This window comes from Mucilaginibacter gilvus (genome assembly GCF_004054195.1).
GTDB classification, from domain to species: Bacteria; Bacteroidota; Bacteroidia; order Sphingobacteriales; family Sphingobacteriaceae; genus Mucilaginibacter; species Mucilaginibacter gilvus.
This window is the reverse complement of record NZ_SBIW01000008.1, coordinates 115,344-173,014: the sequence shown is the minus strand read 5'-3', so window position 1 is coordinate 173,014 and position 57,671 is coordinate 115,344. Positions and strand designations below refer to the sequence as shown.

Annotated in this window: 53 protein-coding genes and 1 tRNA gene (2 of these 54 cut by a window edge); 21 read left to right on the top strand and 33 right to left on the bottom strand. The window is 45.1% G+C overall.

The annotated features are described in order from the left end of the window. A protein-coding gene (locus EPL05_RS17560; RefSeq protein WP_128535291.1) for a gliding motility protein RemB crosses the window boundary here: on the top strand, positions 1-413 show its end. It extends 1,195 nt beyond the left edge of the window; only the last 413 of its 1,608 coding nucleotides appear in the window; its start codon lies beyond the left edge, outside the window; it ends in the stop codon at positions 411-413. Between the two features lie 194 nt (positions 414-607). Here the strand turns inward: EPL05_RS17560 and EPL05_RS17555 are convergent, their stop codons facing one another. Together EPL05_RS17555 and tilS are read right to left on the bottom strand one after the other, a co-directional pair. Further along, positions 608-1,096: a hypothetical protein gene (locus tag EPL05_RS17555; protein ID WP_128535290.1), complete on the bottom strand. Its 489-nt coding sequence runs from the start codon at positions 1,094-1,096 to the stop codon at positions 608-610. Next, a complete protein-coding gene (tilS, locus tag EPL05_RS17550) occupies positions 1,093-2,427 on the bottom strand; it encodes a tRNA lysidine(34) synthetase TilS (protein WP_128535289.1) in 1,335 nt (444 codons plus the stop codon). Before tilS ends, EPL05_RS17555 begins: the two co-directional genes overlap by 4 nt. 51 nt (positions 2,428-2,478) lie before the next feature. Between tilS and EPL05_RS17545 the strand changes: the two genes are divergently transcribed. Continuing rightward, positions 2,479-5,004 carry an OstA-like protein gene (locus EPL05_RS17545; RefSeq protein WP_166727737.1) on the top strand — a complete coding sequence of 842 codons (2,526 nt, stop codon included), beginning with the start codon at positions 2,479-2,481 and terminating at the stop codon, positions 5,002-5,004. Here the strand turns inward: EPL05_RS17545 and rdgB are convergent, their stop codons facing one another. Together rdgB and EPL05_RS17535 are read right to left on the bottom strand one after the other, a co-directional pair. Then, positions 5,005-5,589: an RdgB/HAM1 family non-canonical purine NTP pyrophosphatase gene (rdgB, locus tag EPL05_RS17540; RefSeq protein WP_128535287.1), complete on the bottom strand. Its 585-nt coding sequence runs from the start codon at positions 5,587-5,589 to the stop codon at positions 5,005-5,007. A 1-nt stretch (position 5,590) separates the two neighbouring features. Then, positions 5,591-6,178 carry a hypothetical protein gene (locus EPL05_RS17535; protein ID WP_128535286.1) on the bottom strand — a complete coding sequence of 196 codons (588 nt, stop codon included), beginning with the start codon at positions 6,176-6,178 and terminating at the stop codon, positions 5,591-5,593. Positions 6,179-6,333: 155 nt separating this feature from the next. Between EPL05_RS17535 and EPL05_RS17530 the strand changes: the two genes are divergently transcribed. Together EPL05_RS17530 and EPL05_RS17525 are read left to right on the top strand one after the other, a co-directional pair. Next, positions 6,334-7,770, top strand: a complete 1,437-nt coding sequence (locus EPL05_RS17530; protein ID WP_128535285.1) for a peptidylprolyl isomerase — start codon at positions 6,334-6,336, stop codon at positions 7,768-7,770. A gap of 7 nt (positions 7,771-7,777) precedes the next feature. Next, positions 7,778-8,740, top strand: a complete 963-nt coding sequence (locus tag EPL05_RS17525) for an AAA family ATPase (RefSeq protein WP_128535284.1) — start codon at positions 7,778-7,780, stop codon at positions 8,738-8,740. A 189-nt stretch (positions 8,741-8,929) separates the two neighbouring features. On the opposite strand, the gene EPL05_RS17520 is transcribed toward EPL05_RS17525, so the two are convergent. The 8 genes from EPL05_RS17520 to mutL all read right to left on the bottom strand — a co-directional run bounded on the left by EPL05_RS17520 (position 8,930) and on the right by mutL (position 16,933). Continuing rightward, positions 8,930-9,796, bottom strand: coding sequence for a Cif family virulence factor (locus tag EPL05_RS17520; protein ID WP_128535283.1), 867 nt, complete (start codon positions 9,794-9,796; stop codon positions 8,930-8,932). A 95-nt stretch (positions 9,797-9,891) separates the two neighbouring features. Next, positions 9,892-11,382 carry a cysteine--tRNA ligase gene (cysS, locus tag EPL05_RS17515; RefSeq protein ID WP_128535282.1) on the bottom strand — a complete coding sequence of 497 codons (1,491 nt, stop codon included), beginning with the start codon at positions 11,380-11,382 and terminating at the stop codon, positions 9,892-9,894. A 71-nt stretch (positions 11,383-11,453) separates the two neighbouring features. After that, positions 11,454-11,828: an NAD-dependent epimerase/dehydratase family protein gene (locus tag EPL05_RS17510; protein WP_128535281.1), complete on the bottom strand. Its 375-nt coding sequence runs from the start codon at positions 11,826-11,828 to the stop codon at positions 11,454-11,456. Further along, positions 11,804-12,295 carry an NAD-dependent epimerase/dehydratase family protein gene (locus tag EPL05_RS17505; RefSeq protein WP_128535280.1) on the bottom strand — a complete coding sequence of 164 codons (492 nt, stop codon included), beginning with the start codon at positions 12,293-12,295 and terminating at the stop codon, positions 11,804-11,806. The genes EPL05_RS17510 and EPL05_RS17505 overlap by 25 nt, the downstream gene beginning before the upstream one ends. A 27-nt stretch (positions 12,296-12,322) precedes the next feature. Then, a complete protein-coding gene (locus EPL05_RS17500; protein ID WP_128535279.1) occupies positions 12,323-13,432 on the bottom strand; it encodes an endonuclease/exonuclease/phosphatase family protein in 1,110 nt (369 codons plus the stop codon). Next, positions 13,422-14,303 carry a rhomboid family intramembrane serine protease gene (locus EPL05_RS17495; RefSeq protein ID WP_128535278.1) on the bottom strand — a complete coding sequence of 294 codons (882 nt, stop codon included), beginning with the start codon at positions 14,301-14,303 and terminating at the stop codon, positions 13,422-13,424. The genes EPL05_RS17500 and EPL05_RS17495 overlap by 11 nt, the downstream gene beginning before the upstream one ends. A 36-nt stretch (positions 14,304-14,339) precedes the next feature. Then, complete coding sequence (locus EPL05_RS17490; protein WP_128535277.1) at positions 14,340-15,047, bottom strand: rhomboid family intramembrane serine protease; 708 nt, start codon at positions 15,045-15,047, stop codon at positions 14,340-14,342. Between the two features lie 32 nt (positions 15,048-15,079). Continuing rightward, positions 15,080-16,933: a DNA mismatch repair endonuclease MutL gene (gene mutL, locus EPL05_RS17485; protein ID WP_128535276.1), complete on the bottom strand. Its 1,854-nt coding sequence runs from the start codon at positions 16,931-16,933 to the stop codon at positions 15,080-15,082. A gap of 135 nt (positions 16,934-17,068) precedes the next feature. Between mutL and EPL05_RS17480 the strand changes: the two genes are divergently transcribed. Further along, positions 17,069-18,700 (top strand): amidohydrolase, encoded by a 1,632-nt coding sequence (locus tag EPL05_RS17480; RefSeq protein WP_128535275.1) that lies wholly within the window; start codon positions 17,069-17,071, stop codon positions 18,698-18,700. After that, positions 18,687-20,504 carry a serine hydrolase domain-containing protein gene (locus EPL05_RS17475; protein ID WP_128535274.1) on the top strand — a complete coding sequence of 606 codons (1,818 nt, stop codon included), beginning with the start codon at positions 18,687-18,689 and terminating at the stop codon, positions 20,502-20,504. Before EPL05_RS17480 ends, EPL05_RS17475 begins: the two co-directional genes overlap by 14 nt. Before the next feature lie 120 nt (positions 20,505-20,624). On the opposite strand, the gene serS is transcribed toward EPL05_RS17475, so the two are convergent. Further along, a complete protein-coding gene (gene serS, locus EPL05_RS17470) occupies positions 20,625-21,896 on the bottom strand; it encodes a serine--tRNA ligase (protein WP_128535273.1) in 1,272 nt (423 codons plus the stop codon). A 158-nt stretch (positions 21,897-22,054) separates the two neighbouring features. Between serS and rsmI the strand changes: the two genes are divergently transcribed. From rsmI to EPL05_RS17450, 4 genes are all read left to right on the top strand, one after another. Further along, on the top strand, positions 22,055-22,792 hold the full coding sequence (gene rsmI, locus EPL05_RS17465; protein ID WP_128535272.1) for a 16S rRNA (cytidine(1402)-2'-O)-methyltransferase: 738 nt from the start codon (positions 22,055-22,057) through the stop codon (positions 22,790-22,792). Positions 22,793-22,861: 69 nt separating this feature from the next. Then, entirely contained in the window at positions 22,862-23,029 is a 168-nt protein-coding gene (locus EPL05_RS24365) for a GIY-YIG nuclease family protein (protein ID WP_243837318.1), read from the top strand. Between the two features lie 209 nt (positions 23,030-23,238). Beyond that, entirely contained in the window at positions 23,239-24,870 is a 1,632-nt protein-coding gene (lnt, locus tag EPL05_RS17455) for an apolipoprotein N-acyltransferase (RefSeq protein WP_128535271.1), read from the top strand. A gap of 523 nt (positions 24,871-25,393) precedes the next feature. Next, entirely contained in the window at positions 25,394-25,840 is a 447-nt protein-coding gene (locus EPL05_RS17450; RefSeq protein ID WP_128535270.1) for a hypothetical protein, read from the top strand. Here the strand turns inward: EPL05_RS17450 and EPL05_RS17445 are convergent, their stop codons facing one another. Genes EPL05_RS17445 through EPL05_RS17425 form a run of 5 tightly spaced genes read right to left on the bottom strand, consistent with a single transcriptional unit; the run spans position 25,841 to position 32,671 of the window. Then, a complete protein-coding gene (locus tag EPL05_RS17445) occupies positions 25,841-26,692 on the bottom strand; it encodes an N-acetylglucosamine kinase (RefSeq protein ID WP_128535269.1) in 852 nt (283 codons plus the stop codon). After that, on the bottom strand, positions 26,689-27,072 hold the full coding sequence (locus tag EPL05_RS17440) for a response regulator (protein ID WP_128535268.1): 384 nt from the start codon (positions 27,070-27,072) through the stop codon (positions 26,689-26,691). The genes EPL05_RS17445 and EPL05_RS17440 overlap by 4 nt, the downstream gene beginning before the upstream one ends. Before the next feature lie 36 nt (positions 27,073-27,108). Further along, entirely contained in the window at positions 27,109-28,425 is a 1,317-nt protein-coding gene (locus EPL05_RS17435; RefSeq protein ID WP_128535267.1) for a TolC family protein, read from the bottom strand. Positions 28,426-28,431: 6 nt separating this feature from the next. Further along, complete coding sequence (locus EPL05_RS17430) at positions 28,432-31,560, bottom strand: efflux RND transporter permease subunit (RefSeq protein WP_128535266.1); 3,129 nt, start codon at positions 31,558-31,560, stop codon at positions 28,432-28,434. Between the two features lie 4 nt (positions 31,561-31,564). Then, entirely contained in the window at positions 31,565-32,671 is a 1,107-nt protein-coding gene (locus tag EPL05_RS17425; protein WP_128535265.1) for an efflux RND transporter periplasmic adaptor subunit, read from the bottom strand. 224 nt (positions 32,672-32,895) lie between these two features. Between EPL05_RS17425 and EPL05_RS17420 the strand changes: the two genes are divergently transcribed. The 3 genes from EPL05_RS17420 (at position 32,896) to EPL05_RS17410 (ending at position 35,873) form a co-directional block, all read left to right on the top strand. Beyond that, a complete protein-coding gene (locus EPL05_RS17420) occupies positions 32,896-34,701 on the top strand; it encodes a M61 family metallopeptidase (RefSeq protein ID WP_128535264.1) in 1,806 nt (601 codons plus the stop codon). A gap of 267 nt (positions 34,702-34,968) precedes the next feature. Continuing rightward, on the top strand, positions 34,969-35,124 hold the full coding sequence (locus EPL05_RS17415) for a lmo0937 family membrane protein (protein ID WP_128535263.1): 156 nt from the start codon (positions 34,969-34,971) through the stop codon (positions 35,122-35,124). Between the two features lie 62 nt (positions 35,125-35,186). Further along, a complete protein-coding gene (locus EPL05_RS17410; RefSeq protein ID WP_128535262.1) occupies positions 35,187-35,873 on the top strand; it encodes a PAS domain-containing protein in 687 nt (228 codons plus the stop codon). A 2-nt stretch (positions 35,874-35,875) separates the two neighbouring features. Here EPL05_RS17410 and EPL05_RS17405 read toward each other — a convergent pair whose 3' ends face one another. The 3 genes from EPL05_RS17405 to EPL05_RS17395 form a co-directional block, all read right to left on the bottom strand. Beyond that, entirely contained in the window at positions 35,876-36,259 is a 384-nt protein-coding gene (locus EPL05_RS17405; protein ID WP_128535261.1) for a hypothetical protein, read from the bottom strand. A gap of 111 nt (positions 36,260-36,370) precedes the next feature. Further along, on the bottom strand, positions 36,371-38,344 hold the full coding sequence (locus EPL05_RS17400; protein ID WP_128535260.1) for a M56 family metallopeptidase: 1,974 nt from the start codon (positions 38,342-38,344) through the stop codon (positions 36,371-36,373). A gap of 2 nt (positions 38,345-38,346) precedes the next feature. Next, positions 38,347-38,718 carry a BlaI/MecI/CopY family transcriptional regulator gene (locus tag EPL05_RS17395; RefSeq protein ID WP_128535586.1) on the bottom strand — a complete coding sequence of 124 codons (372 nt, stop codon included), beginning with the start codon at positions 38,716-38,718 and terminating at the stop codon, positions 38,347-38,349. Positions 38,719-38,850: 132 nt separating this feature from the next. On the opposite strand from EPL05_RS17395, the gene EPL05_RS17390 reads away from it, so the two are divergent. After that, positions 38,851-40,254, top strand: coding sequence for an MBL fold metallo-hydrolase RNA specificity domain-containing protein (locus EPL05_RS17390; protein ID WP_128535259.1), 1,404 nt, complete (start codon positions 38,851-38,853; stop codon positions 40,252-40,254). Between the two features lie 338 nt (positions 40,255-40,592). Here EPL05_RS17390 and EPL05_RS17385 read toward each other — a convergent pair whose 3' ends face one another. Next, complete coding sequence (locus EPL05_RS17385; RefSeq protein WP_128535258.1) at positions 40,593-41,555, bottom strand: isopenicillin N synthase family dioxygenase; 963 nt, start codon at positions 41,553-41,555, stop codon at positions 40,593-40,595. A 181-nt stretch (positions 41,556-41,736) separates the two neighbouring features. On the opposite strand from EPL05_RS17385, the gene EPL05_RS24050 reads away from it, so the two are divergent. Next, positions 41,737-43,611, top strand: a complete 1,875-nt coding sequence (locus tag EPL05_RS24050; protein ID WP_166727736.1) for a DUF6600 domain-containing protein — start codon at positions 41,737-41,739, stop codon at positions 43,609-43,611. 96 nt (positions 43,612-43,707) lie between these two features. On the opposite strand, the gene EPL05_RS17375 is transcribed toward EPL05_RS24050, so the two are convergent. Then, positions 43,708-44,556, bottom strand: a complete 849-nt coding sequence (locus EPL05_RS17375; RefSeq protein ID WP_128535257.1) for a ferritin-like domain-containing protein — start codon at positions 44,554-44,556, stop codon at positions 43,708-43,710. Between the two features lie 7 nt (positions 44,557-44,563). Continuing rightward, entirely contained in the window at positions 44,564-45,262 is a 699-nt protein-coding gene (locus EPL05_RS17370) for a ferritin-like domain-containing protein (RefSeq protein ID WP_128535256.1), read from the bottom strand. 436 nt (positions 45,263-45,698) lie between these two features. Between EPL05_RS17370 and EPL05_RS17365 the strand changes: the two genes are divergently transcribed. Next, positions 45,699-46,010 (top strand): hypothetical protein, encoded by a 312-nt coding sequence (locus EPL05_RS17365; RefSeq protein WP_128535255.1) that lies wholly within the window; start codon positions 45,699-45,701, stop codon positions 46,008-46,010. Positions 46,011-46,131: 121 nt separating this feature from the next. Next, positions 46,132-46,206: transfer RNA gene (locus tag EPL05_RS17360), tRNA-Val, on the top strand. Between the two features lie 165 nt (positions 46,207-46,371). Here the strand turns inward: EPL05_RS17360 and EPL05_RS17355 are convergent. The 5 genes from EPL05_RS17355 to EPL05_RS17335 form a co-directional block, all read right to left on the bottom strand. Next, positions 46,372-47,988: a GH35 family beta-galactosidase gene (locus EPL05_RS17355; protein ID WP_128535254.1), complete on the bottom strand. Its 1,617-nt coding sequence runs from the start codon at positions 47,986-47,988 to the stop codon at positions 46,372-46,374. A 327-nt stretch (positions 47,989-48,315) separates the two neighbouring features. Beyond that, positions 48,316-48,822, bottom strand: a complete 507-nt coding sequence (locus EPL05_RS17350; protein WP_208394779.1) for a GNAT family N-acetyltransferase — start codon at positions 48,820-48,822, stop codon at positions 48,316-48,318. A gap of 21 nt (positions 48,823-48,843) precedes the next feature. Further along, on the bottom strand, positions 48,844-49,125 hold the full coding sequence (locus EPL05_RS17345; protein WP_128535253.1) for an ATP-dependent Clp protease adaptor ClpS: 282 nt from the start codon (positions 49,123-49,125) through the stop codon (positions 48,844-48,846). Positions 49,126-49,501: 376 nt separating this feature from the next. Next, positions 49,502-50,038, bottom strand: coding sequence for a dCTP deaminase (gene dcd, locus EPL05_RS17340; protein ID WP_128535252.1), 537 nt, complete (start codon positions 50,036-50,038; stop codon positions 49,502-49,504). A 169-nt stretch (positions 50,039-50,207) separates the two neighbouring features. Further along, entirely contained in the window at positions 50,208-50,399 is a 192-nt protein-coding gene (locus EPL05_RS17335; RefSeq protein ID WP_128535251.1) for a hypothetical protein, read from the bottom strand. Between the two features lie 433 nt (positions 50,400-50,832). On the opposite strand from EPL05_RS17335, the gene EPL05_RS17330 reads away from it, so the two are divergent. Genes EPL05_RS17330 through EPL05_RS17320 form a run of 3 tightly spaced genes read left to right on the top strand, consistent with a single transcriptional unit; the run spans position 50,833 to position 52,920 of the window. Continuing rightward, positions 50,833-51,471 carry a 4'-phosphopantetheinyl transferase family protein gene (locus tag EPL05_RS17330; protein WP_128535250.1) on the top strand — a complete coding sequence of 213 codons (639 nt, stop codon included), beginning with the start codon at positions 50,833-50,835 and terminating at the stop codon, positions 51,469-51,471. A 1-nt stretch (position 51,472) separates the two neighbouring features. Beyond that, a complete protein-coding gene (gene lipB, locus EPL05_RS17325) occupies positions 51,473-52,204 on the top strand; it encodes a lipoyl(octanoyl) transferase LipB (protein WP_166727735.1) in 732 nt (243 codons plus the stop codon). Continuing rightward, positions 52,201-52,920 (top strand): SGNH/GDSL hydrolase family protein, encoded by a 720-nt coding sequence (locus EPL05_RS17320; protein ID WP_128535249.1) that lies wholly within the window; start codon positions 52,201-52,203, stop codon positions 52,918-52,920. The genes lipB and EPL05_RS17320 overlap by 4 nt, the downstream gene beginning before the upstream one ends. Before the next feature lie 264 nt (positions 52,921-53,184). Here EPL05_RS17320 and EPL05_RS17315 read toward each other — a convergent pair whose 3' ends face one another. Next, positions 53,185-54,486 (bottom strand): aminotransferase class V-fold PLP-dependent enzyme, encoded by a 1,302-nt coding sequence (locus tag EPL05_RS17315; RefSeq protein ID WP_128535248.1) that lies wholly within the window; start codon positions 54,484-54,486, stop codon positions 53,185-53,187. Between the two features lie 217 nt (positions 54,487-54,703). Between EPL05_RS17315 and EPL05_RS17310 the strand changes: the two genes are divergently transcribed. After that, positions 54,704-55,771: a type I restriction endonuclease gene (locus EPL05_RS17310; RefSeq protein ID WP_128535247.1), complete on the top strand. Its 1,068-nt coding sequence runs from the start codon at positions 54,704-54,706 to the stop codon at positions 55,769-55,771. A 150-nt stretch (positions 55,772-55,921) separates the two neighbouring features. Here the strand turns inward: EPL05_RS17310 and EPL05_RS17305 are convergent, their stop codons facing one another. The 3 genes from EPL05_RS17305 to EPL05_RS17295 all read right to left on the bottom strand — a co-directional run. Then, entirely contained in the window at positions 55,922-56,389 is a 468-nt protein-coding gene (locus tag EPL05_RS17305) for a pyrophosphohydrolase domain-containing protein (protein WP_128535246.1), read from the bottom strand. A gap of 115 nt (positions 56,390-56,504) precedes the next feature. Further along, positions 56,505-57,065: a sugar O-acetyltransferase gene (locus EPL05_RS17300; protein ID WP_128535245.1), complete on the bottom strand. Its 561-nt coding sequence runs from the start codon at positions 57,063-57,065 to the stop codon at positions 56,505-56,507. A gap of 93 nt (positions 57,066-57,158) precedes the next feature. Beyond that, positions 57,159-57,671 carry the 3' end of a hypothetical protein gene (locus EPL05_RS17295; RefSeq protein ID WP_128535244.1) on the bottom strand. Its footprint extends 1,290 nt past the window's final position, so the window shows 513 of its 1,803 coding nt (coding positions 1,291-1,803); its start codon lies off the right edge, out of view; its stop codon occupies positions 57,159-57,161.

Here is a 57,671-nt window from a genome sequence, read left to right as displayed (position 1 = left end):
CCGCCAACAGCGAACCGCTTGCACATCCATTTGGTGCCAACTTCCGCGAGTATGTAGCTATGCTTAACTATTCGTACAAACGTTTTGATTTCTCCGGCGAAGCCGATCTGGGGCACTACGGCCTGGATATTAACAACCTTAATTACGGTAAAAACCCTTTCTTAAACTACCAGAACCCGGCCCATGTTGACGGCAACTATATTGGCCAGGGCTTAACCACCAATATGGTTTACCTGCAAGGCAAAGTAGCGTTTTTGCTTAATCCAAAATACAATCTTAGGTTAGAGCTTGGCGGCATTTACCGCACCGAAAAGAACACCGCCTTTAACGATAAAACCAGTATGTTAACCTTCGGCATCCGCAGCTCGTTCCGCGATCTGCATACCGATCTGGCAAGCTTTAAATCGCATTAAGAAATTTGGGGTGTTCAGCTTAACCATGCTTGTTCGCGTTCGGCATGGTGCGCGAACAGCCCGAACAAGCCCGAACAAGCATTATTTTAAACGAATCAATAGTTAAAACACAAAGAGCACTAAGGGTTAAATCTTAGTGCTCTTTGTGTTTTATGTAATCCTATAAAAGCTTGGTGATATTTGCGGTAAAACGCCTACCCCTTCGTCTTCATCTCTTCTTTTATCGCCCTGAGAAATTCGTTGGCATGTTGCGAACCGATGATGTATAGCAGCCCATCCCGATCGGTAAGGTGGATGGCATCATTGCCGGCGGTGTAGAAACGGATAGTGCCTTTAGTGTGGAGGTTGTAAACCGGGTTATTGAACAGGTAGCGGCTGTAAGTGCCCTTCTCGGCCTTTACAATGCTGTTGAGGTCTATTTTTACGCGGCGGGTAGTCCACAGCCCATCCAGCGTAACACTTTTATTGGCTACAATAGTTTTAAAGTGCAATACAAAACCCAGAATGATAGATATGGTGATAATAGAGAAGCCAACTACGGCCAGCAGATCGCCGTTGCGTTCGCGTTCGTCGGTAAAAAAGTACGCGGCAAAACAAAACATAGCTAAAATAAGGCGGATGGTAATTGGTATCCACTCCCGGCCCAGGTACTGTTTTTCGGTAAAATCGGCTTTATCGCTCATAATTTAATCAATTCGAATATAGTAACTTTTTTAGTGTTTTTATCCACTTTATACCTTTCGTCGGGGCGGTAGCCGCCAAGCCATATAATATCGCCATTGGCATTTACCAACACAGGCACTTCACTTTTTTTATGCAGCGGTACTTTCTGGTGGATGAAAAAGTCGCTCAGCTTTTGCCGGGTTTTCATCCCGAGTGGGTAAAAATAATCTCCTTGTTGCCAGGCACGCAATGTTAATGGATAAGTCAGTTTCTCGGCATCAACAGATACCGCCAGTGGATTATCTTTTACAATAAGCGGGCTATCATCATGCAAAACCGTGAGCTTATAATGTTGATAGTTTACAAAATGAGTCCCTTCGTTTATTAAAACCGCGTCGGGTGTATTGGTTTTTTTGGCAGCGATGATCAGTGTGCCTCTGTCAACTACCAGCGTGTGGCTGCCGCTTTCAAAGATCCGCCCGGCATGTTTATCCAGTACGGTCAGCAGGTCATCAACTACGTTATCTATGAACCCGAAAGGCTGCAATAGTTTAAAAAGCAACAGGCGCCGCGGCGATATTTTTTTGATAGCGTTGATAGAAATATGTATTTCGCCCTGGTGCTGCACCAAAATTTCATTTCGTAAGCTTTCAACCCTCTCCTCCAGCAATTGCTCCAGTTCGCGAAAATTGCGCAGATTGTTTTCAAACGTACTTTCCAGCGAAGGGTTCAGTTCTTTAAGTAAAGGGATAACCTGGTGGCGAAGTTTATTGCGGGCATATTTCACCGATGCGTTGGAACTATCCTCCACAAAAGCCAGCCCCTCGGTTCTCACAATTTCCCCTATTTCATCACGCGTTAAAAAAAGCAGTGGCCTCACCAGGTTACCATTTTTTGGCAAAATACCATGCAGCCCGGCTATGCCTGTACCCCGCGTAAGGTTTAACAATATTGTCTCAATCGTATCGTTCTGATGGTGTGCAAGCGCAATGGCTTCGTAACCTGCTGTTTGGCAAAGCTGATTAAACCACCGGTACCTAAGATCCCTCGCCGCCATTTGGATGGATATTTTGTTGTCGGCCGCATAGGTTTTGGTATCGAAATTGGTGGTATGAAAGCTTACACCAAGCTGTGCGGCCAATTGCCGGGTAAATTTCTGGTCGGCATTGGCTTCATCGCCCCGCAGCATAAAGTTGCAATGCGCTATGCCAAAATAATAACCTGCAGACTTGAATAAATGAGCCATTAATACCGAATCTATGCCCCCGCTAACCGCCACCAGTACTTTTGTACCGGGCTGGAATAATGTATTTTGCGCAACAAAATCTATAAAGCGTTTAACAGGAAGCATAAGCCAAAATTATTAATTTAATAACCCCAGCAAAAAACTAATTTTGCCATTGTGATAAAATACGCCTTCAGCCTTTTTTTAATACTAACATCTGTTACGGTACTGGCACAGAAAAAATCTGTAGTGAACCTAATCCGCTCTAAAAGCAGCGAAGGGGTTAAAATAAACGGCAAGGATGTAATAAAGGTTTACCAGGGCACCTTTCAGCAGGATTTTTCAATCATGCGGTCAGACAGTGCTTATTTTTACGCGCAGGATAACGCTTTCGACGCTTTCGGCAATGTGAATATTACCCAGGGCGATACGCTGAATATTTTTGCGGATAAACTGAATTATAATGGTAACACCAAGGTTGCTATCCTTACCGATAATGTAAAAATGGTGGATAAGGATGCCACGCTCACCACCAATTATCTTACCTATAACACGGCAACCCGCATTGGCACCTATACCGGCGGTGGCAAAGTGGTGAATAAAGACAATACGCTCACCAGCAAGAACGGTTACTATTTTGCCTTATCAAGAGATTCATACTTCCGGTATGATGTGGTTTTGGTAACACCCGATGCGCTGATAAAAACCGATACCCTGCGCTACAATACTGGCACACGCATCGCCTTTTTTTATGGGCCTACCAATATTTATGACACCAAGGATAAAAAAGACACCTTGTACACCGAGAATGGGCTGTACAATACCGTGGTGGAGCAGGCATTTTTCGGTAAAAAGAATCTTTATAAATCGGGCACCAAACGGTTGAAGGGCGATAGTTTGTTCTACGATAAAAAAAATGGTTTTGGACGCGCGGTGAAGCACGTGGTATTTACCGATAGCGAACAAAAAACAACCCTGATGGGCGACCTGGCAAATTATTACAAAAGCGAGGAACGCACCGTAGTAACCGAAGACCCCTATGTAATAATTGTTACCGAAGAAAAAGACACCACCAAAAGCGATACCATTGCCGTACCTATAGTAAACGGCAAACCCGAAATCGTGAAAAAAGGCTCGCCTATAATAGCGCCATCATTGGGTACGGTTAAAACCAACTTACGCAATTCGCCGGTGAAGGCACCGCCCTTAACTGCACCAATTAAAACGCCTTTGGGTACGCCGATAGATGCAAAGAACAAACTGAGAGCCGCTACAGATTCCTTAGCGAAACTGGCCAAAGTCGCAAAAGCAGATACATCAATAAAAACAGATAGCCTGGTAAAAGTGAAGAAGCCAGAGAAGATAAAGCGCGATTCTATTTACATTTCTGCAGATACACTGATAACGCAGATGCTTACGTATAAAGATTTGAAGGCTTTGTTTAAAAAACAGCGCCTGGCCGGTATAAGGGACACCTCGTTAAAAGTTAAAGGTGCCGGCCTGGCCACCTCTTCTACAAAAACGCTTTCCAAATTTCTGAGCGCGGTGTCAAAGGGAGTACCCAGAGATAGTTTGATATGGCACCCTTTGCAGTTTGGGCTACCTAAGCCCGAGCCTGTGGCCGTTATCCCGCCAAAGCTGGATAAAAAGGGCAGACCCATTAAAGAGAAGAAAACGCCGACTCTTCCTGTTGTAATTGTTCCGGATAAGTTGGATAAAGATGGCATCCGCATCCCCAAAAAGCCTCAACAAAAAGAGCCCGTTGCCGACCCGGAAGATAACGACCCGGCCTTTATTGTAAAAACCCGGCCTGTAAGCGATACCGCAAGGATCAGGATCATCAGAGCATACCACCACGCCAAGCTGTTTAAATCAGATCTGCAGGCAAAAGCCGATTCGATGTTTTACAGCTACAGCGACTCCACCCTGCGCTGCTTTGTAAACCCGTTGATATGGACCCAAGGCTCGCAGCTATCAGGGGATACCATCACCATGCAAATGCGCAACAAAAAGATGGATAACCTGATGCTGTTCCCATCAGCATTTATTGTGAATATTGAGAAAGACGATTCCCTCACGTTTAACCAGATAGCGGGCAAAAGGATGCGCGGCTTCTTTAAAAACGACAAACTGGATAAGATGTTCATATCGGGCAATGCTGAAAGCATCTATTTCGCTCGCGACAGCACCAAAAAGGTAACCGAGATGCAACGCTCATTAAGCACCCGGATGCGGGTAGTGTTTAAAGACAACGCCGCCTCGGATGTTTTCTTCATTACCAAACCCGACCATCGTTACGGCCCGTTGGTAAAATTCCAGGAAGATGAAAAAATATTGAAAGGCTTTATCTGGAAACCTAAAGAGCGGCCTATCTCCAAGGAATCTATTATTCCCTCTTACACCAAAAAACAACTGGCAAAACAATCTGCGGCTGCTCCCGGCAAAAAAGGTGCTAAAACGCCTTCGATAAAATTGATAAACGGCAAACCTGCCCCTATCGATAGTGCGGCTACCAAATTACCGGCGGGAGGCCTTATTAAAGCAGGAAAGGATTCGCTGAATGTAAAACCGGTGATAAAGGACAAGGCAGATAGCACCATGCTTAAACCAGCATCAGCGCCGGCACCAAGTCCAAAGCGCTATACACCGGTAACCAAGCCAGTGGTAAAACCTAAGGCTGGTTCGGCTGTTAAGAACCCGTAATTAAATCGCCTGTGCGTTTAACAACGCGATAAGCTTTTCTACCGCGATTGCGCGGTGGCTGATGGTGTTCTTTTGCTCCAGGTCCATTTCCGCGAAAGTTATATGATACCCATCGGGCTGAAAGATCGGGTCGTAACCAAATCCATCGGTGCCGCTTATTTCGTGGCGGATAGTACCGTTTATCACACCTTCAAAAAAATATTCCTCTCCATTCCACATCAACGAAATAATGGTACGGAACTGTGCCTCGCGATTACTTAGTCCGGTTAATTTAGAAAGTACTTTATCATTATTGGCTTTGTGATTACCGTGTTCGCCGGCGTAGCGCGCCGAGTAGATTCCCGGTTCGCCGTTGAGGGCATCTATCTCCAGTCCGCTATCATCACCAAAACAGTTAAGCTGGTATTTATCCCATATATAATGGCTTTTGATGGACGCGTTATCTTTAAAGGTTTGGCCGGTTTCGTCTATTTCATCGGTACAGCCAATGTCATCAAGGGTAAGCAAGGTAAGCTGCCCTTTTATTTTGGCAGATACTTCCATGAGCTTATGGCGGTTATTGGTTGCAAAAACTAATTGCTGCATATTAAATTGTTTTCATTTGTTCCCAAAAGGCTTTCTTATTATCATTACTGCTCATCATCTCATCAAAGCTAAAGCTGTACAATACATTGGTTTTTTTACCCTGTACCGGGTTGTTAAGCGGCAAATTGCCTATGCCCTGCGGCAACGCATCCTTCCCCATTATTACCAATCGCGATGGCTTTAATTCACCAGCAAGCCTGGCCATGGCGAGAGGCTGATATTGATGTACGTTTAATATGGCCACATCATCGAGGGTAAGCTCCTTACGCTTTAGGATGTTCTCCAACGCGGCTAAATGTGCAGCGGGCATATGTTCGTCGGTAGCGTAGCTTACCAATATCACAAAGCTTTTATTGTTGCTACCCAGATAATTAAATACCGTATCGGGCGTTTTTATGGGCTGGAGAGTCTCTGTAACAGCAACAAATTGTGGTGTAATAACGGGTTCAATAGTTGTTGCAACGGGCTCTGTAGAAGCAACTACTGGCTCTGCGGCGACGGAGTTTGGTTTGGCAACCTTATCCTCCGGCAGCAGGTAAAGTTCGTCCGGCATAATAAAACGGAAAGCGTTGGGGTTATCAACCTTCATATTATTTAACATATTTTAACCAAAAGTACCTAAAGCAGTTGAAGCATTATAGGCATATTCGCACAACGGCTTAATTATATATTATTATTAATAAATTTTACCGAAATTTGCATTTTTAGCGGTATAAGCACCCGCCATATTAGTTTAACGAATTCATGAGAAAAATAGGGATATTCATTGTAAATATTTTTTTAGTTGCTACCGTTGCCCAGGCACAAATAGATACTACAAAACATGTTAAGGCCGATACCACCACCAAAGCCTTTGCCGGCCCGGTACGTACCATAGATAAAATTGCAGGTATTGTTGGTTCAAGCATCATTTTACAATCAGATATAGAATTACAATACGCGCAATACTTAGTGAGCGGTCAACAGCCGAACCCCGATTTTAAGGCAGTATTACTGCAAAACCAGTTAACGCAAAAATTACTTGCCCAGCAGGCCGTTATAGATAGCGTGCAGGTGAAGGAAGAAGATGTTGATGCCGACGTTGATCGCCGGATGCGCAGCTTTATACAACGCGCAGGCGGTGAAGAGAAGCTTCAGCAGTTTTTGGGTAAATCGACTATTCAGTATAAGGATGAAATCCGCCCTGATATCAAAGAATCGATGATAGCGCAGCGCATGAGGCAAAAAATTACCGAAAAAGTAAATACCAGCCCACAGGATGTTAAACGTTTTTTTGAATTGATGCCAAAGGATAGCTTGCCAACCTTTAACAAAGAGGTTGAAGTGGGCGAAATTGTATTTGATCCTAAAATGAGCAAGGAAGAGAAGCAATTTTATAAAGATAAGGCCGAAGAATTACGCCAAAGGGTAAAAAAAGGGGAAGATTTTGGTGCCCTGGCGAGATTATACTCGCAGGATCCGGGTTCTGCACCTGACGGTGGCGACCTGGGATTTAATGACCGTAACGGTTATGTAAAAGAATATTCGGCAGTTGCCTTTAAACTGAAGGCCGGCGAAATATCATCGGTATTCGAAAGCGATTTTGGTTTTCACTTTTTACAGGTGATTGAGCGCCGCGGTGAGCAGGTTCATACCCGCCACCTGCTGATTGTTCCGGCTACTACTCCTGCCAGTATTGAAAGGGCCAAAGTAAGTGCCGATAGTTTATACACCGTAATGAAGGCTAACAAACTGATCGATTTTTCGAGCGCAGCTTCTTTGTTCTCGGATAACAAAGACACCAAATACAATGGTGGTATGATGCTGAATGCTGATAACGTGCAAAACCGTTCTACCTACATCCCTACTGATAAGCTGGACCCACAAGTGGCCCTGGTTATTGATACCATGAAAGTAGGCAGCATATCTAAGCCAACTTTATTTACTGATGCCCAAACCGGTAAAAAAAGTTACAAGATTTTATACCTTAAATCGGTTACCGACGCACATAAGGCAAACCTTGACCAGGATTTTGCTAAGTTGAAAGAAATGGCCATGGACGATAAACTTAACCGCACCGTAAGCCAGTGGTTTGAAAAACGCCGTAAAGAAACTTTCATCAAGATAGATCCTGAATACCAAAGGTACCCCATCTTACAAAAATGGATAGCCCCGGTTACCACTGCACAGGTAAAACTTTAACATAAATATGCAACACCGCTCTGATGTAGAGGCCGCTGATGCATTGAAGCTTGCTTATGAGCAAATTCGTGCAGAAATTGGAAAAGTTATTATAGGGCAGGACGAGGTTATTAAATTCGTCCTGATCTCTATTTTTAGCAATGGCCATTGCTTGCTGGTTGGTGTACCGGGCCTGGCTAAAACCCTGCTGGTGCAAACCGTAGCGCAGGTGCTCGACCTCGATTTTAAGCGCATCCAGTTCACTCCCGACCTGATGCCATCAGACATCATCGGATCGGAAATATTGGGTGAGGATCGCAACTTTAAATTCATCCCCGGCCCGGTGTTCTCTAACATTATTTTAGCTGATGAAATAAATCGTACCCCGCCAAAAACCCAGGCAGCCCTTTTAGAGGCCATGCAGGAAAAGGCAGTGACCGCCGCAGGTGTTACGCATAAATTAGCCAAACCTTTCTTTGTATTGGCTACCCAAAACCCTATTGAGCAGGAAGGTACTTACCCACTGCCAGAGGCACAGCTGGATAGGTTTATGTTTAATGTGGCGCTAAACTACCCGTCTTTTAAAGAAGAATTACAGGTAGTAAAGAATACCACCAGCACGCACCAGGTAACAGTAAACAAGCAATTGAATGCCGAGCAGATCACTTATTTTCAGCAACTGGTACGTAACATCCCGGTTACCGATAACGTGTTGGAATATGCCGTAAAGCTGGTATCAAAAACCCGCCCCGGTAGCGAATTTGCCACCCCACAGGTAAAACGCCTGTTAAACTGGGGCGCAGGCCCACGGGCATCGCAATTTTTAATCTTAGGCGCCAAATGCCACGCTGTACTCAACGGAAAATACTCACCGGACATTGAGGATATAAAAGCGGTTGCCAAACCTATACTAAGCCATCGCATCGTTCGCAGCTACCATGCCGAAGCAGAAGGTTTATCCGCCAGCGATATTATCGAACAATTATTCTAAAAGGCTGTGTTTAACGCTCCGGTAGGAGGCACCCTGTTTATAGCAATAGTTTATTAGAAAATTAAAGCCCCGTAGGTGCTTCCTGTTGCCTTAATACTGGCGAGGGGGCACCTACAGAGCTTTAACTCTTTCCTTGTTTGTCTATAAACTGGATACTCCGCTGGGTAACACAGCTAATTTTATTGATTACTACTCAACTGTAGAAAATATCTCCAGCAGCACGTTCCATTTGTGGGTAGCGTCGATCTCCCAAATACGCACATAATTGTAGTTATTTACAATGTTGCCTTTACGGATGCGCGCGGTACCATAGCTATAGGCCAGATCGTTACTGGTAGAGCGACCTGCATTTACAGTTTGGGCCGATATGCTGATACCTTCGTTAGCTATAAATTTAGATACCTTATCCCTGCCTGCAATTGGCTCGAATCCCGGAAAATAATACATCCCGTCGGGGCTTAAAAATTCTTTATACGAAGCGAGGGCAGATAGGTCTAAGGAATGATTTAACAGCTTATCAGAGTTAATAATAACGGTTTTACCGCTAAACGGGTCTTTACTTGGAGCCACCTGTTTAGACGTATCTGGTTCCCTGAAATCAGCACCGGCTTCAGCCTCAGGCTCGGGGTGTTGTATACCCAGATCAATTAGCAGTTTAAGCTTATTATCGGCTGCATCACGTTTCCAAACCGATACGTACTGACCGTAAACTTTATCGTCATCACTTTTTCCATTTTGGTAAACGTATGGGCCTGCTGTAAAGGCAAGGTCTCCATTAGCAGATATCCGGGCAACTTTTGGCTGCCAGGTTAATTTACCCGGCATTTTATCAATAGTGCCATAAAACTCAGAGATTTTAACCGCGTTTGGTTTAAAAACTATCCCCTCAGGGTCGGCAACAGCTAAAAAGCCTGCCTTTATCCCTTTGCGTTCAACCAGTTTATTAAAGTCATTTTCGGCATCTACTACTTTACTAACCTCAACAGGCGTTTTTTGAGCAAATACGTTGGCACTAACACCGGCCAATACAAAAGCAGCTAACAATAATTTCTTCATAGGATCTATTTTGCGGACAATTTTTAATTAATTTAAGGTGTATAAATGTACGCATGCCCGGCGTGCATTCACACAAAACAGGTAGTTAACATTGGTTAAAGTTTTACCCAATCGGTTGTACCTTGTTTATTGTCATTCAGTTGGAAGCCTATTTGTTTAAGGCCCTCTCTAATTTTATCAGATGTGGCGTAATCTTTATTACCCTTGGCCTGGTTGCGCAGGTCTACAATTAAACCCAGCAGCCCATCGGTGTCACCGCTCTCGTTGTCATCCTGCTTTAAACCTAAAACATCATAAAAGAAATCGTTATACGTTTTCTTCATCCGTTCAAAAATCTCCGCGGATACTGCGCCTGAGTTACGGGTGCCATCCGCAAACGAATTTATCGATTTGGATAAATTATTCAGTGCTTCTAACGTTTTTGGCGAATTAAAATTGTCATTCATCCCGTTATAGCAATCTTCGCAGGCCGCTATAATGGCGCTTTCCGCCTCGTCATCAACAGCAACTAATGTATTTTGTTGCAGTGCGCTTAACTTTTTAGCAGCCTCGGAAAGCCTTTTATAAAATTTCTCGGCCGCTTCAAGCGCATCATTAGAAAAATCGACCGTACTGCGGTAGCTTGCCTGCATAAAAAAGAACCTTACCGCCATTGGGCCGTAACCCCTTGTAAGCAGCTCGTGCTCCCCTTTAAATAATTGCTCGGGTAAAAAACTATTGCCAAGCGATTTTGACATTTTTTGCCCGTTAACCGTAAGCATATTGGTATGCAACCAGTAGGTTGACGGATTATTTCCGCAGCTGGCCACATTTTGCGCTATCTCGTTGGTATGATGCGTAGCCATCAGGTCCATCCCGCCACCGTGGATATCAAATTTGTGCCCCAGGTATTTATTACTCATGGCCGAGCACTCCAAATGCCAGCCCGGGAAGCCAACGCCCCACGGCGATGGCCATTTCATCAAATGCTCGGGCTTGGCCTTTATCCAAAGGGCAAAATCCAGCTTGCCGTGCTTTTCGTTCTGGCCACCCAAAGTGCGGGTATTGTTCAGCATATCTTCCAGTTTGCGGCCGTTTAATATGCCGTAGTCCTGTGTTAGGTTGTACTTTTCTACATCAAAATATACCGAGCCATCTACTTCGTAGGCATATCCTGTATCTAAAATGGTTTTCACCAGCTCTATTTGCTCAATAATATGCCCGGTGGCTGTTGGTTCGATGCTTGGCGGTAGGGCGTTAAAGGTTTTCATCACCTCATGAAAATCAACGGTGTACTTCTGTACAATTTCCATCGGCTCCAATTGCGATAACCTTGCCTTTTTTGATACTTTATCCTCGCCCTCATCGGCATCACCTTCTAAGTGGCCGGCATCGGTAATGTTACGCACATAGCGCACCTTATAACCTAAATGCAGTAGGTAACGAAAAATAAGATCGAAGCTTATAAAAGTGCGGCAGTTGCCCAAATGAACATCGCTATATACAGTAGGGCCGCAAACGTACATCCCCACATGGGGTGCATCAAGCGGTATAAATTCTTCTTTTTTACGTGTTAAAGTGTTGTAAACAAATAATTTTTGTTCCATGAGCGCAAACTTACAATTTTTAGGATTGAAGTATAATAAATCCGTACCTATCTAATTCAATATTAATAAACTTAACTGTTCAATAACAATCCGAAGGTGTATTTTGGCTGGTAGTTAAAATAGCGCCGGGCCTTATCGCATACATAAACCCTGTCTATACTTTGTGGAAAGGCCCAGCCCCTGGCCTTATAAATGCCCTCTGCTTCCGGGTAATACTTTAATATGGCATCTAAGGTTGAATGCTTCAATGCCACCAAATCGTCTTGTTTAAATGGTGAACCACTGCTGATGTTGAAGATCTCAAAATCGGCAAATTCGGTACCCAAAGCCAATCGCAGGGCTTCGGCGCCGTCGCGTTCATCCAGGCCGCGATAAAGGCGATGGTTTGTTTTGAGGTTATCGCCCTCGGGCAAAAACCTACCTACCCGGTATACCGATGTTTGCAAACCTTCTTTATAAAAAAATCGCGACAAAGCTGCTCGGTAGTTTGCTTGGTAATGTCGTAGATATCACGGGGGCGCTCTGCTAAGGTTTCATCCACCCAAACGGCCTTATCTTTATCCACCAAAGCTTCGCCGTAGATGGAGGTTGTACTGGTGTAAAGGAATCTTTTTACGCCGTTGACTACGCAGGCGTTTAGCAGATTCAGCGTACCCAGGATGTTGGTTTGGATGAAAGCCCCGCGCGGGTAATTCAACTCGAAATGTTTGCCATGCAGGGCGGCGGTATGGATAATGGCATCGAAGCCTTTGGTTATAGCCTCAACGGCCTCCTTATCTTTTATATCGATGAGCTGATGTGTGGTAGCTGCAGGCATCACATCTATGCCGGTAACTTCATGCCCATAAGCATTAAGTTGGGTTACCGTGGCTGAGCCTAACTGACCGGACGAGCCGGTTACCAAAACTTTCATGATGGGTTTATCGCTCCTATTGTTCAATTATTTTAACGCCACAACAGCCGTTACGGGGTAATGGTCGGAAAGTTTCTTTTTGATAATATCATAGCCCAATACTTTAAACTGCGGGCTCACCATAATATAATCTATCTGATAATTGGGGAAATCGCCATTGTAAGTACGCCCCATACCCGAGCCTTTTTCGCGGAAAGTATTCTTCATCCCCACCTCCATCTGGTTGACGGCGAAGGATGCCGGCGTATCGTTAAAATCGCCTGAGTAAATGTATGGGTACGGGCATTCTTTAGCATGGGCCTTAACGGTATAAACCTGCTCGGCACGTTTTAAAAAGGCTATTTTAAGTTTGCTGCCCAGGCGTTTGGTTGCCGTCATGTTGGTTTTACCTTTTTTGGATACCTCGCCCAGGTACTTATAATCTTCCGGCTCAAATTTGATCGACTGCAGGTGCATACTGTAAAGCCTTATCTTTTTGTCGTTCTTTTGGATATCTACAAAAAGGCATTGGTTACCCGTCATTTTACCGGAAAGCGATACCAGCCCGAAGTTAAAGATAGGATACCTGGAAAATATGGCCATGCCCGATGCCTGATCGTAATTCACATCAAAGGGTTCAAAATAATAAAATTCACTGTTCATGATCTTTTTGATGGAATCGATCATGTCATACTGGCCCCGCTTACGAGTATAAAATTCTTGTATACCGATAATATCGGGGTTGTTTTGCTTGATCAGCTCAAGAATCTCGTGCTTGGTGGAAATATCATTATTGGAGCCGTACCGTTTAAAATCGTGCGCGTTGTAGGTCATTATCCGCAACATGCCCGAGTCGGTTGACGCACTTATTATAGTAGGTAAGCGGAACCCGACATTGTTTAACAATACTTTATAACCAATGAGAATGGTAATCACCGATAGTAAAAAATATAGCCTGCGCCTTAACAACCAATAAACGAGGGCAATAACATTAAACAATAACAGCGGCGGATAGGCCAGGCCGAAGAAGGCGATAAGCCAGGCCTTGCGCGGATCGAGGTATGGGGCAAGGTAACTAAGCAATAAAGCCAGGCACAATGCATAATTGATCCATAAGATTATTCTGCCAAAAAAACCTAAGCTTTTTTTATCCTTCATTATTGTTGCTTGCTCGGAGTAGTGTTTCCTTTTCCTGCTTGCTCAGGCTATTTTGTCCCGAAACAGAAATTTTATCTAAAATACGATCAATTTCTTCCTGACTGGGCAAATTAGTGGACTTTTTTTGAGGGGCATTGTAGCTCACCACCTTCATTTTTGGTTTAGGCTGAAACAGTTTATTGATGCTGCCTATCCAATCATTACCTTTTTGCATCTGCTTAATATAAACAAAGCCAAATAAGGCCCCGCCAATGTGGGCAATTTCGCCACCAGCGTTGCTTCCCGCTATGCTTAAATAATCTAATATCACAATAAACAAGGCTACCCATTTAAGTTTAACCGGGCCGATAAGGATAAGGGAGATGGTATAGTTTGGCAATAAAGTAGCAGTGCCCACAATAATAGCCATAACACTTGCCGATGCGCCAACAATAACGCCGCCGGCAGCCGCATTCATACTGGTAAAAGCCGGGAATATATTATAAGCGGCTACGAATAAAATCCCTCCGGTAAGCCCGCCTAACAAATAGAGGCCGATAGTGCGCTTATTGCCCAGGTATTCTTCAAAGATCTGCCCAAACCAATATAGCCAAAGCATATTAAACAGTATATGAAGCGGGCCCGCATGCATAAACATGTAGGTGAAGGGCGTCCAAAAACGGTAAAGCAGGGTGTGCAGATCGGCAGACAGCAGCAGGTATTTGTTGGTAAACTCGATAATGGCGCTGTTTCCGAATCCCCTGAACAACTGCTCGAGAATTGCCGGCACATTGATACCCAAATAAACAATAACGTTTATACCTATAAGCAGGGTAAGTTTATTGCCCGACTTTAGTAGCTTGTATTGAATATCTCTCCAGAGGGTGTTCATATAAAACAGCTGTAATTACTATGTAACTAATAAATATTACTGATAATTGTTTGGCCTGTGGATGCCCCAAATTTTTATCAGGATAAACCCAAATAATGCACCACCCAAGTGTGCAAAGTGGGCAACATTATCGCCGGAAAACCGGCCAACGCCACTAAATAGCTCTAATGCAATATACCCAATAACTACGTATTTAGCTTTAACGGGTACCGGTATAAACATGATCATCATTTCCATGTTTGGGAATAACATTCCAAAGGCTACCATGATACCAAAAATGGCACCTGAAGCTCCTAACAGCGAACTGCCATAAATAGATTGTAATACCTCTGCATTAGTTCCAAATGCGGCGTATGACCCTACATATTGCGGATCAATTATTGTAAAACCGCCGGTTATATTATAAACCTGTATCGCTTGTATAGCTGTATTTAAAACAAATCCGCCTAAACCTGTAATAAAATAAAAATTGAAAAATTTTTTTGACCCCAAAGTTGACTCCAGGATAGGACCAAACATAAACAAGCCAAACATATTGAAAAAAATATGCGAAAACCCAGCATGCATAAACATGTAAGTTAGCGGTTGCCACACCTTAAAAAAAGGCGAATTAAAATAGTAAGCAGAAAGCCATAACCGTAAATCGATAAATTGACCTAACGCATAGGTAGCAACAAAAAAAACTATATTGATGATAAGCAGGTTCTTAACAACTGGTGTTAAATTGGCAAATGGTGATTGCATGTTCTTTATAAAATATTTTAAAAGCCTATTGGCTATTTTTCAAATCTTTCGGCTAATTCGTTCAGCGTAAAGGTAGTAATTACAGGCTTGCCGTTTAGCGCCAAATTTGGCATCTGGCAGGCAAAAAGCTGGTCTATCAATTGGTTCATTTCTTCCATAGATAACCTGGTGCCGGTTTTTATCGCTGCGTTACGCGCTAACGAGCGGGCAAGGTTATCGCGCTTATCCAACTTTAAAATGGCCAGGTTGTTTTTAAAACCTTCCAGCAGTTGTTCCAGCAGTTCGTGCTCGTTGGCGTTGTTGATATCCGCCGGGATGCCTTCAACTACCACCGTGTTTTTACCAAACTCGCGGACATCAAAACCCAGCGCACGGATATCTGGTAAAAGCTCTCTCAATAACTCAAAATCGCTGCTGTTTAGTGTAACAGATTGCGGAAATAAGCTTTGCTGGCTCAACCCGCTATGTGTTTGCAACTGGTGTAAAAAACGCTCGTACAAAATACGCTCGTGCGCCCATTGCTGATGTATCAGCATAAAGCCCGATTTTATCTGCGAGAGGATAAACCTATTGTGCACCTGGAAGAACTGCTTCTCGCCGCTTTTGGTTATTTCCTGCTCGTTGACGGAAGTGCCCGGATTGGCGTGCATCTCGTGCTGCAGGCTTTCTTCTTTTTTCGCGATCTCGTAAAGCGTATCCCAGTTTTTTGGGATGGCAGTACGGGGGCTGTTGTTGTCACGGAGAAAAGGCAGTTCGCGCTCCGGGCGTTTCTCTGCCGCGAAGGGGTTAAAATCCGGGTTAAATGCAATAGTTGGCTGCACAATTTCCTCGAAAGGTTTTTGCGTAATAAGGTGCCCGATGCTGTTCTCCTGGTCAAAATCGAGCGTGGGCGTAATGTTGTATTTACCCAACGCGCGCTTTACCGCCGAGCGGATGATGGCATAAATGGCCTTCTCGTCCTGGTATTTTATCTCCGTTTTTGTAGGGTGTACGTTGATATCTATCTTGGATGGGTCGATATCTATAAAAAGCACGTACAGCGGGTAGGTGTCGTCCGGCAGCAACTCTTCAAACGCCGTAAGCACCGCATGGTTAAGGTAAGCGTCTTTTATAAAACGGTTGTTCACAAAAAAGAATTGCTCGCCGCGCGTTCTGCGGGCAAATTCGGGCTTGCCAACGTAGCCATTCAGTCGTATAATGGTAGTATCTTCCTCTACCGGTACCAGCCGTTGGTTATAATTGTTACCCAACAAATGAATAATCCGCTGCTTTAACGATGCCGAGGGCAGGTGATACACTTCCTGTCCATCATGGTGCATGGTTAAAAACACCTGCGGATTGGCCAGCGCCACACGCTGAAACTCATCGATAATGTGGCGCATCTCCACCGGATTGCTTTTTAAAAAGTTGCGGCGGGCGGGGGTATTATAAAAAAGGTTTTTAATGGATATAGACGTACCCGTATTGGCCGAACATGGCTCCTGGCTCAGTACTTCGCTGCCCTCTATAAAAATACAGGTACCCAGTTCGTCTTCGTGGCGGCGGCTTTTCAATTCAACCTGCGCAATTGCAGCTATAGAAGCCATCGCTTCGCCCCTGAAACCCATGGTACGGATAGCAAAAAGGTCCTCGGCCTTGCGAATTTTTGAAGTAGCATGGCGTTCAAAACACATGCGGGCATCTGTTAAGCTCATACCGCAGCCGTTATCAATAACCTGTATCAGCGCTTTACCGGCATCCTTTAGTATCAGCTGTATCTTATCGGCACCTGCATCTATGGCGTTCTCTATCAATTCTTTTACGGCCGATGCGGGGCGCTGCACCACTTCGCCTGCGGCTATTTGGTTGGCTACCGAATCGGGTAAAAGCTGTATTATATCTGGCATTTAAAGTATTTCCCTCCTCCCAACTTTCGCCGGGAACTTTTTCGATGCTAAATTAATTATTTGATTGCATAACTTTACCTTTACATACTTGTATATAGTATTTACGTTTATCTATTTACATCCACCTGTTTATTTATGAAGAAATTGTGGCCCCTGTTCTTTATCCTCATTGCCGCGTGCAAGCAAAAGGAATATAATGCCGATACGCTTGTTAAAAATGCCCTCGTATATACTGTAGACAGTACTTTCTCCACCGCCAACGCCTTTGTTATCAGCAACGGAAAAATTATAGCCGTGGGCAACGCCGACACCCTCGAACAAAAATATCTTGCAAAAGAAACCATCGATGCAGGTGGCAAACCTGTTTACCCCGGCTTTATTGACGCCCACACGCATTTTTATGAATATGGCTTAGGCTTACAGGAAGTAAACCTGGTAGGCAGCAAAAGCTGGAATGCCATTGTAGATACAGTAAGCGCCTTTGCCCGTAAAAACACCGAAGGCTGGATCATAGGCAATGGCTGGGACCAAAACATCTGGACTGTTAAGCAGTTCCCAAATAAAGCAAAACTCGATTCCTTATTCCCTATCCGGCCGGTAATCTTAAGCCGGATAGACGGCCATGCCGCCATTGCCAACCAGGCTGCTTTAAACATTGCCGGTATTAAACCCGGGCAAACCATTACAGGCGGACAAATAGAAACCGTCAACGGAAAGCTTACCGGCATACTGGTAGACAACGCCGTAGGGATAGTAACCCGTAAAATACCCGAGCCTACCGAACAGATTGTACAATCGGCATTGCTGGATGCACAGCGTAACTGCTTTGCAGTTGGGCTAACAACTGTAGACGACTGCGGCTTACCCTACACTATGGTAAGCACCATAGCTGCCCTGCAGCACAAAGGCGACCTGAAAATGCGCATGTACCTGATGCTTGCCGATAAAGAAGAGAATTACGAATACCTGTTTAAACGTGGCGCTTACAAAACCCCAAGCCTGAACGTGAGAGCGTTTAAAGTTTATGGCGACGGTGCCTTAGGCTCAAGGGGAGCTTGTTTATTAAAGCCATATTCCGACAAAGCCAACTGGAACGGATTTTTACTGAGCAACAAAGCCCATTTTGAGGAAGTAGCCAAAAAGATAGCAGACAAAGGTTTCCAGATGTGTACACATGCCATTGGGGATTCGGCAAACCGGATGATCTTAAAAGTATATGCCGCAGCCCTTAAGGGTAAAAATGATAAACGCTGGCGCGTAGAGCACGCGCAAATTGTATCGCCTGAGGATGTTAAATATTTTGGCGATTACAATATTATACCATCTGTACAGCCTACACACGCCACGTCGGATATGGCATGGGCCGTTAACCGCCTGGGTGCTGACCGGCTTAAAAGCGCCTATGCTTACAAGGATCTGATGAAACAAAACGGCTGGATCCCGCTGGGGACCGACTTCCCGGTAGAAAATATTAACCCTATGTATACGTTTTACGCGGCGGTGGTACGTAAGGACCTGAAAGGCCTGCCAACTGGCGGCTTCCAGATGAAAAACGCGCTAAGCCGTATTGAAGCTTTAAAGGGCATGACCACATGGGCGGCAAAAGCCAACTTTGAGGAAAACGAAAAAGGCAGTATAACAGTTGGCAAGTATGCTGATTTTGTAATACTGGATAAAGATATTATGAAAGTGGATGGCAGCGAATTGCCTAATGTGAAAGTAATAAAGACATATATAAATGGTGTTAAGGTTTATGAAAAGAAATAAGCAGTATATATATCTGCTGCTGTTATCAGGGTTTGTAGTTTTTAATTCGGCATGTGCGCAAAACCCACCCTTTACCGGTAAAGCTTTTGTACAGGAAGAAAAAGCGGTTGAACTAAGCACCGTATTGTTAAACAACGAGAAACAGGTTATCCCCCTGCAAAACCTCGACGTTGCCAAAATAGCCAGCATTCATTTTTCGGGCGCTTATACCGCGGCTTTTGATAGCCTGCTGAATAAGTACGCCAAAGTGCAACCCTTCAACGGCAGCGAATATCTTGGGGTAAAAACGCTGGATGCGCTGTCGCTGGATACAAAGTTTTATACCATTCTCATTGTTCAGCTAACAGATGCCGACCTGAATAACCCGCAGATCATCGATTTTATCAGCACTAATCAAAAAATGAAGAACGTGGTGGTATCGCTGTTTGGCAGTGCAGCATCACTGGTAAAACTGAATGATGTTACAGGGCCGGTATTGTGGTCGGCAAGGCTTTCGCCGGTATCGGCTATGTTTAGCGCACAGGCCATTTTTGGCGGGGTAGCGGTTACCCAAAAACTGACGAGAACTTATACGCCGAAATTCAAGAACGGTGGCGGCTTCTTAACTGCAAAAACCCGATTACAATATACCGTACCCGAAGATGCAGGCATCAAAACCGATAATTTATCTGAGATAGATAAAATTGCCAAAGAGGCCATCAGCAGCCAGGCCACACCGGGTTGCGTAGTAATGGTGATAAAAGACGGCAAGGTGATCTTTAATAAAGCTTACGGTTACCACACTTATGAGAACGAGATTCCCGACAGGATAACAGATATTTTTGATGTGGCATCAATGACTAAGATCTCGGCCACCACCATGGAAACTATGCAGCTTTACGACCAGGGTAAACTGGCGTTGGATTCTACCACCAGTACCTACCTGGCCCTGGCGCGTAAAAGCAACATCAAAACCCTAACCGTGCGCGAACTGCTGGAGCACCAGGCAGGATTGATCCCTGATATACAAACCTTCGGCAAAATAAAACCAACCGATTACAGTGTTGATTCTTCAGCAAACTTCCCCACCAAGGTGAATGAGAATTACTACCTACGCAAAAATTATTTTGAACAGATAATGTGGCCCGATATGCTAAACTCGCCTGTAAAAACCCGCGGGCAATACGTGTACAGCGATGTGGGGATGTGTATTATGCAGCAGATCGTAGAAACCATCACTTCTACGCCGATCAATACCTATGTGCAACAGCAATTTTATAATCCGCTGGGCATGCAAACTGCGGGCTATTTGCCGCTGAACCGGTTCCCTTCGGATAGGATTCCACCAACCGAAAACGATAAAAAAGACCGCCATACGTTAATCAATGGCTATGTGCATGACCCAACCGCGGCTTTGATGGGCGGCGTAGCAGGCCATGCCGGCTTGTTTGCCAGTGCAAACGATATAGGGATCCTTTACCAGATGATGCTGAACCGTGGCACTTACGGCGGCATACAATACGTTAAGCCAGAAACGGTTGACCTGTTCAGTTCAAAACAAAGCGCAGTAAGCCGCCGGGGATTAGGTTTCGACCGCTGGGATCCGATACCCGAACATAAATATCCGTCGGAATTAGCCTCCAACCAGGCATACGGCCACACCGGCTTTACCGGTACCTGCGTTTGGGTTGATCCTAAATACGGTTTGGTTTATGTTTTCCTATCCAACCGTGTACACCCCAACGTAAGCAGTAAACTGGGCAGCCTCAATATCCGCCCAAGGATACAGGATGCTATTTACCAGGCGATAACGAAGGGGATGTAGGATTAACGATAAAAGCAAAGAGCGGCAGGTGCCGCTCTTTGCTTTTAAACACAGTTCATTTCGAACCGGTGTAGAAGGAAATGTGCGTGAATGACGAGTGTGTATATGGCCGTCAAAAATTTAATCTATCCACTCAAACTTAGTATAAGGCACCAATACCTCCGGTATTTTAATACCCTTCTCGGTTTGATTATTCTCCAGCAATGTGGCCACAATACGTGGCAAAGCCAATGCGCTGCCGTTAAGCGTATGCGCTAATTGGGTTTTACCCTCAGCATTACGGAAGCGAAGTTTTAACCTGTTACTCTGGAACGTTTCGAAGTTAGATACAGAAGATACTTCCAGCCAGCGGCCTTGTGCGGCACTCCAGGTTTCCATATCATAAGTAAGGGCAGCGGTGAAACTCATATCGCCGCCGCAAAGGCGCAGTACACGATATGGCAGGCCAAGCTTTTGCAACAGGCTTTGCACGTGCAGGCTCATGCCTTCCAGCACTTCGTAAGATGTATCGGGGTGTACCACCTGCACCAGTTCCACCTTATCAAACTGGTGTAAACGGTTTAGTCCGCGTACATGGGCACCATAAGAACCGGCCTCGCGGCGGAAGCATGGGGTGTAACCTGTATTACGGATAGGTAGCTCCTCGCCTTTTAAGATTACATCGCGGTATAGGTTGGTGATAGGCACTTCGGCGGTTGGGATCAGGTACAGGTTATCCTGCCCTACAAAATACATTTGCCCTTCCTTATCCGGCAATTGCCCGGTGCCAAAGCCAGAGGCTTCATTTACCATCAGCGGCAGCATTACTTCATCGTAGCCTGCTTTTTCAGCTTCATCTAAAAAGAAAGCGATGAGCGCGCGTTGCAATTTGGCACCTTTACCTTTATATACCGGGAAGCCCGCACCTGTTATTTTAACACCGAGTTCAAAATCAATCAGGTTGTACTTGGTAGCTAACTCCCAATGCGGCTGTGCGCCGGCATAAAGTTCCGGAATAACACCGTTCTCCAGCACAATCTCGTTTTCTTCGGGCGTGATGCCTTTTGGTACAGATGAATGCGGCAGATTGGGAAGCAATACAATTTTATCCTGCAGTTCGGCCTCCACAGCGCTCAGTTGCTCGCCAAGCTGTTTGCCTTCTTCTTTCCATTTGCCGGTGTTGGCTTTAATGGCTTCGGCTTCTTCTTTTTTACCGTTGCGCATTAGTTCGCCAATCTGTTTAGCCGCCGCGTTAGATTGAGAGGAAACGTTATCCAATAGGTTTTGGGTTTGGCGGCGTTTCTCGTCCAGGCCAATCACCTCATCTATCAATTCGGGCTGTTTAAAATTTTTTACAGCCAAACGTTCCAAAACCTGTTCCCTGTTATCACGGATATAACTAACTTGCAGCATTATTATAATTTTTAGGCAAAGATATAAATAAGTCCATAGACCATAGTCGATAGTCCATAGTTATTTGAGCTACCCTGATCCATCGATTTATAAAGAAAACATAACTACATGAGCTGCTATGGTCTATCGACCATGGACTATCGACCAAAAAGCGAAGCATGAGCGAAACAGGCAAACTATACTTAGTACCCACACCCATCGGCAACCTGGAGGACATGACCTTTAGGGCCATCCGCATTTTAAAAGAAGCCGACCTGATTTTGGCCGAAGACACGCGTACCTCCGCACCGCTACTTAAACACTTTGAGATTCAGAACAAGGTGTTTGCGCACCATCAGCATAACGAGCACCAGAGCAGTAACGAGATCATCAAATTCCTGCTGATGGGGCAAAACGTTGCGCTTATTTCCGATGCAGGTACGCCCGCTATCTCCGATCCCGGCTTTTTCCTGGTTCGCGAAGCGCTAAAATTCAACATCGCTGTAGAATGCCTGCCGGGTGCTACCGCTTTTGTGCCGGCCCTGGTAAACTCGGGCTTCCCCACCGATAAGTTTTGTTTTGAAGGTTTTTTACCGCTGAAGAAAGGCCGCCAAACGCGTTACAAACAATTAGCAACTGAAGAACGTACGCTGATACTTTACGAGTCGCCGCACCGTTTATTGAAAACGCTGGAAGAGATGGCAACCTATTGGGGGGCCGACAGGCAAGTCTCCGTATCGCGCGAGCTGACCAAAATGTTCGAAGAAACCGTACGCGGAACAGTGACCGAGGTGAAAACCTACTTTGAAACACACCCGCTAAAAGGCGAATTTGTGATGTGCATTGCGGGTGCTGCGCCTGTTGAGGTGGATAAGAAGAAGCGGAAATATCAGGACGACGACGAAGACGAAGATTAACAAAAATATAATAAGCTTTGTCATTGCGAGCGATAGCGCGGCAACCTCCTCGTGTGCAAAGTATACGATATGAAAGTTCACGACTATGCCGTCTACATTGTAACCAATAAAATTAACACCGTACTTTACACTGGCGTAACCAGCAATTTACAGGAGCGTGTATTGCAGCATAAAGAAAAAGTTCACAAAGGATTTACTGAGCAATACCATTGCGATAAACTGGTTTACTTTGAATAGTTTCAATGGATACAGGATGCCATTGCCAGGGAGAAGCAGATAAAGGCGGGATCCCGAAAGAAAAAAACAGATTTAATAATTAAAGACAACCCGGCGTGGAAAGATTTGAGCGAGGGTTGGTACGATTAACAAAGTTTGCTACTTAGCATACTACGAGGTTGCCGCGCTATCGCTCGCAATGACATAGTTTTAGAATTTCGATTATCTTAATGAAAAAAAACATCCCCTTATCCATATTATCCGGCTTGTTGCTTTGGATAGCCTGGCCACCTACGCCGTATACCACCTTCATGCTGTTTTTAGGATTCGTGCCTATGCTGTTGGCAATGGAGAACATTATCCAATCCACCTCCGCCAAAAAAGGCAAGCAGATCTTCAATACCACTTTTCTGGGCTTTTTTGTTTGGAATACGTTGTGCGTTTACTGGGTTTATAACGCGCTCAAGATCATCGGCCCCGTGGTGGCTATACCCGTAACGTTGATACCTTATGCGCTGGGCCCATTATTGATGAGCACGGCATGCTGGTTGTATTATCGCCTGCGCTTAAAAACCAACCGAACCATCGGGCTTATCGGGCTGGTTTGTTTTTGGATAGGTTACGAATACCTGCACCAAAGCTGGGATCTTAACTTCCCCTGGATGACGCTTGGCAACGGTTTCGCGGTATCGCACCAATGGGTGCAGTGGTACGAATACACCGGCGTTTACGGCGGCACCATTTGGGTATGGGCTATAAACATTCTATTGTTTTTACTTTATGTGGGATTACAGGAAGCGCAAACAAAAAAACTTAGGTCGAAGCTCATCATCAGCGTTACGCTTACATTGATACTGCCGCTTGGTATATCACTAATTCGCTACTATAACTACGAGGAACACGTAAACCCGGCCAACATTGTCATCGCTCAGCCCAATATCGACCCGTATGAAAAGGAAGGCACTATCCCGGTTTATAACCAGATAGAAACGCTTACTAAACTGTCAGATTCGCTTGCGCAGCGTAACACAGAATTTTTCATCTGGCCCGAAACTGCCATTGTTGAATTTATGGACGAAGACCACATGCTTAACAACAATTATTACCTACAGGTAAGGCGCTTCCTAAATAGATATAAAAACGGCAACGTAATTACGGGTGGCGAAACCTACCGCTTATATGATAAGCAAGTTAACGAAACTGCCAGCCCTACGCCCAACGGTGGCTTTTGGGACCATTACAGCAGCGCTATCAACATCGAGAACTCTGCCAAAGTACATATATACCATAAATCGCGCCTGGTGCCGGGCGCGGAAGCTTTGCCTTTTGGCAGTGTACTTTCGTTTTTAAAGCCTGTATTTGCGCACTTGGGCGGCGCTACGGGGGCTTATACCATACAAACCAAGCCAAGCGTGCTTTATTCGCAAAGCGGCATTGGCGTAACGCCGGTGATCTGTTACGATTCCATCTGGGGCGAATGGGTGGCCAGATCTGTAAGCCAGGGTTCGGAGTTCATTGCTATTATCACCAACGATGGCTGGTGGGAAAACACTTCAGGTAAAGATCAGCACCTGGATTATGCCAAACTGCGCGCCATTGAAACCCGCCGCTGGGTGTGCCAATCGGCCAATACCGGGATCTCTGCATTTATTAACCAGCGGGGTGATGTGGTTAAGCAAAGCAAATGGTGGGTAAAAACAGCGCTAAAACACGATATTAACCTTAACAGCGATATTACTTTTTACGTGGAATATGGCGACTACCTGCCAAAACTCGGCAGTATTTTGGCGGTGTTGGGGATTGCCTTTTTATTGATAAAAGCATTTTTCAAAAAGAACGTAGCGGCAAAAATTAATGGCTAAATCGCGTTTGGTTGTAGGCCAAAATTTCTTTTAGCTTAACAAAGCTGCATCTGCGATTGGCAAAAAAGTTTACAAAAGTTTACACAGTTCAAGGTTAACTTTAATCAAGTATCTAATAGTCAACTATTTAAAAAAACGCAGGGTTAACACAAATTCACGCATATTATTAACTATTGATTAACAATATGCGTGAACGACTAAACATTCATGCTTTATTGTTCTCCGCCTCCGTTTAACCGGGTTTTGGTTTTCGGCGCTATTCTTATCTAACTGGTTATATACCAGTACGACCACCAGGCTGTTTAATTGGGTAACAATTGTCAACTCCAGCGAGTGGCGGTTTTTAATTTGTCAGTTTTCTCATAGTGGTGATATTTAATAAGGTAAATATCTATAGCCCGGAAATTGTTTAAAGGTTGCAAAGGCGACAAGTAAAGGGTGGTTTATGACAAAAGAATTCGGTTTAAGTTAGTATCTTGTTTCCATCATCCTGTTAAACCTTTCACAAAAAAACTTAACCCCTATGAAAAAACATGCCTTATTCTTGCTGTGTTTATTTACAACCTGCTTTTGCGGATGCAAGTATATTGCTATGGATTATAGTAACAGCATGTTAACGGTGCGCAATAATTCATCCCAAAAAATAACTGTTCTATATTCGAATTCTCAACCGCCCACCCGGCGAGAGAATAACGTGGAGTTTTATGTGAGTGATAACAATTATGTTGAACCCGACTCCACAAACACAATTTATATTTCCGGCAAGTCGGACGCATGGCATTATTACATTTCAGAAGGGAAAGAAAAGAAGCTATTTATTTATGTTTTTTCCGTAGATGAAATTAAGCAATATCACGGCCCAGTAATGAATGAATTAATTAACACGAACAAATACCTAAAGGTGTTGAACTATACAGAGGAGGAGTTGACCGCCCTAAATTGGCAGATAACTTACAACAACGAAAAATAATTACCCGTTCCTTTTCACCATAAACTCCAGCAGATCGGTTATGGGCTGGCGGATGATCTTGCCTACATGCACCCCGTTCTGTTCGCACACGGCTTTTAACTCAATAGAGAAGATAAAAGCGATGGAGCCCACAAAATGGCATTTGAACTTGTTGTATTGTGGGTACGATTTAATGTTGGTATCTACAAACTCCTGAAAAATGTTTCTGAGCAGGGCCTGCGCGTAATCTGTTTGGCGTATTTGGGCTATAAAGCGGGAGAAGGATGCGAGGTAAGAATTTGCAGCCGGCTTTTGGTACACGTTCTTGATCACTATTTCCTTATCCAAATGGTAAGCCTCGTTAAACTTCGCATGTATGTCGTGGGGCATTTTTTCATATAAAAAATCGGTTACGAGTGTTTTGCCGATGATGGTACCTGCCCCCTCGTCTCCCAATACATAACCCAGGCCGTGCTGCCCGTCGTGAATTTCCTCGCCATCAAAAAAAGAAATGTTTGAACCGGTGCCCAGGATGCAGCAAAAGCCCTTCTCGTGCCCGCAGGTGGCGTATGCCGAAGCCAAAAGGTCACTATCTACACTGATGTAGGATTGGGGGAAAAGAGCGCTCAGCGCGTTGGAAACTATTTCGTGCCTGTCGGGACTGGAACAGCCCGCGCCAAAAAAGTATATCTCTGCTATCTGCGGGGCGTAGGGCAGCAGATCTGTTATCTGCTCCTGGAGTATTTTTAGAATTTCCTTTTCGGTATGAAAGTATGGGTTTAACCCTACCGACCTGAATGCTTTAGGCTCGCCATCCGGGCCTGAGAGCAGCCAATCTGTTTTGGATGACCCGCTATCTGCTACTAATATCATGTGCTAAGTTCTTCGAGCGCCTCGTAAGTAAGTGGTTTATGAATAAATTGCGCTACATGCCTGCTATTACGCGAATTGTTCATGTCGGTTGGATCCAGTGAGGACGACAGCATGAAGATCTTCACCGGGTTTTCCAGATCCAGGTCCAGTTTATCGTATTCTTCTAAAAATTCAAAACCGGTCATCGCCGGCATACGGATATCTAAAAAAATAACATCCGGCTTAACAAGCCCTTCCCTCATAGCGTTTAAAGCGTCTACGGGCGACTGCTGAACAATAATCTTCTCTGCAAAATTGCCGCTCTCTAAAATTTTGCGCGTCACAAAATTATCGATGTAATTATCATCGATAAGCAAACAAGTTTTATAGCGAACAGGCATGTTCAAAAATAATCTTTTAAAGCAATTAAATATACTTTATTGAATATTAATACTATTGGTAATTTGCTTTAAAGTAACCTCGGCCATTTTGCTTTGGTATTGTGCGGAAAAAAACGTGGATTGCGCATCCAGGTAGTTCCTTTGCGCTTCGCGGATCTCCAGCGGGGTGATGTTGCCCAGCTTATATTTCTCTAAAGAGATCTCCAGGTTTTTGCGCGCCAACTCTACGTTAGATTGACCTATCCTGATCAAGTCCAGCCCCGAAAGGTAAGAAACATAGAAATTACTGATCTGTGCTTCTACTTCCAGCATCGTTTTTTTGTAGTCGATATCGGCGTTGTCTATCTGCAGCTTTGCATTCCGCTCTCTTCTCCACTGGTTTAACCCGTCGAATATATTGATAGATGCCACCACACCGTAAGCAAAGCCATGCGCATTTTGCTGCAGGGTAAAACCAGCCGGCGTTTTATTTTTGGTAAAGGTATAACCAGACGTAAGCCCTACAACAGGGTAACGTGTACTGCGCACTTGTTTCAGGTTGATGTCGGCAAGGCGTTTATTTATTTGCGAGGACAGGATACCCGGGTTTTGTGTTTGCGCTTTGCTGATGATATCGCCCAAAATCAGGGAGCGATCTACCACTATGGTATCACCTACCGAAAATTCGGTTTGCAGATCGCGCACCAGTAGCTGGTTCAATTGAATTTTGCTGCTTTTAAATTGCTGCAGTTGAACAATAAGCGCCGCAGTATCGGTATTTAAATTCACCTGCGCGTTATATACCTCTAACCGCGAAACACGCCCAACGGTAAACTTATCATTGGAGTACCGTAATTGCGTACGCGAAATGTCTATGGCCCCGTGCAATGCCTTTATCTGTTCGTTTTGGCTTATGAGGTTGTAATACGTATTAATAACGTTGGCAACGGTGCTCTGGATAGTATCCTGCAGGCGGATGGCACCAAGCTTATCCAGTTGTTTCAATTGGTCGTAGGTAGCAAACATGGCGAACCCGTCGAATATTGTCCAGTTGAGGTTTACGCCGTAGTTTAAATTACTGTTGTGCGCGTTTTTTATATCGTTCACCGTCCCGTCGCTGCGGGTTTGCTTGGTGGTTTGCACACTGCTGTTTTGTGTAAGATTACCCGTTACCGTTGGCAAAAAGCCAGCATTACCCAGCGTTACGTTATTGCCCGATATAGCCGCGTTATTTTGAGACAGCTTAATGTTATAATTGTTCTTTAGTGCAATCTCCACTGCATCGCGCAGGGTAAGCACCGGGGCATCCTGCGCGGTGGCGTTTGTAAAAGCCGCACAGTAAAAAATTAAGCCGATTATATATTTGATCTTCATTGCTGCTTAATGTTTTTGGATAATAATATGCGTTGGGTGAATTGCAGCCGCTTCTTCTTCGGTTTCTTCGTCTGGGTCTTTACGGGTTTTGGAGGCAAACACCATGTACATGGTTGGTATTACATAAAGCGTAAGCACCAGCGAGAAAAGCATCCCACCGATAATTACTATACCTAACGATACGCGGCTTTTTGCACCCGCACCCAAAGCTAAAGCAATTGGTACCGAGCCAAGCACCACCGCCAAACTCGTCATCAAAATAGGGCGCAGCCGCGACGTGGCCGCTTCAACCACCGCCTCGTATTTATCAAGGCCAGCCTCCATACGCTGGTTAGCAAACTCCACAATTAAAATCCCGTTTTTGGTTACCAGCCCCACAAGGGTAATAACACCTATCTGGCTAAAAATGTTAAACGTTTGATCGAACAGCCAGAGCGAAAGGAAGGCCCCGGATATGGCTAATGGCACAGTAAGCATTACGATAAACGGATCCACAAAGCTTTCGAATTGGGCGGCAAGTACTAAATAGATCAGCAACAAGGCGAATAAGAACGCGAAGGCGATGTTTGATGAACCTTCGGCATAATCCCTTGATGGGCCGCTTAGCGCGGTGCTAAAGGTTTCATCGAGCATTTCTTTAGAGATGCGGTTCATCTCGGCTATGCCGTCTCCCACGGTTTTACCCGGTGCAAGTCCGGCTTGTACGGTTGCCGATTTATAACGGTTAAAGTGGAAGATAGAAGGTGGCGTGGCGCTTTCCTGTATCTTCACTACGTTATCCAGCTGTACCAAATTACCCTTTGAACTACGTACGTAAACCGATTTCAGATCGAGCGGCTGATCGCGGTTCGAGCGGTCTACCTGGGCAATTACCTGGTACTGTTTACCATTGATCAAGAAATAATCTAAACGGCCACCGCTATAATAAAGCTGTAGTGTTTGGGCGATATCTTCTACTGAAACGCCCAGGTCGCGGGCACGGTCGCGGTCGGTGGTTACACGCAGCTCGGGTTTGGTAAATTTAAGATTGATATCCGTTCCCTGGAAAACAGGGCTTTTTGATACTTCGGCAAAAAAATCGGGCAGTACCTTACGGATTTTTTCAAAATCCTGGTTCTGGATCACAAATTGCACCGGCAATGATGTACGTGAACCGCTACCGCCACCACTTATGGTTTGCTCCTGCACCACTATGGCTCTGGCATCGGGCATGGCTCGCAACTTTTTGTTCAAAAAATCGGCTATTTGCTGCTGGGTACGGGTACGCTTATCCGGTTCTGTAAGCCCGATACGCCCAAAGCCCGAATTGGCCGACCCGCCGCCGCCAAATGACGGCGAAACGATCTCGAGGTTCACATTTGCTTCCGGTACCGAATCTGCTACGATCTGCGCAACCTTATCCATGTAGCGGGTCATGTACTCGTATGTTGCGCCTTCGGAGCCGGTTACCTGGTAACGCAGCAAGCTGCGGTCATCAAGCGGGGCCAGCTCAGAAGGGGTTATTTTGAATAACACACCTGTAAGCAAAAGCGAGCCTCCTAATATCACAAACGATACCCATTTCTTTTTCATAAAGTTCACCAGCGTTTCGGTGTAGCCGTTTGTCATGCCTTCGAAGAAGGGTTCTGTTTTTTCGTAGAACTTTGATTTCTTTTGGCTCTTGCGGATCAGCTTCACGTTCAGCATAGGTGTTAATGACAACGATACAAATGCCGATATCAGCACCGAGCCCGCCACCACTACAGCAAACTCGCGGAACAGCCTGCCGGTAAAGCCCTGTAAGAACATGATGGGTAAAAACACAGCCGCCAGTGTAACCGAAGTTGATACTACCGCAAAGAAGATCTCTGCTGAACCCTGGAAAGCCGCCTGCCTGATGGCCATGCCGCCTTCCACTTTTTTGTAAATATTCTCGGTTACCACAATACCATCATCCACCACCAAGCCGGTGGCCAGTACGATGCCCAGCAAGGTTAATATATTGATGGAGTACCCGAATACATACATGATAAAGAACGCCCCTATCAATGATACCGGGATATCTATCAGCGGGCGGAAGGCGATGAGCCAATCGCGGAAGAAAAGATAGATGATAATCACCACCAATATAAATGATATTAGCAGCGTTTCCTTCACCTCTACTATGGAGTTGTTAATAAACTTGGTGTTATCCAAAGCCACTTTCACCTTAATATCCGGCGGAAGATCTTTTTGGATCTGTGCCAGCCTTAAATAAAAATCCTTGGCTATTTGCACATAGTTAGCTCCTGGTTGCGGTACAATAGCGAGGCCTACCATTGGCACAAACGATTCTTTTAACGAGGTTTCTTCGTTTGACGAACCCAGCACGGCGTAGCCAACATCACTCAGCCTGATCACCCGGTTACTATCGGCACGGATAATGAGGTTGTTAAAATCTTTTTCGTTGGTAAGTTTACCCAGCGCGCGGATGGTGATCTCAGTATTGTTACCCTCAATTTTACCCGCAGGCAGTTCCACGTTCTCGCGGTTTAGCGCCGTGCCTATATCGGTTGCTGTTAAACCCAGCGCCGAAAGCTTATTTGGGTCTATCCATAAGCGCATAGCGTATTGGCGCTGTCCCTGTATATTAATAGTACTTACACCTGGTATAGTTTGTAAACCTTCCTGCAACACATTCTCGGCAAAATCATTCACCTGCATAATGTTGCGCTTATCGCTGCTTACGGTAAGGGTGATAATGTTATCCGCACTCGCATCGGCTTTGGTAACTACGGGTGGGGCGTTAATATCCTGCGGTAACTGACGTTGTGCCTGGCTTACTTTATCGCGCACATCATTCGCGGCGGTTTCCAGGTCGGCATCCAGGTTAAATTCTACGGTGATATTGCTGCTCCCTACCGAACTGGTAGAAGATATATTACGAATCCCCGGCACACCGTTAATGGCTTTCTCCAGTGGCTCGGTTATCTGCGATTCTACTACATCGGCGTTAGCGCCCGAGTAGCTGGTAGAGACAGATATAATGGGCGGATCTACCGAAGGGAAATCTCTCACCCCTAAAAAGGTATAGCCAATTACGCCGAACACGACAATAACAACAGACATCACCGTTGCCAGTACTGGCCTTTTTATACTTACGGACGATAAACTCATATTATTATTCTATAACTTTTAAAACTTTCAAAGGCGATTTTGGGCGGATCTGGATCAAGCCCGATACTACTATGCTATCACCCTGTTTCAACCCATCAATAATTTGAATTTTGGTATCGGTACGCAGGTCTGTTTTTACAAATTTGGCCACCGCTATACCGTTTTGGTAAACATAAACTTTACTGCTTTTCAAATCGGGGATAACGCATTCGGTAGGCACCATAATGGTTTTAGGGATCTGGTCGAGGGTGAGATTTATTTTGGCGAATGAACCTGCAGTAAGCTCGTTCCGCGAATTTGGCGCCTTTGCCCGCACTGTGATGGTACGCGACGTGGCATCTAACGCCGGCTCAATAGCGTAAACTATTGCAGCAAATTCTTTCTGCGAACTTTCTATGGTGAATTTCACTTTACTCCCCTTGCCAATAATTGGCAGGTAACGCTCAGGTACCGAGAAGGTAACTTTCGCCGGGTCGATATTAACGATGGTAGCGATGGGCGTAGAAGGAGATAGATAACCACCCGGGCTCACATTACGCAAGCCAATAGTGCCCGAGAATGGCGCACGAATTTCGGTACGGGCTATTTGCGCCCTTATCACATCTGCCTGCGCTTTCATGGAGTTTAAGGATGACAAGGAGGTTTCGTACTCCTCTTTACTCACCGCCTCTTTCTCCAGTAATATTTTGTTACGGTTATTAATATCGCGCGCCAATACCATTTGCGCGTTTATCTGTTGTAATGCTGCCTGCTGATCCTGGTTATATACCTTTACCAGGAGCTGGCCCTTGCTTACTTTGGTGCCTTCGGTAAAATAAATGCCCGTGATATTGCCCGCGGTCTGGCTTATCAGGCTCACCTTTTCGTTGGCATCAATAGTGCCGGTAATGTCTATCTGGTTGCTTACCGCAGTATCTTTTACAACCATCAGCACAACAGATACCGGTGGATTTGTTTTGCCGCCTTTGCCGCCTTTACCTCCTTTGGCACCGCCTGCTGCGCCTGCGGTAACGGCATCGCGCTCTTTAGCATGCTTGCTAAAAAACTTGTTATAAATAAGAAAAGCAACCAATAAAGCCAGCAGGGTGTAGATAATGTATTTAGTTTTCATGTTTGGCGTATTGGCAAAGTAAATGGGTTGTGATAGTATTAATTAAGGCTTTGTAACTGTTCATTCACGCAAATATAAATGTATATCGGTTATAACCTGCAATTGGTTAATATGCGCAAAACTAACCGCTTAGGGCGTATATTGATTGCTTGTATCAACCATTTTACAACATTTGCATTTTTTGCTTTGCAATTAAAAAACATAAAAATTTATAACTTGCAGCCATGAAAAATTTTAAACCATTAGCCCTGGCTTATTTAATATTGTTACTTATGAAGATCTCCACGGCGGGCGCGGCTGTAGTTTCCCCCAAAATAGCTTATAAAGTTACTTTCCCCGAGGCACAAGCCCACTACGTTGATGTAGAGATGACCGTAAGCGGCTTAAAACAAGCCTCCCTTGACGTTAAAATGCCGGTATGGACACCCGGCTCATACCTCGTAAGGGAATTTGCCAAAAACATTGAAAGCCTTACTGCCACCGCTAACGGCAAAGATGTTGCAGCTTCAAAAACAAGCAAAAACACCTGGCATATCAACACCGCAGGTATATCAACGGTGGTAATTAAATATAAGGTTTATTCATTCGAGGTATCGGTTCGTACCAGCTTTGTTGATGTTACCCATGGCTTTTTATCAACTACCGGTGTGTTTTTATATCCTAAAGGGATGCTTGCCCAGCCATCAACCATAAAAATTATCCCTTATAAAGATTGGACCACCGTATCTACCAGTCTCGAAAAAATCGGCGGCGACCAATTTGCTCTAACTGCTCCAAACTTTGATATCTTGTACGATTCGCCTATTGAAGTAGGCACGCAGGATGTTTTTGGCTTTGATGCTGCAGGTGTAAAATACGAAGTAGCGATGTACGGCGGCGGTAATTATGATAAAGAACGCCTGAAAAAAGATATGGCGAAAGTAATAGAAGCAGAAACTGCTGTTTTTGGCGAGAATCCTAACAAACACTACACTTTTATTGTACATAACCGCCAGCGCGGCGGCGGTGGCCTGGAGCACTTAAGCTCTACCGTATTGGGTGCCAGCCGCGAGCAATATGGCAGCGAAAGCGGCTATATTAACTTTTTAGGCTTGGTAGCGCATGAGCATTTCCACTTGTGGAATGTAAAACGCCTGCGCCCTATTGTATTGGGCCCGTTTGATTACGAGACCGAAAATTACACCACCAACCTTTGGATAGCCGAAGGTTTTACCGCTTACTACCAGAATTTGATCCGCCGCCACGCCGATCTGTATTCGGTAGAGAGCTATCTCGGCGATGCCGTTGGCGATATCAACACGGTTGAGAACCAGCCGGGCACAAAAGTACAGCCACTGGCCGAAGCCAGCTTTGATGCATGGATAAAAGCATACCGCCCTAACGAAAACTCTTTCAACACCGGTATATCTTACTACGATAAGGGCGCGGTTATAGGTATGCTGCTCGACCTGGAGATCATGAACTACAGCGGTGGCAAACAATCGCTGGATGACGCGATGAAGTACATGTACAACACTTATTACAAAGGCAAAAAACGCGGCTATACCGATGCCGAGTTTAAACTGGCCTTCGAAAAATTTGCCGGTAAAAATCTGGATGATTTCTATGCAAAGTATATCAACGGTTTGGCACCTATAGATTACAACAAATACCTTGGCTACGCCGGTTACAAAATTTCCGACCAACTGGCCGATAGCAATACCCCAACCCTCGGCGTATCTGCAAGCAACCAGCCTACAGGTAAAAAGATTGTGAGCATGGTGCTGCGCGATGGTGCCGGCTGGAAAGATGGTATTAGCGTTGGCGACGAAATTGTATCGGTAGATGGCACTCCCGTTACTGATATGACCACCCTGATGAATGGCCGCAAGGTTGGCGATAAAATTACCGTAACCGTTAGTCGCGATGGTAAAGCCTACAACCTGCCGGTTACTTTGTTACGTAACAACCGCGTACAATACAAGGCCGAAGAACTGCCAAACCCTACCGCGCAGCAATTGGCCGTGCGCAAAAAATGGCTGAAGCTGTAAGGAAATACGATCTCATTTTAAAACCCCCTTTTTGATTTTTCAGGAAGGGGGTTTTTATTTAGGCGATATCGGAAAAAACCAATGTTCACTAATTAACACAAAATGAAGTAAAATAAAACATTGGGGCATAGCCGAAAATTCGCATTATCTGATTTCTTATAGCTAAATACCTACGCTATCAGCTTTAAAAATGGCTAAAAACTTTTTGGCATGTTATTTATATATACTTGACAAACACTATCTATAAAACATTTTAAACCATCAACCATGAATTCATTATTGTATATCATTGCCGTTATCCTCATCATAGGCTGGGCAATTGGCGTATTTTTTACCGCGGCGGGCAGCCTTATCCACGTGCTGTTAGTTATTGCAGTTATTGCAGTTATACTGGGCATTATTCGCAGGCCAACTGCTGTATAAATTTCTTTATAAAAAAACTGGGCCCCGGCTTTCCGGGGCCTTTTGCATAATATCCCTTTACCATGAAAATACCCTTCACCCCACAATTGCTTGGCGACCTGATAGAAAAGGGTTACACTTATTTACTGGCCAGCACCGCCTCCGAGCCGTCAATGGAAACCGCGCTAACTTTAAAGCCGGTACGCAAAAAACCAGAGCTTTATAAATTGCCCGAGGGGTATGAAACCTTTTACAAAATAACCCGCGAACCGATGATAATGGCTGCCGGCATAAACGAAACCATTATTATGCTGGATTATGAAACTATAAGCGACATCATTACCAGTAACGATATTTTCGACGATAGCTATTTTAGAATGAGTGAAGAGTTTTTTCACCAGGTGCTGGAAAGCCTGGAGGATTACGCGGTGATCACCACCGACAAAAATGGCGATATAAACAGCTGGAACTCGGGTGCCGAAAATGTATTGGGTTATAAAGAGGTAGAGGTGATCGGCGTTAGCGCCAAAATATTCTTCACACCAGAGGACATTGCCATTGGCGAACCCGAAAAGGAACTGTATGGCGCTTTAACAAATGGCCGCGCCATAGATGAACGTTATCACATGCGTAAAGATGGCTCGCGTTTTTGGGGCAGCGGCCTGGTTTTCCCTTTATACGATGAGGAAAAAAATCACAGGGGTTTTACCAAAATAATGCGCAACCTGCGCGAACGGCAGGAAGCCGAAGCCGCCGCCGAAACGCAATGATCCTAATTTTTCTTCACCAATTTTGAGGCTGCGAATGCAAACAATCCCTGTATCAGCCCGAACATAATCCCGAAAACCGGGGCCATCAAAATCAGCATTAAACGTGGGTGCCTGCCCAATTCAAAAGACCCCATATTAGGGTGATGTGGCAGGTAGTTGTCATAAAAAATGGTGTGCACAATGGTTATCCAAACGCTGTTTATCAAACTTAAAACAAAGCCATGCCAAAAATATTTACCCGGGCATGCTTTGGCAATAACCACCGCGCAGAAAATAAATATCACCACCCAAAAAACGGGTTCAATTTTTTCGGGAATTAAGGATATGGTGCCAAATGCCATGATCAGCCCGAAGACGGATAATTGGAGTAAGAGTTTAAAGTTCATCGCTAAAAGGTTTATGTGTATAAATTTAGCGATATGCATTTGATAAATGCGAAAAAAAAGCCGGCGGATTTTTCATCCCCCGACGCAGGGTTTATAATTAACTATTTGCTTTTACTTAGCCTTTTTCATGGTGACCACTATCACACCGTTTTTGCCTTTATCGCCATATATAGACGTAGCCGAAGCATCCTTTAAAACGCTGATGCTTTGAATTTCTTTGGGATTGACGGTACCCAGATTCGTTACTTCTTTGCCATCTACCATGTATAGAGGTTTTATCGGTCCTTTCAACTCTATAAATGTGGTGCCATCGCCTGTTTTTAAAGTAGTAGCATCACCGGCTACTGCGGTGTATGTTTTAGGATAAATGGCGGGGTCTATTTTCCCTTGAAGGTTTAGCTGTTTACCATCCAAAGTAAACGCTATGGGCAAAGTATACTTTACATTTACCGGCCGGCCATTTTGCATACCGGGATACCATTTCGGCATGTTTTTGATCACGCGGACAGCTTCCTCGTCGGCACCGTAACCAATTCCATTCAACACTTTCACATCGCCGATGTTACCATCTTTCATCACCACAAAACTGGTTATTACCCTACCCTGTACTTTATTTTTGCGGGCCTCTACAGGGTATTTAATGCTGGTTTGCAAATATTTGGCACAAGCAACGTTACCTCCTGGAAAACCCGGCTGCTGTTCTACCTCGGTAAATATAGCTTCGGTTAAACCGGTGCTCAAGTCGGCTTGCCCAACTTTAATTGCCGCGGCTTCGCTCAGCAGCGCGAAATTCACCGGTACCGAGTATTGCACGCGCACCTTTTTGCCACCCTGCTTTCCGGCTATCCATTTTGGTGATGCTTTTACCGCACGTACAGCCTCTTCATCGCAGCCGCTGCCGATACCGCGCAGTACCTTAATATCGCTCAGCGAGCCGTCTTTCTCTACCACAAAAGTTAATATCACGCGCCCATGTACATTATGCTCGCGGGCTATTTTTGGATATTTGATGGTTTTTGCCAAATACTTTGGGAAAGCCTCTATACCACCCGGAAACCTGGGTTGATCCTGTACGGCTGTATAAACCGTGCTTTTCTTGTTAGTATCAATTTCTACTACGGTCTCTTTTAACAACAAGTTTTTGGCGGTCGCCTGTTCGTTTAAAAGTATTTCTTCCACATCGTTATTTGATATTGCGGCTGTTGCCGGTTGTAAAAACAGTTCCTCTGCATTATCATGGATGCTTTCTACCGCTTTGCTGTTGCTGATAGTGGCGGACGACAATACCAGCATCAGTACAAACAAAGGTGCCGATAAGCCGTATTTCAGCAGCTTAACCCGCTGCGATTTATTTTTTTGTAACATCATAATGCGTTGTTTTAATAGGCTGTGGTTATAAAATGGGTTAACTAACTGGTGCGCCGGGGCATTAAAGGTTTGGCTCAGCAGCAATAATGCGTATTCGGCTTTATCGTTGCCGACCTTGATGGCCTGCCTGTCGGCAATATATTCGTGGATATGCTTGATGGAAAAACGGTACAGGTACACCACCGGGTTAAACCAGTTGATGATCATCACCGCCTCTATTATAAGCACATCTGCGGAGTGCCACTGCTGCGCATGCACCTCTTCGTGCGCTATGATCACCTCGCGGCTTTCGGCATCCTCGGCAACGTTTATTTTATTAAAGAACGAATAAGGGGCCGATGGAACGGCGTGCCTTATCACCTGCCGTAACTGCATAAACTGCCACATTAGCCGCAGGGCGAGCAATATCACACCCGCGAGGTATACCATTACCAATATCTCGCCCAGGGTGTAGGCGCTATCTTGTATCGGCGCCAGCGCCGTTATATTAATATCGGTACCGGTGCCGTAAAAAGCATATTGCACCTTTTGGGTGATGAACAAGTTTTTCACCCATTCTGATTGGATAAGCGGGATAAAGAACGATAGCAATGCCGCCCCTACCAAATAGATGCGGTTAAGCTGAAAAAATGTTTCGCGGCGCAAAAGCAGCGCGTAAAAGCCAAAGAACAGGGTGAGGTAAATATTTACCAGTAATAAATAATGCCACCAAGCCATAACTATTTATCTTTAAGTTTCTCAATCAGTTTCATGATCTCATCGGCCTCTTTCAGGTCTATTTTTTCCTTCTTCACAAAAAAGGAAAGCATCCGGTTTACCGAATTATCAAAGTAGCCCGTCAGCAATTTATCGGCAGCAAAATTTTTATACTGCTCCTTGCTTACTATGGGGTTATACTCGTGGCTTTTTCCGTAGGCCGTGTGGCCAACAAAGCCCTTGGTCTCCAGGATGCGGATAATGGTTGACACCGTATTATAAGCCGGTTTTGGCTCGGGCAATACATCAAGCACATCTTTTACGAAGCCTTTTTTTAATTGCCAAAGCACCTGCATTATCTGTTCTTCGGCGCGGGTTAACTCTTTAATTTCCATCATAATAATAAACTAACTTGTTAGTTAAACGAAGTTAAAATATAATAATGAAATTAACAACTAAAAGTTTAGTTTTTTATTTATTAAACTTTTATCCGCATGTTTGGTTCTTCAATCCACAACCAATTATAAATGGATATAACCTTTCACGGCGCTGCCCGTAATGTTACCGGCAGCAAACATCTTTTACGCTTAGCCGATGGTACAGGCATATTATTAGACTGCGGCATGTTCCAGGGCCTGGGCGAGCAAACCGAAGAAATGAACGAGCATTTTGGCTTCAACCCCACAAAAGTTGATTACCTCATCCTCTCCCACGCGCATATAGATCATTGCGGGTTAATTCCACGCCTGGTGGCCGAAGGTTTTGAAGGACAGATCTTCTGCACCGCCGCTACCATGGACCTTTGCAAGATTTTGCTGGCGGACTCTGCCAAGATACAAATGCAGGATAATGAGTACAGCAACAAGCACCGCGCCCGCAAAGGCCTGCCCCTACTGGAGGCGTTGTATACCGAGGATGATGTAATAAAGGCACTGAGCCTGTTTAAGATTGTGGATTACCACGAGGCTTATCATATTACGCCGCAGGTTAAATTTAAATTTACCGATGCCGGGCACGTTTTAGGCAGCGCGGCTGTACACATAGCTGCGGAGGAAAACGGCAAAACAACTTATATCACTTTTAGCGGCGATGTGGGCCGCTACGGCGATCTACTGCTAAAAAACCCGCAAACGTTTCCACAAGCCGATTATATTTTGCTGGAATCTACGTATGGCGATAGCCTGCATAAGGATATAGGCCCCATTGAAGATGCCCTGCTGGAGGTGATTAAACACACCTGCGAGGTTAAAAAAGGCAAGGTGATTATCCCCGCCTTTAGTGTTGGCCGCACCCAGGAATTACTTTACGCCCTCAATGCGCTGGAATTGAAAGGCGAATTACCCGATGTGCCTTACTATGTGGATAGCCCCCTATCTGAAAAAGCTACGCAGGTACTAAAAGACCACCCTGAAGTTTATAATAACGATGTAAAAGAAGTGATGAAAATAGATGCCGATCCCTTTGGATTCAAAGGGTTGAAATTCATCCAGTCCACCCAGGAATCCATCGCGCTGAACGATGATTTACGCCCTTGCGTTATCATCTCCTCATCGGGCATGGCCGAGGCCGGACGGGTAAAACACCATATTAAAAACAACATCAGCGATCAAAAGAACACGATATTAATGGTTGGTTATGCCGAACCCAACTCTTTAGGAGGCCGCCTCGCACGCGGTGAAAAAGAGGTGCATATTTTTGGCGAACAATACCTGGTAAATGCCGAAGTACAGTCCATCAAAAGTATGAGCGCCCATGGCGATTACGAAGATCTTCTCCATTTCCTCGGCTGCCAGGACCCTGCATTAGTAAAGCAGCTGTTCCTTGTCCACGGTGAGTACGAAGTGCAACAGCATTTTGCAGAGAAGCTGAAAGAAAAAGGATTTGCCAATATAGAGATCCCCTACCAGCATCAGAAGGTGGAATTAGAGTAAAAAGCGTTGCAACAGCCACTTCCAACTCGTGGTATAGCATGGCAACAGTTTCCAGTTGTTATTCGCAAGCGGAATGCTTGCGTTATGCAATGCCACGAGATCCGCTACGCTAATCTCGCGGCAGCGATGAGAAATATTATGTGCCCTCCCTTGCTGCTCATCGAGAGGGCATAGGCGTAATTTCGTGAAGACTAAGCATAGTTTGCATACGTGGCGTATAAGATTTCTCTTCGCGCCCCGCTCTCCCCGCCCGCTGCTCATCGAAATGACATCGTGATATAATAAAAGGGCTGATAATCTAAATGATTATCAGCCCTTTTATTATTTTTCTTGTTTAACTATTTCTTCAATCCTATCTCCCTCAATCGCTCATCCAGGTATTCCCCTGCGGTGATATCGGTATAAACCTTCGGATGCCCGGCATCTATGGTTGATGGCAAGCTGGTGAGATCCATATTTGATTTGGGGTGCAGGAAGAACGGCACGGAAAAACGGGAATTCTTCATCTGCTCGCGCGGAGGGTTCACCACCCTATGCGTGGTAGATTTTAGCTTGTTATTGGTTAAACGTTGCAGCATATCACCCACGTTCACTACCAAATCTTCGCCAAAAGCAGTAACCGGGAACCATTTATTTTCGCGGGTTAACAGTTCTAAACCATCGGCGCTGGCACCAATTAAAAGGGTTATCAGGTTAATATCCTCATGCGCGCCGGCACGTACCGCATCATCCGGTAAAGCATCCGGGTCTGTTATCGGGAAGTAATGCAGCGTGCGTAGTATGGAGTTACCATGTGCTACCTTATCATCAAAATAATTTTCGGGCAGTTCCAGGTAAACGGCTATAGCGCGCAGCAGGTGCTTACCGGCTGCTTCCAGTTTTTTATAAACTTCTTCGGTAGTGGTGTTAAATTCGGGTAATTCGGCAACCTCCATGTTATCCGGGTAGTCTTCCTTACTGGCGGTTGCTTCGGGGTCTATTTGCCCTATCTGCCAAAACTCTTTCAAATCGGGCACCTTAAAGCCTTTAGCGGTTTCTTTGTTTTTGCCGGTGTAGCCGCGCTGGCCAGCCAATTCGGGGATCTCGTATTGTTGCTTAGCTGCTTCGGGCAGGGCAAATAAAGTTTTTACCTGCTCGTATAATTTATCCATCAGCTCTTTGCTTAAACCATGGTTGGTTACGGTAACAAAACCGGTTTCGTTAAAGGCTTTGCCAATGCTGTCAGAAAATTGCTTTTTTTCGTCGGCGCTGCCGTTTATGTAAGTATTCAGGTCGAGGCGAGGGATGTTTACTGTGCTCATAATGCTGTGTTAAAAATGCCTATAAAATTATTAAAAGATAAGGCAGAAATTAGCCAAATGTGCTAAAATTTCTTTGCCGACCTTTTGTTATACAATATAAGGCGTAAAACTATTTATTGTTTAAACGTTTTATACTTAGTACAGTCATACCTGTATATAAGCCTATCTTACTCGAATTATTATGAAAATATTAACCAAAATATGGGGGACAGCACTTTTAGCCATCATGCTGATGGCAATTGCCCCTGCAAAAAGTTCCGCACAGGACGGCGGCGGGCAATACATTTCCACACAGGAGTTCTATGATCAGCTTGCTCCTTATGGCACCTGGGTATACGATGCCAAATATGGCGATGTGTGGGTGCCTGATGTTGATCAGGATTTTCGCCCTTATGTAACCAACGGCCACTGGGTGTATACTTCCTATGGCAACACCTGGGTATCAGATTATGACTGGGGATGGGCGACCTTCCACTATGGCCGTTGGACCTACGACGACTATTACGGATGGGAATGGGTACCCGGCAGCGAATGGGCACCCGCCTGGGTTGACTGGAGAGACGGCGACGGCTACTATGGCTGGGCACCGATGACCCCTGAGGTGGCTTACAATGCATCCTATGGAGACGATTATTACAACTCTTATTCCGTACCAGATTTTTACTGGTCGTTTGCGCCCTACGCGTATATTAATTACAGCAACGTTTACAACTATTGCGTGCCATACGCACGGGTACATACCATATACGGCCACAGTAACTTTATCCGTAATACATACCGGTATAACAACCGTACTTTTATAACCGGCCCACGCCGCGACGAGATACAGCGTTATACCAAACGCCCGGTGCGGTTATATACTATTAATAATGTAGATCGCCCCTCGCGTAATACTTTCGACCGTAATTCGGTTAACTTTTACAGGCCGGATATCCGCAGGGACAGAAGCGCGCGCCCTTCAAGGGTAATTGACGGCGCCGCTTACAGGCAGCAAAACCCAAGCCAGCGAATAGGTGGTACCGATAGCCGCAACGGCGCGGTTACCCAACGTGAAAACGCAGGCAGGCTGGCAAACGAGGCACGCTCAAACAACAGCCGCTTTGTTCGTACAGATAACAACCGTACAGGTACTGTTAACTCACCAACAAATAATAATCGCCCCAATACACCAAACGGGCAGCAAGGGGGTGGTCGTTTTAACAGGCGCCCAGCCGATGCAGGCAACGCTGTACAACCAAGCCAGCAGGCTGGTAACGAAAGGCCTACCCGCCGCCCTACCGACCTGAATAACCAGGGCCAGCAAGCTGATCAGCAAAGGCAGACCCGCGAACAGCAACGCCAGCAAATGCAGGTACAACGCGATCAGCAAACGCAACAACAGCGCCAGCAGCAAACCGAGCAACAACGCCAACAGGCAGACCAGGCACGCGAGCAACAACGCCAGCAAACGCAACAACAGCGCCAGCAGCAAACCGAGCAACAACGCCAACAGGCAGACCAGGCACGTGAGCAGCAACGCCAGCAGGCAGACCAGGCACGCGAGCAACAACGCCAGCAAGCAGGCCAAGCACGTGAGCAACAAAGGCAACAGCAGGACCAGCAACAGCAACAAGTGCGCGAGCAACAACGTCAACAGCAAGAGCAAGCTCGCCAGCAGCAGGCAGAGCAACAAAAGCAGCAACAGGATCAGCAACAGCAGCAAGCTCGCGATCAACAACGTCAACAGCAAGAGCAGGCTCGCCAGCAGCAGGCAGAGCAACAAAAGCAGCAACAGGATCAGCAGCGCCAGCAACAAAAACAACAGCAGGATCAGCAACAGCAGCAAGCTCGCGAGCAACAAAAGCAGCAACAGGATCAGCAGCGCCAGCAACAAAAACAACAGCAGGATAAGCAACAGCAGCAAGCTCGCGAGCAACAAAAGCAGCAACAGGATCAGCAGCGCCAGCAACAGGCAGAGCAGCAACGCCAGCAGCAACAGCAAGCGCGCGAACAACAAAGGCAACAGGCAGAGCAACAGCGCCAGCAACAACAACCACAACGCCCCACAAGGCCATAATTATTCAATAAAATAATTTTTATAAATGCAAAGCGGCCCCGGGAAAATCCCCAGGGCCGCTTTGCATTTATTGATTTTCTTTTTTAGAAAAAGCGATTAGTTTACAATGAACGAACCAACCAAAAGGGCCAACACCTGGTCTTTAGTTAAAGGCTCATCAAAAGACGCAGTGGCAACAGCAGTTGAAACACCCAAAGCGGTTACTAAATTCACACCACCTTGTGTTACGTTTTCTTCGCCGGCGTAATTGCCGTCTATAATTGCAACGCCGGTATCATTACCTTTGGCAGATGTGCTAACAATCCAAGGGCGAATATTTGCATCATGACCAAGGTTATGGCGCAACAAACGTATCGCAGACGCGTGACGTGCCTCAACCGCATGGATAGACAAAGCGGCAGTTAAAACCACTTGGTTGCCTAATAATATAGGTGCCGCGCCTTTGTATGCACGTACACCTGTATCTTCAAATGCTTGTGCTACAGCCAAAAATGTGGTATAATTAGTTAACACATCTTTAAAGGGACCGTTGCCCTTATTGTTACCTGCTGTTAAATCAAACGTTGGCGAAGTAACCGGGGTGGCTCCCAATGAAGTAATTACTCCTTTCAGGAAAGTAACGTGTTTGTTTTCGTCATCAGTAATTTCTGCAATGTAAGCCTGATTTGCCGCCGGCACAACACCGCTGGCAGTACCCTGGTTGTAAAAGTACGATTCCAGGTACTCTAACGTCAAAGCATAATTTAAAACGCCAACTATATCAGTTGTAGATGCTGCTCCGTATGCTTTTTTAAACATGGTACCTAATGCAAATGGCATTGCGGCAAGGGCTACTTTAGATCCAAAGCTGGTTATGTTTTTGATGGCGGCACGGCGGGGATTTAATCTTTCGTGTATTTCCGGATCAACTTTTTCTATTTCGTCTATTATATTAAATAAATTCATGGCGATTTTAAACTTTAGGGTAATTAAAATTAGATGCGTAAACTTTGGTTTTCAAGAACCCGTTGGCACCTGCTAAAACCTGAGCAATTGTTGCCGATTTATTTAAACCGTTAGCATCAACCTGGTCAGTGTCGGCAAAGCTTCCCGATTTAATAAGATTAGAGATAAGGGCTGCATGGCGAGCTTCAACCGAAACGATTTTACCTGCTATTGTTAAATAATCGGCACTTTGTATTAAGTAACCGGCTCCGTCGTAAGCTGTAACACCTGTATCTTCCAATAATTTAGCGGCTCCAAGAACACTTGTACGGTCGCTAAAATTAATGGATGAAAAATCGGTGGTTAAGCTTCCAATAGCGCCCGAACCTAATGCAGCTTTAAAAAAGTCGCGATGCAAAACTTCATGGTCCCTTATATCCGTAAGGTAAGAAGTTTCGATACTGCTGATGCCGCTGTAAGGCGTGGCAATTACCTGCAGGTAAAATGCTGCTTCCAGTTGCTCAAGCGCATAGGCATAATTTAAAATGCCAATATCGCCCATTCCGATATCAATATTATTTTCGTTGGCAGGGAGATCGAAATGACCTGTTCTGCAAGATGATGCGCCAAGCACAGCAACGGCAGCGGCACCCGCTCCGGCATAACGCAAAAACGACCGTCTGGCCATATTTGCTCCGCCTGTAGTTGAGTTAGTTTCTGTTTTCATAGTACTTATAAAGATTACTTGTAGATGGTTAATTACATGGATAAACGCAGTAACCGGATAATTAGATTGACTTGTGTGCTAAACTTGTTAGCTGTAAATAGAGTAGCTATAATAGGAGTAGCTAAAAAAAGAGTGCGATTTTTAAAACAAAAAGAGGCCGAAAGACTCTCGCAGTATTTCGGCCCTACATCTACCTATGAAAAACACCCTTTGAGAAGGGTATTAACTCCAATTCAATACTTGTGCCGAAATTAAAAAGGCCTTAATTATTAAGAAATACGGCCTTTTGCCGGGTATGTGGTTTTAAGTTGTAGAAATACTTTCACAACTTATGGGGAAATATCCCCCAAGGCCTATAATTTATATTATAAAAAACACAATGCCCGGTAAATAGTTATCATTAAGATATTTATAAACTACTCCCAATACTACGCAGATGGATTATAATGTATATTTATTGGCTACCGATCCTAAGGATCCTTGCAGGGATGTTATTCATTCAAGAGACACCGGTTTAAAAATAAGGGTTTACTGTTTAAACCACGATCGCTTCAGCCCGAGCGAAAGCGAAATTCAACTTTACGGATACGCCCATGAGAAGCTGTACGCTTTCGAAACCATCAACATAGCAGCCGAAGATGCACTGGATGTAGTGAGCGCTATACAGTGGTATGCCGACTATATTGACTACACTGAAATGGAAATTTTACCTGAAGACCCCAGGCCGGGCCATAACATAGCCATGTAATCGCCTCACTTTATGCCCGTTAAAAATATTTTAAAATATTTTTTGACTAATTAACAGTAAACTCTATATTTGCAATCCCAAAACGAAGGGAGTTATCCAAAAGTTTAAACGGGAAACAAAAGGGAGTTTAGCTCAGCTGGTTCAGAGCATCTGCCTTACAAGCAGAGGGTCACTGGTTCGAACCCAGTAACTCCCACTTAAAGCCTCACAGAAATGTGGGGCTTTTTTATTTTTACCACTTGGTTTACTCCATGCAATATTTATTGTGAGTTTGATTTCAGGATCTATTGCCCAAGAATAACACAATAATTAACATTGCTCAGCATTATTTCTACACACTCGCAACCGGGAAACGTTGGTGTTACCTCACCCCCAAATTCACTTTCAGCACCATTGGCGTACTACCAAATCTTGGCCCGCCCCAGTCGGTTTCATCGCCGTTTAGGATGCGGATGGGTTTAAACACGCCTTTTTCGTATTGGCCTTCTTCTACAGACAGGTATTGCCATACTTTGTTTTGGTTACTGCCGAGGGGCTTAAAAGTTACGTGGCAAAGGGCACCTATTACGATGAAGTTATTTTCACCGAGCTTAATGACCATGGCGCGGCCGGTTGGCTTGGTATTTGGGTTAACATCATTACCCCGCCAGTTGCTGCCAAAGGTTACGGTAGCCTGCCAAGCGCCCAGATCAATAGTTTGCGCGGCGTTGCCTTCGCGTTCCACAACTGCTTTTATTTTTCCGTCGAAACCCCATTGCGCTAAATCGCGCATCATGGGGCTAAATACTTTATAGTCCTGCTCAAACGGAGCAAGGCGTTCCGCTGCTTCCGTTTGCTTTCCGTCGGGCAGGTTGCTATCTATCCCGAAGGGAGAGAAGCCGATACCGCCACGGGCAATAACATCATACATATACCTGGCCATGTGCGGCGCCAAGCTTGCCTCGGGTACAAAAAGCGCGTTATCTGGCCTGTCGTACAGGTCAATTACCTTGAGGATGCGTTCGCTACCGTCCAGGTAAATATCCGGGCTAAGCACATCTATGGCCGGTGCTGCCACTTTGTAAATGGGGATCACGTTATCTGTAGGCCCGCCGCTTTCGTAACTGTTGGCCATAGGGTTGGTCAATGGATCGCGCAGGGCTGCGTTTACATACAGGGGCAACGCGTATTCTGCTTTGCCGGCAGCCGCAACCTTGCCAATAAACCGCGCTACCGACCAGGCGTGGAAGTACTCGTCCGCACGCTCCTCAAACACCTCTTTCCAGGTGCCGGTTGCGTTTGTGGGGCGGCTTAATGCTTTAAGCAATTCCGGTTTTAGCAATTCGGCCGGCACGCGGCTTTCAAATATTTTTTGGGCCAGGGGCGAATAATCACGCTGGGTATCCCATGCGCCCGGCTCATTCTCTACCTGCACCATGATCACGGTATGCTGCGGGTCGGTTTTTTTGAGGTAGCGCATCACCGCTGCAAAAGCCTTGGTATCGGCCTCCAGCGTAGCCTCAATATTTGGCGAGGGAGAATCTATCAGTTGCCCTTTCTTGTTAGTTACGTTGGGATATTTTGCAGCGTTGTTTTTCATCCAGTGGGGCATGTAGTGGTTGCTGCCGTTTTTCCAGGTGGCAAACCAAAGCAGCACCAGCCTAACGTTGTGCGCACGGGCCTGTAGCAGTAAAGTGTCTATTACCGAAAAATTGAAGTTACCCTGTACTGCTTCCACCTGTTCCCAATAAATGGGCACCTCCAAAGTATTAGCGTGTATTGCCTCAACAGCGGCCCACACCTGCGGCAGCATACCCGGCCATGCGCTGGAATTATGGACCTGGCCGCCCAGCATTAAATAGGGTTTGCCATCAACCAAAAGGGCATGGCGGCCATTCTTTTCTATTACCCGGGGCATTAAATAAGCTTTTTTTTGGCCGAGGGCGTTATTAGCGGCCAGCAGCAACAGTACAAACCAGAGCGAAATATTCTTCTTCATAATTAGCGGTTTCGGAATTAACTTAAGAGTTTATAAATGTAGCCCCACAATAGCGGGCAATGCACCACTAATGTTTAAGTTGATACAATAAATGTTGCAAAAACAACGGGAATAAAAAATGCGTTCTGTATCTCACGCAGAACGCATCGTTACCGAATAAATCAATAACTCAACTAAATCAATCTCAGGTTTACCAGCCCTGGATGACGATAGCAAAAGACAAAAAAATAATTCAGCAATAAAAACACGATAGACAGACGCCGGATTTGTATAGACGAACGGGCATTATTAACAGATGGGAAAATCCGATTAAAGCCCTGCGGCGCGTTAGTTTTGGAAAAGCAGCAGTGTTTCTTTGGAGTCTTCGGCAACAAAGAGGCCCTTGTTGTGCAAGCCCAATTTACCCAGGAGCTTAACCGAAGAGGTGTTACCCGGCAGCGTTATGGCAGAGATTACAGGTAATTTCAAATCATGCTGCGCATGTTTTAAAACGGCGTTTGCCATTTCGTAAGCATAACCCATGCCTGCAAAGCCAGGTAACAGCGCGTAGCCAATATCCGGGTTATTTAAAGTAGCGCGTTTAAGAATGCCGCACATCCCTATGGGCGTATCATCGGTTTTGGTGGCCACCAGGTACAGGCCGAAACCATGTTCAGCGTAGCTTTTTAGAGGCCCGTTGGTAAGATAGTTAAGGGCATCATCGGTATTATGCACATTGCGGTCGCCGATGAATTTTAGCCAGCCCGGGCTATTTAACAGCTCAATAATAAAACCGGTATCACCCAGGGTTAGCTGGCGGATTATTAAGCGTTCGGTATGGGTGATGGTGTTCAATACAGATGAATAAGATAACCTTTAATCCACGCTAACGGTTAAGCCCTCTTGCTGCAATATTTTTCGGTAGATCTCCATTTCGGTATATGAGCCTTCCAGTACGGCGCATTTACCCTCATTGTGTACCTTCCAGGCAATTTTTTCTGATTGCGGTTCGGAGTAATCCAGATACTTCATCATACAATGAATAACATGGTCGAACGTGTTATGGTCATCGTTCCACAAAATAAGGCGGTGCATCTCTTTCAGCCCGGCCAGTATCTCTTCGAGGGTGAGTGTTTCTTCCTGTACTTCGGTTGGCATATATACCAGCAAATTTACTCAAAAAAAGTTCAAAACTACAGGGTTAGCTGCAATTACTCTACCTTATAGCAATACACTTGCCTGCTCAGGTTGCCCTCATCATCTATCCCTTCTATCACCATGCCGTATGGGCACCTGTTTTAAAACAGCCGTATCAATACCGGCGCGGCGTTTTGGTGGTTATCACAATAACCGCAAATTGCTTGCTTTTAGCCTTGCTGTATATTGGTTGGCTATGGCAGCATTTACCCTGCTCAGAAAGGTGCTATCGGGTTTGCGCAATGGAGATGGAAGCACAAAATACAGGCAGAATAAAAAGCAATTAGCGTAATACTTTCATAATCAAGGCTTAAGTATGTGTAATATACCAAAGCCTCTAAAACTTGTTCTTCCACATCATGCTTTCTACCGGGCGTGTGGTGGGCTTGTTGTATTTAGCGTTGCTTTTGGTGTTGTAAAGGGTCTCTATTTCACCTTCCACCACAAAATAGATGAGCTGGCCGATGGGCATCCCGTGGTAAATTTTTACCGGCTGCGCGCAGGAGATCTCCAGCGTCCAGGTGTTGCAGAAACCTACATCGCCCTTGCCTGCGGTAGCGTGGATATCTATGCCTAAACGTCCCGTGCTCGATTTTCCTTCGAGGAATGGCACATGCAAATGTGTTTCAGTGTACTCAACGGTAACACCTAAATACAAGGTATTGGGTTGCAGGATAAACCCATCCTTAGGGATCTCAAATCCAATAATTTCGTTATGAAGCTTGGCATCCAGTACGCGGTCTTTATAGGTAGCGAGGTGCTTCCCCAGGTGCACGTCGTACGAGTTGGTGCCCAGGCAATCGCGGTCAAAAGGTTCTATGATGATCGAGCCTTTTTCAATTTCTTCGAGGATGCGTTTGTCTGATAATATCATGTGCCGGTAATGAGGCACCTAAATTATTGTTTATTGCCTTACCGGGCAAGGCAATATTCTGCACATTTAATTAACAATTGGCAAAGCAATAGCCGGAAAGCCTTAAGCAAACTAAGCTAAAACCCACACGCCGGGTTTTCCGATAAATAAAAGGGGTGTTGAGAGCGCCTTATTTAAGGTCTTTCTTGATAAACTTGTGATACAAGTATTCGGCATACCCCACACTGATGTAATCCGGAAATTTCCAGTTGGGATAATACTTTCTCTTAATATACTTGAGGATGCTGAAGAATATTATTCCAAATATCAGCAACGCGGCAAACGATAAAATAATTATGCCAAATACTACTAACGGGGTCATTAATCAATAATTTAAATACAACTCTTAATACGAAAGTTATGGCGTACAAGTTACAAATTATTGCAGAATTAAATAGCTGATTATCAATATTTATCAAATTAATAATGCAGGCAAGTAAATAACCCCCGATTTTAAATATTAGAGCATATAGCTCTAACATATTTTCAAATCCAGCTTATTTCGTCTAATTCCCAACTTTTTCCTGGCTGGCTCTTCCGGCTTCTATCTGCTGTTTGCGGCAGCTTTCTGTTAAAGCAACGGCTATTAAAATGGCGGCGGCTATGTATATTTTTTTCATTGCGATGTTTGCTAAAATATTGTTTAGTACTGGTATGACGTAAGTTATACCCCCGGTGTTACAACCCGTAGCCTTAAAAACGAATTATTATCTTTGCCTGATATAAGTTTGTTATCCTTTTTGCAATTTTACTTTATGGCGATAGCGTACCGGCACCAGATAGACGATGACACAGAGTTTGCGCTATGGCGAATAGAGGAAGAAGCAGACGAACTGTACAAGCAACTCCAGCTGGATGAGCACGAAAAAGCGTTTACCAAACAGCTGAGTAAAAGCAAGCGCTACCTGCACTGGCTGGGCACCCGCGTACTGCTGCGCAAAATGCTCCGCACCGAAGAGTATATAGATTGCAAGGTGGACAGCCACGGCAAGCCTTACCTGGTTACGCTCCCCTATCATATTTCGCTGAGCCATTCCTTTGATTACGCTGCCGTAATGATCAGCAAAACCAGTCCCGTAGGCATAGATATTGAACAGATAAAGCAAAAAGTGGAGCGCATTGCCAATAAGTTTATGAGCCCGGACGAACTGGCATTCATCGGTCCGAAAAACACCATCGACCACCTGTATGTTTGCTGGTGCGCCAAGGAGGCTATCTATAAATGTTACGGGCAAAAAGAGGTTTCGTTTTTGGATAACATTCTGCTGCAGCCTTTCGCGTTTGAAGGGCATGGCATAGTGGATGCCAAACTGCAAAAAGGCGCGATAGACATTGCCTACGAGGTAAACTACGTGAAGTACGAAGATTATATGATAGGCTACGTGAAGGGATAAGATGATGAAAAATAAAAGGGTAATACTACAGGACTGGGGCCTAACCGACTACAAAGTTGCCTGGGAGCGACAAGAGCAGCTTTTTGGCGAAACGGTGAAGCTGAAGGCAGAGATCCGCAACAGGCAGTCGCTGGTTGTAACGGGTGATGAGCCTGGCGAAGAAACCTTAACGCCCAATTACCTGGTTTTTTGCGAACACCCGCACGTTTACACACTTGGCAAAAGCGGCAAAGCCGAACATCTTTTGCTGGATGAGGCCGGACTTAAGGAAAACAAAGCCGCTTATTACCCCATTAACCGCGGTGGCGACATCACCTACCACGGCCCCGGACAATTGGTTTGCTACCCTATTTTAGACCTCGATAATTTTTTTACCGATATCCATCTTTACCTGCGTACGCTGGAAGAAGCCGTGATACTCACCCTATCCGATTTTGGACTTACCGCCGGCCGTTACCCCGGTTATACCGGCGTTTGGTTTGATGGCGATAACGATAAGGCGCGCAAGATCTGCGCTATGGGTGTACGCTGCAGCCGCTGGGTTACCATGCACGGTCTCGCCCTAAATGTAAATGCCGACCTAAACTACTTTAAAAACATAGTACCCTGCGGCATAGACGACAAGGCGGTTACCAGCATGCAACAGGAACTTGGCCACGAAGTGAATTTAAATGACGTTGAAAAAATCCTTACCCAACATATTTCCGTATTGTTTGGTATGGAGGTAGCATGAAGAGGATCTTAACAACAATATTAATAACCTACGGCCTGCTTGGCTGCAACAAACAAATGCAATTGCCCGTGACACCTACGAGTAACCCCGTAAAACCTGCGCCTGCGTATGCGGATAACCTTACTTACCTGGCCCTGGGCGATAGTTATACCATCGGCGAGGCGGTAGATGCGCCAAAATCGTTCCCCTACCAATTGGCCGCGCAGCTAAAGCTGGCAGGACACCTCACCGGCAACCCGGATATTATTGCCCGTACCGGCTGGACCACCGGCGAACTGATCAATGCCATTAATGCCAGCGGCACCGCCAGCAAAAAATATAGTATTGTAACCCTGCTTATCGGCGTGAATAACCAATACCGGGGCAACAGCAAAGATGTTTACCGAACCGAGTTTATACAACTGTTAAATACAGCCATAACTTATGCCGATGGTAATAAGAACCACGTATTTGTAGTTTCCATACCCGATTGGGGTTCCACACCGTATGCAAATGGTTACGACCGCAACAAGATAGCAGCCGATATAGATGCCTTTAACACCATTGCCAAAACAGAAACCGATAAACAGGGTGTGGCTTACGTCGACATTACCACCATATCTAAAAAAGCGGCGACCGATGCCAGCCTAAATGCCAGCGACGGGTTACATCCCTCTGCGGCCATGTATAATTTATGGGTGAACGCTATAGCACCTGTGGTGTTGAGTCATTTGTAAGAGTAATAGCCCATTAAAAGACAGCATATTCAATTTTGTATGCCCCTCTATGAATTGCTTTAATTTCCCCCTCTTTTACTAACCATCAAGCATCGCTGCTTAGGAATTAGGGTTAACATAACTTAACACAATTTCAAAATAATTTTTCAAATAGCTGATAATCAACGACATAAAAAAAAGCAGGGTTAACACTATTTTCACCAAAATAGTGTCACCATAAATCCTAAACTTTTATGATAAAATCCGGAATCCGAAATCAACTTCCTACTTTCCTTTAGCGGCGATCTCGGTTAGTGCTTTCACAAATTTATCCAGATCGGCTATGGTGGTGTATACATGCGGAGTTACGCGTATGCAACTAATGGTTTGCCATACAATGCCCACCACATGTATTTTGTACTTGTTCCAAAGCGCTGAGTCAAGCTCGCCGGGTGTCATGCCGTCTATACTTACGCCGCAGATGGCGCAGGAGTATTGGTCTTTTAGCGAGGTGTGGAGCTTTACTTTAGGGATAGCCTTAGCCTTTTCGGCCCAGTAGTTTTTAAGGTAGCGGATGCGGTCTTCTTTGCGTTTGGGACCAATACCGTTGTGGAAGTTGATGGCTTCGCCAATGGCCTGTTCTATGGCGAAGCTGCGGGTACCCAACTGTTCAAACTTGCGTATATCAGGGCTCTGCGGTTTATCGGCACAGGTTAAAGGCCAGATTTTCTCAATATGATCCTTACGGATCCACATCATCCCGCTGCCTATCGGCGCGGAAAGGAATTTATGCAAACTGGTGCCAAAATAATCGCAGTGCAGGTCGGGAATTTTAAAATCTATCAGCCCGAAGGAATGCGCGCCATCACAAATCACCTCAATACCTTTGCCATGGGCCATGTCGCAGATCTTGCGCACGGGCATCAGCTGCCCAACCCAGTTTACCATGTGGGTAACGTGGATCAGTTTCGTTTTAGGGGTAATGGCATCGGCGTAAGCCTTTACAATTTCCTCGTCGTTCTCTATCGGGAACTTAAAGTCGAGCCGTTTGTAAATAATACCATCGCGCAGCGCACGCTGTTCGTAGGCGTGCATCATGTTTGGATAATCCTGGAAAGAACCTATTACCTCATCGCCACTTTTTAGGGTGATGCCGTAAATAACGGTGTTCAGCGCTTCGGTAGCGTTACGGTTTATGGCAATCTCATCGGGCAGGCAGCCGGCCAGCGCGGCCAGTTTCTCGCGTAGGGGTTCGCGGCCCATATCCAGTATGCGCCACATAAAGTAAGACGGACCTTCATTGCAAAGCGCGTTATACCGGTCCAGCGCTTTTTGCACCACTGCCGGTGCCGGCGAAACGCCGCCATTATTGAGGTTGATAATGCTGGGGTTTACCGTGTAAGCCTGCTGTATGGTAGCCCAATAATCCTCATCGGCAGATACCTGTTGCGGCGTTAAATGCGCCACCCTTGCCGATGCATTTGAAAAACTTTCGGCGTGGGCGTGGTTAAACATACTGGCGGCACCAAAGGCACCAGCCAAAGCGGTGGCTTGCTTGATAAAAACGCGGCGGTTATTGTGGCTCATGATGAGGTGAATTTAGGCAATTAGGGGAGGAATTGCAAGAGCGAGGAAAAGGCGACCCTTGTAGCTGAGAATAAGTTGAGATGCCGATACTTGGAGTAAGGAGCCGTTGGGGTTCATTTTATTTAATTCAATAAATAATTGACTATCAATTAACAACACTTTGTATCAACTTTATTTTATCGTATTATTGTTTACCAATTATAATACCTTATCATTTATGGACTTCAAAGACCAAATTACCCAACTGGCTTCGCGTGTAGAAAAAATGCTACCACAGCTAAAAACAGAAGAAGCAACCAAAAACGCATTGATCATGCCTTTTATTCAAGTCTTAGGCTACGATGTATTTAACCCGTTTGAGGTTAACCCGGAATTTATTGCCGACATCGGCATAAAAAAAGGTGAAAAGGTAGATTACGCTATCATGAAAGATAACGAACCTACAATTTTGATCGAGTGCAAACACCATCTTGAAAAATTAGACCCGCACAATTCACAGCTTTTCCGATATTTTCACACCACGAAGGCAAAGTTTGGTTTGCTTACCAACGGACTAACCTATCGTTTTTACACAGATTTAGAAGAGAGGAATAAAATGGATAGCACTCCATTCTTTGAATTTAATATCACCGAAATCAAAGAAACCGAAGTGGTTGAGCTAAAGAAATTTCACAAATCTTATTTTGATGTTGAAAGCATTACAAATACAGCCAGTGAATTAAAATACCTCAATGAGCTAAAATCACTTCTAAACAGAGAGATGATTTTACCCTCGGAAAATTTTGTCACCTTCTTCACCAAACAAGTTTATTCCGGAGTGATGACGGCTAAAGTAAAAGAGCAATTCGCACCGATAATTAAACGCTCTTTTAATTTGCTTATTAGTGATGCAATTAACGAGCGCCTTAAGTCTGCACTTAACCAAGAAAAACAATTAGAAGTTGCAGAAGCGGTAAAATTGGAGGAAGTAGTGCCGGGTGCAGCACCTGTTGTAGTAACTACCGAGGAAGAAATGGAAGGGTTTTACATTATTAAATCGCTATTACGCCAAAATATTGAATCAACAAGAATAACTTACAGAGATGCTCAATCCTATTTTGCTGTTTTATTGGACGACAACAACCGAAAAACTATATGTCGACTGTATCTTACGGCCACAAAAAAGCAGTTAGTGATTTTGGATGAGGCTAAAAAGGAAGTTAAATACGAAATCAAATCATTAGACGAAATATATAAATACGCCGATGATTTATTGAAAGCGGTGGCAAGACTGGAGAAGAAATAGCAATATCTAAAGGAAATGTATCCAGTATGCCCTTTTTCTATACACGTCGTGATTTATATGTATAGGAAAAGGGCCTTTTCTATACACGTCGTGGTTGATATGTATAGAAAAAGGGGCTTATCTATACATATCAACAAGCCAACATCCCCCCTACAACAATATCCCACCCAGATCAGCAGGTGAATAATTGATAGATTTCAAGGTTTTGTTATCATTGGTCCGGTAAACCAAAAACAGGCCGTCCTCTTCTTTGTGGTACGATTCGCTGCCGTCTTTTGCCTGGTAATGGGCTATGGTTTGCTCGGCTTCTTCTATGGTTTTGCAGGCTTTGCTCATGTTAGAGCGATGCACCTCGTCGAACAATGTTTTGAATTTTTCGCCCAGGCCAAACTCCAATATGGCGCCTGCCAGTACGTATTGGATATCGCAAAGCGCGTCGGCAATTTCCACTAAATTATTATCGGCAATGGCATCCTGCAGTTCCTGCACTTCTTCGGCAAGTAGTGACACGCGTAAAGCGCAACGCTCTTTTGATGGGATGGCCGGGCCGCTTACCACCGGGTGTTTAAAGGTTTTATGAAATTCGGCTACCTGGTTTAAGGCACTTGGCTCTTGCATAATGTGATGTTTTAATTGCGCCGGAAAGATAGGAAATAAGCCCAAATTACCGAACGGCGAAGTGCAAAAAGCATGCTCCGTCGGCGTTCAGCATCCGAAATTCATTATTCCAAATTTAAATGGTTCTGATCACACGGCAAGGGTTCCCCGCCGCGAACACGCCCGCCGGGATATCTTTGGTAACCACGCTGCCCGCGCCGATAGTGGTATTGCTGCCAATGGTTACGCCCGGACAAATAATGGCACCGCCGCCCAGCCAAACATTATCGCCAATGGTAATAGGTGCCGCCAGTTCGGGGCCTTTAATGCGTTCTTCGGCTGCCAGCGGATGATAGGCCGTATAAATTTGCACGTATGGTCCGCACATTACATTATTGCCTATGGTTACCAACGCGCAATCCAATATTACGCAGTTAAAATTCATAAAGAAATTTTCGCCGGCAATAATATGGGTACCATAATCACAAAAAAACGGCGGTTGAATATCAATGGTACTGCATTTACCCAAAAGCTTTTTCAGCACCTCATTCTTTTTCTCCAGCGGCTCGGCCATCATTTGGTTGTACCGACTAAGCAACACGCGTGCGTTATCGCGCATATCAACAAGTTGCTGGTCGCCGGCAACGTATAGCTCGCCATCCAGCATTTTTTGGAGTTCGGTTTTATTATCGTTCATTGGTTCAATCGTTCATTAGTTTATTGGTGGTAGAAAGGTAGTAAAAGTTGGGGACCAACAACTCACTACCCACCACTCACTATTCACAACTCACTATTTCCCCTCTTTCTTCTTCTTCAACGCTTCCTTAAACTTTTTATCCTCTGCCTCTTTCTTCTTTTTGGCATCCTTCAACAAGTCTTCCTGGTCTTTTTTGGCTTCGTCGGCGCTTTGCTTTTTAAACTTTTCCTCTTCGGCTTTGCCCACACCGGCGCAGGGTTTTATGCCGCTCAGGATGGTTTGCCATACCGTTTTAAAGAAGGGGAAATTTGCCGGCCGGATGAACGCCACCTTAGCCAGGCGCGGCGTATTGCTGCCATCATCCGGGTTATCGTGTTTGAGGATAAACGTGTTTGCCAAGGTTGTGATGATGGTTTTTTTGGTATAATCTTTCCGCAGCACATCCACCTTCAAGTTGTTATACAGAAACGAAACCGTCCCCGTTGATGTTTTTTTAGTGCTGTGGACGTTAAAATCGAGGCTTTTTACCCTGCCCGACGTACCCTTAACCAGCGATAACGGCATAAGGGCCGGGTTTACTTCCGCAATATCCATGGGTCCCAGGTG

What these genes read in the sequence shown, in the direction of transcription:
- EPL05_RS17420 (WP_128535264.1), top strand. Translation starts at nt 32,896, where the DNA reads ATGAAAAATTTTAAACCATTAGCCCTGGCTTATTTAATATTGTTACTT.
- EPL05_RS17385 (WP_128535258.1), bottom strand. Translation starts at nt 41,555, where the DNA reads ATGAGCACAGTAAACATCCCTCGCCTCGACCTGAATACTTACATAAAC.
- EPL05_RS17345 (WP_128535253.1), bottom strand. Translation starts at nt 49,125, where the DNA reads ATGCCAACCGAAGTACAGGAAGAAACACTCACCCTCGAAGAGATACTG.
- tilS (WP_128535289.1), bottom strand. Translation starts at nt 2,427, where the DNA reads ATGCTTCCTGTTAAACGCTTTATAGATTTTGTTGCGCAAAATACATTA.
- EPL05_RS24365 (WP_243837318.1), top strand. Translation starts at nt 22,862, where the DNA reads ATGAAAGTTCACGACTATGCCGTCTACATTGTAACCAATAAAATTAAC.
- EPL05_RS17410 (WP_128535262.1), top strand. Translation starts at nt 35,187, where the DNA reads ATGAAAATACCCTTCACCCCACAATTGCTTGGCGACCTGATAGAAAAG.
- EPL05_RS17555 (WP_128535290.1), bottom strand. Translation starts at nt 1,096, where the DNA reads ATGAGCGATAAAGCCGATTTTACCGAAAAACAGTACCTGGGCCGGGAG.
- EPL05_RS17365 (WP_128535255.1), top strand. Translation starts at nt 45,699, where the DNA reads ATGGATTATAATGTATATTTATTGGCTACCGATCCTAAGGATCCTTGC.
- EPL05_RS17320 (WP_128535249.1), top strand. Translation starts at nt 52,201, where the DNA reads ATGAAGAGGATCTTAACAACAATATTAATAACCTACGGCCTGCTTGGC.
- EPL05_RS17415 (WP_128535263.1), top strand. Translation starts at nt 34,969, where the DNA reads ATGAATTCATTATTGTATATCATTGCCGTTATCCTCATCATAGGCTGG.
- EPL05_RS17440 (WP_128535268.1), bottom strand. Translation starts at nt 27,072, where the DNA reads ATGCCTGTTCGCTATAAAACTTGTTTGCTTATCGATGATAATTACATC.
- EPL05_RS17450 (WP_128535270.1), top strand. Translation starts at nt 25,394, where the DNA reads ATGAAAAAACATGCCTTATTCTTGCTGTGTTTATTTACAACCTGCTTT.
- EPL05_RS17375 (WP_128535257.1), bottom strand. Translation starts at nt 44,556, where the DNA reads ATGAATTTATTTAATATAATAGACGAAATAGAAAAAGTTGATCCGGAA.
- cysS (WP_128535282.1), bottom strand. Translation starts at nt 11,382, where the DNA reads ATGGAACAAAAATTATTTGTTTACAACACTTTAACACGTAAAAAAGAA.
- EPL05_RS17475 (WP_128535274.1), top strand. Translation starts at nt 18,687, where the DNA reads ATGAAAAGAAATAAGCAGTATATATATCTGCTGCTGTTATCAGGGTTT.
- EPL05_RS17520 (WP_128535283.1), bottom strand. Translation starts at nt 9,796, where the DNA reads ATGAAGAAATTATTGTTAGCTGCTTTTGTATTGGCCGGTGTTAGTGCC.
- lipB (WP_166727735.1), top strand. Translation starts at nt 51,473, where the DNA reads ATGATGAAAAATAAAAGGGTAATACTACAGGACTGGGGCCTAACCGAC.
- EPL05_RS17310 (WP_128535247.1), top strand. Translation starts at nt 54,704, where the DNA reads ATGGACTTCAAAGACCAAATTACCCAACTGGCTTCGCGTGTAGAAAAA.
- EPL05_RS17335 (WP_128535251.1), bottom strand. Translation starts at nt 50,399, where the DNA reads ATGACCCCGTTAGTAGTATTTGGCATAATTATTTTATCGTTTGCCGCG.
- lnt (WP_128535271.1), top strand. Translation starts at nt 23,239, where the DNA reads ATGAAAAAAAACATCCCCTTATCCATATTATCCGGCTTGTTGCTTTGG.
- EPL05_RS17505 (WP_128535280.1), bottom strand. Translation starts at nt 12,295, where the DNA reads ATGAAAGTTTTGGTAACCGGCTCGTCCGGTCAGTTAGGCTCAGCCACG.
- EPL05_RS17355 (WP_128535254.1), bottom strand. Translation starts at nt 47,988, where the DNA reads ATGAAGAAGAATATTTCGCTCTGGTTTGTACTGTTGCTGCTGGCCGCT.
- EPL05_RS17490 (WP_128535277.1), bottom strand. Translation starts at nt 15,047, where the DNA reads ATGCAATCACCATTTGCCAATTTAACACCAGTTGTTAAGAACCTGCTT.
- EPL05_RS17405 (WP_128535261.1), bottom strand. Translation starts at nt 36,259, where the DNA reads ATGAACTTTAAACTCTTACTCCAATTATCCGTCTTCGGGCTGATCATG.
- EPL05_RS17480 (WP_128535275.1), top strand. Translation starts at nt 17,069, where the DNA reads ATGAAGAAATTGTGGCCCCTGTTCTTTATCCTCATTGCCGCGTGCAAG.
- EPL05_RS17435 (WP_128535267.1), bottom strand. Translation starts at nt 28,425, where the DNA reads ATGAAGATCAAATATATAATCGGCTTAATTTTTTACTGTGCGGCTTTT.
- EPL05_RS24050 (WP_166727736.1), top strand. Translation starts at nt 41,737, where the DNA reads ATGAAAATATTAACCAAAATATGGGGGACAGCACTTTTAGCCATCATG.
- EPL05_RS17370 (WP_128535256.1), bottom strand. Translation starts at nt 45,262, where the DNA reads ATGAAAACAGAAACTAACTCAACTACAGGCGGAGCAAATATGGCCAGA.
- EPL05_RS17430 (WP_128535266.1), bottom strand. Translation starts at nt 31,560, where the DNA reads ATGAGTTTATCGTCCGTAAGTATAAAAAGGCCAGTACTGGCAACGGTG.
- rsmI (WP_128535272.1), top strand. Translation starts at nt 22,055, where the DNA reads ATGAGCGAAACAGGCAAACTATACTTAGTACCCACACCCATCGGCAAC.
- EPL05_RS17425 (WP_128535265.1), bottom strand. Translation starts at nt 32,671, where the DNA reads ATGAAAACTAAATACATTATCTACACCCTGCTGGCTTTATTGGTTGCT.
- EPL05_RS17535 (WP_128535286.1), bottom strand. Translation starts at nt 6,178, where the DNA reads ATGAAGGTTGATAACCCCAACGCTTTCCGTTTTATTATGCCGGACGAA.
- EPL05_RS17530 (WP_128535285.1), top strand. Translation starts at nt 6,334, where the DNA reads ATGAGAAAAATAGGGATATTCATTGTAAATATTTTTTTAGTTGCTACC.
- mutL (WP_128535276.1), bottom strand. Translation starts at nt 16,933, where the DNA reads ATGCCAGATATAATACAGCTTTTACCCGATTCGGTAGCCAACCAAATA.
- rdgB (WP_128535287.1), bottom strand. Translation starts at nt 5,589, where the DNA reads ATGCAGCAATTAGTTTTTGCAACCAATAACCGCCATAAGCTCATGGAA.
- EPL05_RS17390 (WP_128535259.1), top strand. Translation starts at nt 38,851, where the DNA reads ATGGATATAACCTTTCACGGCGCTGCCCGTAATGTTACCGGCAGCAAA.
- EPL05_RS17395 (WP_128535586.1), bottom strand. Translation starts at nt 38,718, where the DNA reads ATGGAAATTAAAGAGTTAACCCGCGCCGAAGAACAGATAATGCAGGTG.
- EPL05_RS17400 (WP_128535260.1), bottom strand. Translation starts at nt 38,344, where the DNA reads ATGGCTTGGTGGCATTATTTATTACTGGTAAATATTTACCTCACCCTG.
- EPL05_RS17330 (WP_128535250.1), top strand. Translation starts at nt 50,833, where the DNA reads ATGGCGATAGCGTACCGGCACCAGATAGACGATGACACAGAGTTTGCG.
- EPL05_RS17300 (WP_128535245.1), bottom strand. Translation starts at nt 57,065, where the DNA reads ATGAACGATAATAAAACCGAACTCCAAAAAATGCTGGATGGCGAGCTA.
- dcd (WP_128535252.1), bottom strand. Translation starts at nt 50,038, where the DNA reads ATGATATTATCAGACAAACGCATCCTCGAAGAAATTGAAAAAGGCTCG.
- EPL05_RS17305 (WP_128535246.1), bottom strand. Translation starts at nt 56,389, where the DNA reads ATGCAAGAGCCAAGTGCCTTAAACCAGGTAGCCGAATTTCATAAAACC.
- EPL05_RS17525 (WP_128535284.1), top strand. Translation starts at nt 7,778, where the DNA reads ATGCAACACCGCTCTGATGTAGAGGCCGCTGATGCATTGAAGCTTGCT.
- EPL05_RS17445 (WP_128535269.1), bottom strand. Translation starts at nt 26,692, where the DNA reads ATGATATTAGTAGCAGATAGCGGGTCATCCAAAACAGATTGGCTGCTC.
- serS (WP_128535273.1), bottom strand. Translation starts at nt 21,896, where the DNA reads ATGCTGCAAGTTAGTTATATCCGTGATAACAGGGAACAGGTTTTGGAA.
- EPL05_RS17500 (WP_128535279.1), bottom strand. Translation starts at nt 13,432, where the DNA reads ATGAAGGATAAAAAAAGCTTAGGTTTTTTTGGCAGAATAATCTTATGG.
- EPL05_RS17315 (WP_128535248.1), bottom strand. Translation starts at nt 54,486, where the DNA reads ATGAGCCACAATAACCGCCGCGTTTTTATCAAGCAAGCCACCGCTTTG.
- EPL05_RS17495 (WP_128535278.1), bottom strand. Translation starts at nt 14,303, where the DNA reads ATGAACACCCTCTGGAGAGATATTCAATACAAGCTACTAAAGTCGGGC.